Origin of the sequence: Fibrella arboris (assembly GCF_041321095.1) — a bacterium.
Lineage (GTDB): Bacteria > Bacteroidota > Bacteroidia > Cytophagales > Spirosomataceae > Fibrella > Fibrella arboris.
On the sequence record NZ_JBGGWE010000010.1, the window covers coordinates 1 to 57149 of the forward strand.

The following is a 57149-nucleotide window of genomic DNA, read 5'->3' on the forward strand; positions in this document are numbered from 1 at the left end:
TGGGGCCAGTTCTGCTCTTTGAGAGCGGCACAACGCCGTCGCAGCAGTTCGTAGTCAGCAGGTGTGTAAGTTGCCATACCTAAAAAAGAAAGCATCTTTATGAACCTACTCACATCTCAATAATATGACAACGACGAACACTTGTGGCACAACTTCATCTGCCTTTATCGTTTACATTCCCTATAGCTATAGAATTGGGCCGAACCCGGCTAAGGAGTCTATAACTGTTGCATTCACCGATACAAAATACCAGGAAGCACTTCCTGACCAAATTGATGTCATATCGGAGAAAACACAAAAACCAGTTCGTTCAGTAAACGTAGCAGAGACCTTTAAGCAGAACAAATTTAAGGATGGAAATGCAATCGAATTTGATGTTCAAGACCTGCCACGGGGCACCTATTATCTAAAGGTGATCAATCCACGATTAGAAAAGGAGAAGCAGATCGAGATGGCGCGACTTTATCTGGAGTAGCCGAGCCGCCCAGTCAACGATTCGTTGGCAGAAACAGGTTGTCTCTCGAAAGGCAGAATAGCCTACGTCTGTAGTCGCCTCAACTAGCTGTTGGGGCGGCTACCTATTTACGGACGTTGTTGCTTACTTTTGGGCAAACAAGCCTTTGCTGTGTCTGACAGTTCGCGGTTGGTCGTGTCGCTCACGACCAACCGCGAACTGTCAGACCAGAAACCAGTCAATGACCCCCAATCAGTTAGCCGACGCGCTACTTCGCCAATTCGGGCAAACCGCATACGGTCAGTCACCGGCCGAACTGTACGATCCAATCCGATATATCATGAGTCTTGGTGGTAAGCGAATGCGTCCGCTGATGACGCTGCTGGCCGCTTCTCTCTTTACCGATGACTGGCAGAAAGCGCTGAAACCCGCCGTTGCCGTTGAGGTATTCCACAATTTTACCCTTCTCCACGACGATATCATGGACCAGGCGCCGTTGCGCCGGGGGCAACCAACGGTGCACGAAAAATGGAATGCTAATATCGCGATCCTGTCTGGTGATGTAATGCTGGTCAAAGCGTATGAACAACTGCTCGACGTAGAACCAACGTACCTGCGGCAAGTGCTGGCTCGGTTTAGCCAGACAGCCGCCGAAGTGTGCGAAGGTCAGCAGATGGATATGAACTTCGAGAGTCGGGAAACGGTGTCGGAAGCGGAATACATTGACATGATTCGCCTGAAAACGTCGGTACTGCTTGGTTTCGCCATGGAAGTAGGCGGCATCGTTGCCGGGGCGACCCCCGCCGATACGCAACGCCTCTACGAAGCTGGCGTAAACATCGGGATCGGGTTTCAGCTGACAGATGACCTGCTCGATGTATACGGCGACCCCGCCAAGTTTGGCAAGCAGGTAGGCGGTGATATCATTGCCAATAAAAAAACGTTCCTTCTGATCGAAGCCCTCGAACGGGCCGAAGGTCAGGTACGTTGTGAACTCCTGGACTGGCTGAGCCGAACCGAATTCGAGAAAACAGATAAAGTAGAGGCCGTGACGGCTATTTATGACCAGCTAGGCATCCATGAATTAGCAGAAGCGCGTATAGCCGACTATTTTGCCAAAGGCTTTTCTAACCTTGACCAGATCACGGCCGATCCTGCCCGTAAGGAAGTACTACTGACGTTTGCCCATCAACTGGTTGAACGCGAATCATAACCGAAAGGTCGTTTTTAAACCCTTATTATGTCAATTACCCTGCTTCTCATTGCCATCACTGTAGGCATCAGCCTGTGGGCCTGGAATAGCCCGGCCCTGATGGATCGCTGGATCATGAATCCGTATGCCGTGGCGAAGCGAGGCGAATATCATCGGTTGATTACGTCTGGTTTTCTGCATGCCGATATGAGCCATCTGTTTTTCAATATGCTCAGTTTCTACTTTTTCGGGCAGGGGATCGAGCGAATTTTTGGCGAGCTATTCGGCGATCTGGGCGGCGCCGTACTCGTTGGCTTCTACCTGATTGCTATTGTTATTTCAGACATTCCAACGCTGATGAAATACAAAAACAGTCCGGGCTACAACTCATTGGGGGCGTCGGGCGGCGTGTCGGCCATTATTTTCGCCACCATCCTGATTTTTCCGCTTACCCCGATCTATTTTTTCTTTATACCGGTACCCATTCCAGGCTTCATCTTTGCGTTGCTTTATCTGGCCTATTCGTATTACGCAGCCAATCGGGGCGATACGGGTGTAAACCATGATGCGCACCTATACGGCGGTTTGTTCGGACTGGTGTTTATGGCCATTGCGTATCCGCCTGCCATACCTGGTTTTGTTGACCAGGTCATCCACTGGAGACCGTTCTAGCCTGTTAATTAGACGCCATGAGCCTGCTCAAACTGTTCCGTCAGCCGTATCCTGTGCCTGAGTCGGCAGGGAATGAATGGGTTATCGGTGCCTTTGTCGGCGGCTTTTTATTGCTCTTTCAGCCCTTTGGTATTGCCGATTGGCATACGCCCGACAAGGTGCTTAAAGTACTCGGATTTGGCGCCATCACCACCGGCGTCATGATACTTTTCGATCAGGGTACCCGGCTGCTCCCGCGCTATTTCGCTGAAGAACGCTGGACTGTTGGCCGGGAAATTGCCAAGATTTTGACCCTGATTCTCTGCATTGCCATCGCTAACAGGCTATACATGAGCTGGTTAATGGGATGGACTATGCGAGAGGGATGGCTTCTGTCTATTGGCATGACTTTCCTGATCGGAATTTTTCCGACAGTAGGCGTTGTGCTGGTCAACTATATTCTGCAACTACGGAAATACGAGCAGCAGGCCGCGCATTTAGTCTTGCACAAGCATCGTGACGAAGCGCCTGTTGCTGCCCAGACAACCGCTCCGGCAAGCAACAGTCCTTTACCTGGTGCTTTGCCGGCAACAGAGCTTGGGCTGGTTGCTGAAAATGAGAAAGACAGGCTGTCGCTAAACCGGGAGGATCTGCTGGCAATTGAGTCGAGTGATAACTACTGCACCATTTTTTACCGTAAAAAAGGCCAGCTTACCAAAGAGCTGATGCGGAGCAGCCTGAGCCGTCTTGAAAAACAACTGGGTGACGCTACGCCGATGGTTCGCTGCCACCGGTCATACGTCGTCAATCTGGATCAGGTTGAGCGGGTGTCTGGCAACGCACAGGGGTATAAGCTGCACCTGTTGAACGGCCAGCTAACAGTGCCGGTGGCTCGCAAATACAACGATACGCTGGTGGCGAGCCTAAAGTAAGTGGGGTCTTCAGGCCCGAGTCTGTCCGGTTCCAGTTACTACCCATTTTTCGGTCACCAGCTTTTCGAGCGCGAAGGGACCACGGGCGTGCAGTTTTTGGGTGGATATACCGATCTCGGCACCCAGTCCGAAGCACCCGCCGTCGGTAAAGCGCGTTGAGGCATTGGCGTATACCGCCGCCGCGTCAACCTCGGTCAGAAACTGATCGATCAACAGCTGATTGCTGGAAACAATCGCCTCGGAATGCTTCGATGAATACGCCTGTATGTGCGACAACGCTTCGTCAATGCCCGAAACAACCTTCACGGCGCATTTATAATCCAGAAATTCGCGGCCAAAATCAGCAGGCTGGGCTGGTTGTAAAGAAGGATACCCCGCCTGCTTCAGGATGCCGTAAGCGGTTTCGTCGGCAAACACTTCGACCTGATACGCCAGGAAGTCGGGGATCAGTCTGGGCAAAAACGTACCGGCAATGGCTTCATCGACCAGTATGCCGTCGAGCGAATTACAGACCGACGGGCGTGACACTTTGGCGTTGACAACAATGTTGGTTGCCCAAACCAAATCTGCCGACGCTTCAACGTATGTGTGGCAGACGCCCGCGCCGGTTTCGATAGTGGGAATCTGCGAATGGGTGCGCACATACTGGATCAGCGACTCCGATCCACGCGGAATGATGATATCAACGTAGCGGGTGGCGGTTAATAGTTCATTCACCACGGCCCGGTCGGGCGGGAGCAACAGCACCGCCTCGCTGGGTACGTTGAATTCTGCCAGCACGCGCTGAATCAGCCCGACCAGTATCCGGTTCGAAAAATCAGCTTCTTTGCCGCCCTTCAACACGCAGGCATTGCCCGAACGCAGGCAAAGCGAAGCTACATCGACTGTCACGTTTGGCCGTGATTCGTAAATGACGCCCACAACGCCTAAGGGTACGGCCAGCTTCTTCAGCGTAAGACCAGGCTCCAGTTCACGTTCTGCCAATACCGACCCGGCCGGGTCGGGCAACACGGCCACCTGCCGTAAACTGCTGGCGAGTTCGTTCACGCGGGTTTCAGTCAGACGCAGGCGATCCTTTTTGCTGTCGGTATCAGGCATCCGGTCCAGGTCGCGCTGGTTTTCGGTGAGAATGGCGGCGGTGTTGGCAAGGAGCACATCGGCCAGGCGCTTGAGCAGCGCGGTTTTCTGGTCGCTGCTCAAGCGCCGTACAGACAGAGCTGCCTGTTGCGTAGCCTGAAGAAGTGGGGTAATTGGAGTCATGGTTAAAAGCGGTATACGCAGGTACGTTGGCTGCAGCTAACCGGTGATCATAGCTAACTGGTTAGTTGCAGACAGGCGCCTTACAAAAGTACGATGTCATTGGCATTTGCCACGGCTACATTCTGACGGGATGGCAGATTCGCCAGATCGAATGAGGAAAGACGAGCCTGCGCCACAGCCAGTGCATTGTTGGCCTCATCGACGATCTCGATGACTTCACCCGCCGAAAACTCCCCCAGTATTTCCGCCACGCCAACGGCCAGTAAACTGCTTCGCCGTTGCAGGGCTGCGGCGGCACCAGCATCGACCCGAACACGCCCGACTACCAGGCTACCGCTGCCCAGCCACCGGCTTCGCGCCGAGAGCGTCATGGGTTGTGGTTCAATTTGCGTGCCGACGCTACCCTCGAGTGCTTTGGCAATGCTATCGGGCTCGTTCAGCCCAAAAATAACCACCCGGATTCCCATACGGGTAGCCAGTTTGGCGAAGGTTAATTTAGAGGCCATACCTCCCAGGCCCATCGATGATTTATCGGTTCGGACAACACCGAACACGGCTTCTGTGAGGCGGGGTACGTGCCTGATCAGATTACCGTCGGGGTCGAGCAGGCCGCCTACAGAGGTGCACAGCATCAGCACGTCGGCACCAAAACCAACGGCCAACAGGGTCGCGAGCTCATCGTTGTCCGAAAACTTCAATTCACGGTTGCTGACCACGTCATTTTCATTCACGATTGGAATGATGCCATTGCTCCACAATTCCTCGTAGGTGTCTTTGAGTTGCAGAAACTGATCGCGATTGGCAAAGTGATGGCGTTCGCACAGGCTCTGCGCCACCGTGATGCCATATACGTCAAAGAATCGGCTATAGAGATTCAGGAGGAGTAAATTGCCGACGGCTGCCGCTGCTTTGCGCTGGCTGATCTCGCCCCGATAATGGCTGATGCTGGCCCGTCCGGCCCCTACCGCTCCCGATGATACCAGCACGATATGATATTGATCGCGTAGGCCGGCTACCTGCCGGGCAATGTCGATCATGGCTGGTTTATTCAACTCACCGCCAGGCAGCGTAATGGAGGCCGTACCAAATTTAAGAACAAGAACAGGACGTGGCATTGTCAGAAAAAGTCATTTGTAGCCCTTTGCTGCACTGTCATTCAATGCCTGAGACCATAAATGACAGCGCGGCAAGGGACTACAAATGACTACAAATGGCAGCTACTAAGCAAACGATTGTCAATCGCCAGCGTGGCTGTTGAACAGGTGCTCAATGGCCGATTCCGTGAAACGTGCTTTATAACGGAGTGCTTTTTTGAGCAGGTCAGCGTAGTCTCGCTTGCTGATATCGATGGCCCCGTACCGTTTCACATTGTCGTTGATGAACTGCGTGTCGAGCAACTGAAACTGTTGTTCGCGCAGGATTAGAATCAGGTGGTGAAAGGCAACTTTCGAGGCGTTGGAGACTAGATGAAACATCGATTCGCCAAAGAAAACGGAACCAATTGCTACGCCATATAAGCCACCAACCAACTGATTGTCCAGGTACGTCTCAACGCTATGGGCTAACCCCATTCGATGTAATTCGGTATAGGCATCGATAATCTCCTCGGAAATCCAGGTACTGTCATCTTCCGAACGGGGAACGGCGCAGTGACGCATAACCTGTTCAAAATCAGTGTTGACGCGGATGTCGAAAATACGTTTGTTCAGAATGGGTCGTAGCGACTTAGCCGGCTTATAGGTATCGAGCGGAATAATGGCGCGGGGATCTGGTGAGTACCAGTAAAGCGTACCGTCGGCATCGGCCATCGGAAAGATGCCGTTGATGTAACCGTAGATAAGGTCGTCGGCGGTCAGCTTGTTCATGAAATCCGAAAGGGATACCTGTTTTAACAAAGTTATAGAAAACTTCAGCTAACCAACAAGGTAACAGACCGTTAAGTTTACCTACCAAAAAAGCGAGAAAAGGGGGGACTATTCGGGGCCAGTTTCATAAAAAAACGGTGCGTTGCCAAAGGTCAACGCACCGTAAAAAATCATTTTGCTTTTCGCCGCTGCCGGGCAAAATAAACAGAAAGTACACCGGCTGTTACGCCGCTTGTGAGCATGGGCGGGGCTTCGTAGCCACCCAAAAAGCGGAGGGCAGTAAATAAGAGTTGAATTATCAGCACAAAGCTGAGAAGCTTTAACAGGTCAGTACGGTTCATATGTAGGTTAGTAAAAAAGAAAAAGTCTACTAAACTACAAGATTTTATCGGGAGTGGCAAACGCCGTTGGGCTAAAACCGGTAAAACAAACGGCCACGCATCCCTAGCGAAGCTGTGTTCAGACAGGCTTCTGTCGCTGTTAATGGAACCAGAACAACGGGACTCACCTGACCTGTGATTCGGCCCCATTGCCGTTCGATACTCACTCCCGCCGACCAGGTGCTGTACCAGAGTAACGGCCGTTTGATCGTCAGGTTTTCGTTGGCCGCCTCGCGTGGGCCGTAATATTCGTAGGAGTAAGTTACCGTTTCGCGCGGGTTTATGCCCATGTTTAGCCCTGTAAAGGGTGTCAGTGCAGTAGTGGTACCCAAGTTGATTCTATAGCCCAGCTGCAACGGAATTACCAGCGCCTGCCCAACGCGGCTAATATTTGTCACTTCGGGTGGCCGACCTGGCCCTATTGCGATTGGCCGTATGGTGCCTGGGTAATCTCTTCGGAAATCCCGTTTCGTTTTTGCCTCAAACATCTGCTCTGTCGAATACGTATCGCCAGACCAATCACTATACCCGAGCCCGGTACCCAGCACCCAGCGGTTAGCGATAATAGCTTCTCCGTATAGGCCTAAACCAGACTGGGCTGTGCCCACCTCGGCACCGATTCCCAACCGAAAGGTAACGGGTACCGGAGTAGTATGCTGGCTAGGTGCCTGGGGTGCCGCCGCGGTAGCCATTTGTTCCGTCGAGGTCATGTAGGGTGACCGGTAACGTACCCGGCGCAAGTGCCGTTGCCAGCTTGCTGAAAAGGCATCGGTGGGATCGGCCATCGGTAAAGTTGATAGTGGCTGTACGGTCGCGAGCGGACCTGATGCCGTAGTTGCCAGCGCGTTGCCACCCGCCTCGCTCTGGGTACGTACCTGATTCGTTACTGAAGGAGAGTAAAGAGTTGGGTCATTTGATCGGGATGAATTGATCGATGGATTAGTCGATTGATAATCAACGGACTGTTTGTCGTTTTGCGCCAGGCCAGCCTGTCCGGCCCGGCGTGTGGCTATCCGGCCTGATTCCGGAGGCATCGAAACGGTGCCCGCGGGCCCGGCAGGATATTGACGCTTCTCCCGAGCCGCAGGGTCGTTAGGTGCCGTAAATCGCTCGGCCATTCCTGGAGCAGACACCGATTGGGGCTGGGGAGTGGCGAGTTCGTCTTGTCCCACAGTTGGCTGGTCGGTGGCCGACTGGGTCCGTCCTGCCCCCAGTTGTCTGGTGCTGGTAACGGGTTGATTCGCCGCCAGTGGATTGGTGTCTACCGGGCGCCGAACCTGCCGATCTCCCTGGTTACCGCGTCCCTGTTCGATTGATCGACCGGCACGATTAAGTGGCAGCGAAACGGTAGCTTCGCCTGACTGAGTAGGTAATTGGTCTGTGCTTTCTACACGCTGACGGCTGGCACGTGGGCCGTATGCATCGCCCTGGCCTGCATACAGCTCAGTAGGGCGCGTAGCCATCGGCGCCGCCGGGCCTGCCTGGGTCAGATACACGGTGTCTATCCGGCCGACTGGTGTGGCGGCATTAGCCGATTGTTGTAGTCGTATCTGCGTCTGCTCCAGCCGTTCTACTGTTTTAGTCAGGGTCAGAACGTGCTCAGTCAGCGATTGCGTGGTGCGATACTGCCAGACGGTAGTAAGAACCATACCTGTCACGGCAGCCGCCATTAGCGCCGGTTGCAACCAACGGGCAGGCGTTTGCCAGAGCGAAGGAGGGAATCCCTGACTGCCCATGAACCGCTGAAACTGAGTCCAGTTTTTTTCCTGAAAGGGAGGATTGACGCCCTCTAGTTTTCGGCGTATAGCGTCGTCAAACGGATCAGTTTTCATAGAATTGTGACGAACGTTTTGAAGATGAAGAGGCAGTAGTAACTAATTCCTGAAGGCGAACGCGCGCACGCAGGAAATGAGACCGTATGGTTGCCTCATTGGCATTAAGGTTATCGGCTACTTCGCGCAGGCTGTACCCATCAACTACATGCATTAGAAAAACGGTCCGATGGATGGGGGGTAATTGCTGTACCAGCGCCAGAATTTCTTCAGCAGCAAGCTGATCAACGGCTGTTTCGCGAACGGGCACATCCGGGGGAGGGCTGCTGCCTGTTGCAGGAGATAAAGAAACCGTGTCGAGTTTATGATGCTTCCGGTGGTAGCTGATCGTGGTGTTTACCACGATAGTCCTGAGCCAGGCCTTGAATGGCAGCGACGTATCGTACGATCCCAAATGCTGGAAAACTTTCAGAAAACTTTCATTCAGCACATCATCGGCCTCATCAACGTTGGCCATGTAGCGCAAACAGACACTCTTGGCATAGCTATAATACTGCCGAAACAGCGTTCGCTGTGCCCGAACGTCGTTGGCTCGGCAAGCTTCGATAACACTCAGAAGGTCGTTATCTGTGAAGGAAGAACGGCGTCGGAAAAACACGAGCGTTGGCAGTTTAAATGAAACACACTACGTACCTACTGTACGCAGTATGGGCTATTCGTGTTGCACGGTCAACAGGAATCTAACCACTTTTCACTCAGTCTATAAACAAAAAAAAAGCCAATGGGTCTGCAACGGCCCCTAACCCGTAAACGTATGGGCAATTAGTAGACAGATCACCGCATTGACTGCCTTTCATACTACACTAAACAACAGGCACCAGCATGATGAACGTACTTATTTTGGGTGGAGCACAGGCTTGCGGGCCAGGTTTACCCAACGGCAAAAGCTATCTGGACCAGTTTGCCCGCCGACTGCGGTCTTTCAGGCATCCGATTCAGCTTGATCACCGGCCGGTTAGCCTAGAAGAAGCCGTAAAGTTATTACCCCGCCTACCGCTTTCTGATTATGATCTGATTCTGCTCCAGTTCGATTTCTCAATGGAGTGGATACCTGCCAAACCGCTGGACCGTCTGCTGTTGCATGGACTTATCCGGCTAAAAGGTCACCAGTTTTCCAGGCTGAAACTATTGCGTGAGCAATTGGTCAAAGTTCTTTTACAGGTGCGGGTTTATAACCGCCAGGTTGTTCTAATGACTCCACTGCCACATCGTAGAGGACTCGAACGAAGCCTGCTACAGCTAGCGCAGGCTATATACCTACAGGAAAGCCGCGAATGGCAAGTCACCCTCTTCGATGTCGGTCAGCACCTTGTTGGCGGCGACGAACTATTTCAGGATGATTCTGCCAACAGGCTGAGCGCTGTTGCCCATGAATTGCTGGGTAGCGAGTTGCACACGTTCATTACAGAACCAACCTACACGATATGGTCGTAACCTTTACTCGCTTGTCTAGTCGGTAACCGACCAACTCATTACGCTTACCCTAATTCCCTTTTTCACTGTTTAAAACAACCATTTATTATGCTACAAAAATTGATCTTCGGTCTGGCGTTGCTGATAGCGGTAGCCGCCTGTACTCAACAAAACACCACTGTTGATGCACAGACAGATGAAGCATCCATCATTGCTTCGCTTGCCCGGCTTGGTAACCCCAACAATGCAACTGCCGTGACGGGTAAACCATGCAACGAAACGATTGTTGCCAAAGAAACCGTACCCGCTGCTGTCTTTACCTACCTGGCAGCAACGTACCCAGCCTACGTATTTGTGCAGGCCGAACAGGGCGTTGATCGGAGTGGAGCTACCTATTACGAGATTCAGTTTACACTGGATGGTAAAACCCGCCAACTCCATTTTGATACCACAGGTACGTTGCTGCAAGGACCAGGAAATGGCCCGAAAGGAGGTGGTCCCGGCGGACCTAAAGGCAATCGTACACCACCGATTCGTACCGTTATCACGGCCGATAAACTGCCCGCCCCGGTAACGACCTATATGGCCGCAAATTTTGCCGGTTACACGCTGGTTCGGGCTGAAGTGGTGACAGATGCCACCACTGGAGCGGTCATGTTCTACGACGTTCGGTACACGCTGAACGGGAAAACCAGCGAATTGCACTTCGATGTGAACGGCAATTTGCAGGCACCACCCAAAGGCCATCAGGGCCCTGGCTGATAAGTGGTCCACAGTCTTCGTCTGGCTATTACCCTGGCAGAGCTGGTTTATTCTGCACACAAAAATGGCCCGTAGTGATCACTACGGGCCATTTTTGTGTGCAGAATAAACCAGCTCTATCGACCGCGACCCACCGCTACTGGTTCAACAATAGCATCTACGTCGGCCAGGATCCGGCCACAGTGTTCGCACACGATAATTTTCTTTTTGTCTTTGATATCGGCCTGCCGCTGTGGTGGAACTACGTTAAAGCAGCCACCACAGGCACCGCGACGAACGGTGACCACAGCCAGCCCATTGATTGCGTTGTTGCGGATCTTATCGTATGACAACAGCAGACGGGCTTCTACGTTTTTGGCCTGTTCATCACGATCAACAGTAAGCGACCGCTCGTCGGCTTCGCTTTCCGCCACCAGCTGATCAAGCTCCTGCTTTTTCATCTTCAGATCTTCTTTCCGAAGATTGAGCGAATCCTGCGTAGTATTGATTTCTTCCTGCTTGCCCTGCATGCGGAACTGTGACTCAGCAATTTTTTTATCCGACAATTCCATTTCCAACGATTGCAACTCGATTTCTTTGGTAATGGCGTCAAATTCGCGGTTGTTGCGCACGTTCATCTGCTGCTCTTTATAGCGGGCAATGAGCTTGTCGGCGTCTTTCTTGATGCCTTTATGGCGATCTACTTCGTCCTGAAGGGAGCTTACTTCGCTATTGAATTTGCCAATGCGTGTTTCAAAACCAGCAATTTCGTCTTCAAGGTCGCGAACTTCTTCGGGTAGATCGCCCCGCATTTTGCGAATATCATTTAACTGAGAATCAATGGCCTGCAGTTTAAGAAGTGCGTCTAACTTTTGCGCTACCGTTAGTTCCATTCGGAGGAGTGTGTTATCTTAATGAACAATGTGTACTGTGCAACATACAAGTAAATTGGCCGACGGGGCCGCCCTGGCACCCAGTGCCTTGTACATTATACACTAAAAATAGTACCGAACCGGATTCGTGTCAGTACCTGCTAAAATTACCGCAAAGGTAGTGAATTTCTGGCTCAAATGCTGGGCAATCAGGTCTTTGGTAAATACCTCACTTTCGTAATGACCAATATCGCAGATGATCGTTCGGCCGTCGGCATCGAAGAACTCATGGTACTTATAGTCAGCAGTTACAAAAACGTCGGCGCCGGCCCGAATGGCATCCGGGAGCAGAAAACTGCCTGCTCCGCCGCAAATGGCAATCCGCTGTACAGGTTTATTGCGCAGCGCCGTGTGCCTGATCACAGTGGCATTCATCTGTTTTTTCAGGTACGTTAACCAGGCTGTTTCGTCTAGCGGCTCGGGTAAGTTGCCTACAGCGCCAGCGCCTACCGTTTGGTTGGTATTGTTAAGGGCATACAGGTCGTAAGCTGGCACTTCGTAGGAATGGGCCCGCTGCATTGCCTGTACCACGAACCCTTCCAGGTACGTTGGCAGGATCACCTCCAGGCGCAACTCACGCACGGTCTCATCGCTGGCAATTTCGCCGACTACAGGCTGGGCGCCGTCGAGCGGTCGGAACGTACCTATACCACCCACCCGGAACGAGCAATGGTCGTAATTGGCGATCGTACCAGCACCAGCTTCGTAGAGCGCAGCCAGCACACCTGGCAGGTCGGCCTCAGGGACGTAGACGACCAGCTTGCTCAGGGTTTGCATCTTCGGAGCCAGTATCTGCACATGTTGTAGACCCAGGCGGCTGGCGATCTGATAATTAACCCCGCCAGCAACACTATCCAGGTTCGTATGAGCGGCGAAAATGGCAACATCCTGCTTGAGGGCTTTAATCACTGTGCGCTCGACGTAGTTTTTACCGTTCAGCTTTTTCAGCCCTTTAAAAACAATTGGGTGGTGGGCTACAATCAGGTTGCAGCCTTTGGCTATTGCTTCATCAACAATGGCTTCAGTGGCATCGAGCGATACCAGCACGCCTGTCACAGGTACGTTCGGGTCGCCCACGATCAGGCCAGCGTTATCATATGATTCCTGATAGGCGGGCGGTGCCCAGGCATCCAGGTAGCGTGTCAGGTCACGAATGAGTGGCGTTGTCATGCCAGCAAAGGTAGGGGCGGAGCCTGAACCTTTTAACTAGAAAAGGCAGGGTAAGAATGCTTCCCGGGATGGTTTTGTCCCCTACTACTAGTTCAGTATAAACGCAAAACGCCCCTGACCGAAAAGCCAGGGGCGTTTTGTATGCGTTGAAGGGCTGATTACATCATGCCACCCATGCCGCCACCGCCGTGGGCGTGACCGCCACCGGCAGGTGCTTCTTCTGGCTCGTCAGAGATCAGGCACTCAGTCGTCAGCAACAGGCCGGCGATAGACGCTGCATTCTCAAGAGCAAGACGCGTTACTTTTTTCGGATCGATTACACCAGCAGCGAACAGGTCTTCGAAGGTGTCGTTTTTGGCGTTGTAGCCATATCCGCCTGCGCCTTCTTTCACTTTGTTCACAACCACTGACCCTTCGCCACCAGCGTTGGCAACGATCGTACGCAGGGGTGATTCCAGGGCTACACGGATGATGTTCACACCCGTTTTCTCGTCTTCATTGATCGTGTTAACAGCGTCCAGAGAGGCGATAGCGCGGATCAGGGCGATACCACCACCCGTTACGATACCTTCTTCAACGGCAGCACGGGTTGCGTGCAGGGCATCATCAACGCGGTCTTTCTTCTCTTTCATCTCTACTTCGGTAGCAGCACCGATGTACAGAATGGCCACACCACCCGACAATTTAGCCAGCCGCTCTTGCAGCTTCTCGCGGTCATAGTCAGACGTAGTGTTTTCGATTTGTGCTTTGATCTGGTTAACGCGGCCAGCGATATCATCTTTCACGCCAACACCGTTCACGATGGTTGTGTTGTCTTTGTCGATGATGATCTTTTCAGCCTGCCCCAGGTATTCGGCCGTTGCGCTTTCCAGTTTGTAGCCACGCTCTTCAGCGATAACCGTACCACCGGTCAGGATGGCGATATCTTCCAGCATGGCTTTCCGACGGTCGCCGAAGCCAGGTGCTTTCACGGCAGCCACTTTCAGGGCGCCGCGGATTTTGTTAACAACCAGTGTTGCCAGGGCCTCACCGTCAACGTCTTCAGCGATGATCAGCAGCGGACGACCCGTCTGAGCTACCTGCTCCAGAACGGGGAGCAGTTCTTTCATCGACGATACTTTCTTCTCCGAGATCAGGATGAACGGACGCTCCAGTTCCACTTCCATTTTCTCGGTGTTGGTCACGAAGTAAGGCGACAGGTAACCGCGGTCGAACTGCATCCCTTCTACGGTCTTCACTTCCGTTTCAGTGCCGCGCGCTTCTTCAACCGTGATCACACCTTCTTTACCCACTTTCTTCATCGCCTCGGCGATCATGGTACCGATCTCGTCGTCGTGGTTAGCCGAAATAGTAGCTACCTGCGCGATTTTGCTGAAATCATCACCTACGGTCTGTGCCTGCTCCGACAGGTTGGCTGTAACGGCCAGAACCGCCTTATCGATGCCGCGCTTCAGGTCCATTGGGTTGGCACCGGCTGCTACGTTCTTTACACCGATTGAGTAGATCGCCTGAGCCAGTACAGTAGCGGTAGTCGTACCGTCACCAGCTGAATCAGCGGTTTTCGACGCTACTTCTTTGACTAGCTGAGCGCCCATGTTTTCCATGGCGTCTTTCAGCTCAATTTCTTTAGCTACCGTTACACCATCTTTGGTGATGGCTGGTGAGCCAAACTTTTTGTCGAGGATAACGTTCCGACCTTTAGGACCCAGGGTCACTTTAACGGCATCGGCCAGTGTATCAACGCCCTTCTTTATCTTATCGCGGGCTTCGGTATCAAAAAGAATTTTCTTAGACATAATCTTTTAAGTTTGAAGGGTTTACTGTTTTCAGTCTTCAGTTGCTTTGCCCTGGCTCACAAACGTGACCAGCAGCGCAACAGAAAACGGCAAACAGTAGACTGTAAACTGATTTGTTAAACGATAGCGAAGATGTCAGACTCACGCATGATGAGATACTCTTTGCCTTCGATGGTGATTTCAGTACCGGCGTATTTACCGTACAATACCGTGTCACCGACCTGAACGGTCAGGGGCTCGTCTTTTTTGCCTGTACCGATGGCGACGATAGTGCCACGCTGGGGTTTTTCTTTAGCCGTGTCGGGAATGATGATTCCGAAAGCGGTCTTTTCTTCAGCCGGGGCCGGTTCAACCACCACGCGGTCGGCGAGGGGCTTTACTTTCACGTCTTCCATTGCTGTGGTCATAGCGATAAGAGATGATTAAGGTTGTTAAAAAAACTAGTTTGATTCTAAATCAATCAGACAATTCGCTGAAGGTCAACCTCTATGCCAAACAGATAAACCTGACAAAATTTCAGGACCTATCTGAACGATGGTACATCCAGAACGTATTAAGGGCATTATTTGGCAAACTGATTGAATTGGCTACTTTTTATATGGCAAAAACTCGTTATTGCCATATCTTGTAAAAAAGAATAATACTTCACTCTATCCGTAATAGTTGCATATGACTACGCTGCCGTATGATTGGCTGACACAAAATCGGATCGATACCGAATACAAACAGTATGTCGTTTTGGCGTATTTGCAAAGTGTTGAACGTCGATTCGCTGACTGCCAGCTGCATCCAGATCTGCCTGAGGTAAAACGCCACTACGAAGCTACCCTTCGTTTTCGGAGGGGCAAAGGTACACTTATGGCCGCCTTTCCCAAGCGTGTGGCTGGAATCAGTGGGCCACCACCCCGAATTGATTACAAATCTGAGTTAGCGGACGATTCCTTGCTCGACGAGGTAGACGAAATAGTTGATTTTGCCTTACCCCGCTTCAATGCAACCCTTACCGAGGGGCAGCAGCGCTGGGATGATCTGGCCGCCACACTGACGTTAGAACCCGTTGGCCTGATGCCGCTGCGGCCCGACGAAGGCTATCTTTTTGTGCATTACTCCACCTCCTCCGACCTGTCTATCTATCAGTACAGGGTGACCTTGTATGACGATCAGGCACCAGGTGGCCGACTGGTACACTGGCAGCTTCGGGAACGTACCCAGCGAACGGTAGGGACAACCTTCGAGCGACTGAAGCTGGATCTGATTCGTCGTTATAACCTGCCTAATCCAGCGGCATTCAGGTTAGAAAGCCAGCGTATCGTGCCTGAGAAAGAAACCTTGCTGCCCATTGCACAGCAACTGTTGAACAGGGCAATCAGCTGATACTAGCGCATTGAAATAGGCTATAATCAATAAAGCCAATGTTAAGAAATTGTTAAGTTTCTTAACATTGGCTTTATTGATTTATTTGAAGACAAGATTCTGTAAATCAATCTGATAAAGATTATATTTCGTCTATGTGTGGGGCAAAGAATCAAGTGGATGGTTTGTTCAGACTTCATATTAAGATAACATTCAGGTAACAAATACGTAATATTACATATCAGTCAGCCAGCAGTAGTCAATACGAGAGCGCTAAGCGTGCTTATACGAGCGAGTGCCACGACAGACTGGGTTTGGTTTATTCTCTCACTTTAAAAGCCTTATATGATGAAAACATTAATTTCTTCATGGATTATCATCGGTATTGCTACCGTTGGGGCTTTTGCCAACCCTGGAACTAAAAAAATCAGCAAGGCAAAGCCACAAGCCAGTGTAGAACAACAACTGGCCAACCAATTAACCTATCCCACAGCGATGCAGAAAGCTACTGGTAGCGGGGTAGTGGTTATCCAGTTTCGCCTTGCCGACGATAATAAGCTGGTTAATCCAATTGTATTCTCGGCTGACAAACGGCTAAACGACGAACTGACCCATCAGTTGTTGAATGCCAAATTGTCATTGCCAGAGCCAGGCAACAGCGAACAGGTGTATACGACCCGGTTACGGTTCAAAGCTGCTGAGTAAAGGCACCTATTTACACAAACAAGTCAGGGGTTTTCAGATCTATATTCTCTAGATCTGAAAACCCCTGACTTGTTTGTGTAAATAGCCAGAAGCTATGCGTAAGCTATACTTCTACGTATTCTGGATAGCCTTCTGACGTATAAGTGCCTGTAAATTTAATTTTACCAGCCACAAGGCAGGCGAGCAGCCGTTTTGCTTCGTCGCAGACTTTCGGATAAACGGAGGCTAGCAAGCGCTCATCTGCCTTTTTAAGCCCTTGGGTCGAGAGGATAGATTTTCCGTACTCATTACTTAATACATTCATGAACCGGAGCCCATGCTTGAACTGTTCCTGCGCAGTGGCTAGTGAAGCAGCTAGATCGTCTTTCCAGATAATCGCCATCAGTAATTCGGCCAGTTGTTCTTTTTCATACTGTGCCCAATCAATATAACCACGCAGGAGACGATCGAGCAGAGACGGAGCCTTGGCGTGTTGAAAGTCGATAGACATAAGTTCAGTATAATCAGTTGGAGAAAGTACCGTAGTTAGTTCAGGTGTTTGACGTACCCATTCTGCAAAATCATCTATGCTTAATCTTCCGACTAAATAGGCAATGAATTGCGAACTTATCCGTCGGCTGGTGGCTAGATACTGATCGGGCATAAGGGTGTTGAGGCTGTACGAACAACATAATCGGGGGTAGGTTATCTAAATAAAGACCGTTTAGCGTGTCTGCCTTAGTCAACCAATAAAGTGCTATGATATTCAACCCTTGTATAGAGCAAACACCCGGCCAGTTTATGCGGAATATTTTTTTATTTATTATTTTCCTCCTTTTCGACGCTTTCTCGTTCCCCGTTAGGCTGTCTGATAATCAAATGATTAGATTTAGGTTTTTATCGCTTGGTGATTCATATACCATCGGTGAAAGTGTAGCCGAAGCAGACCGGTGGTCGGTGCAGTTGGCCGGATTATTGCGGGGTAAAAAAATCGATTTAGAGAACCCTCATATCATTGCCCGTACCGGATGGACAACCGCTGAACTACTCTCAGCGATTGAGGCGTCGGGCAACCAGAATCAATATGAGCTGGTTTCGCTGTTGATTGGGGTCAATAACCAGTATAGAGGGCAGCCTGTAGAACGGTACAGAAGTGAATTCAGGCAGTTGCTGCAAACGGCTACTCGCTTCGCCAAGAATCAGCCTAATCGCGTAGTTGTGTTGTCTATCCCGGATTGGGGGGCGTCGCCGTTTGGGGCAACGCATGATCGGGCCACAATCGCCAGGCAGATCGATGTATTTAATGCAATAGCTCGCCAGGAATGCGAACAGGCAAAAGTGGCCTATGTTGACATTACGCCATTAACACGGCAGGCCACCGGCGATGCAACTGAGTTTGCATCCGATGGCCTGCACTATTCCGGTAAGCAGATGAAAAAATGGGCAGAAAAAGTCCTCCCTGTCGTTGAAACGCGACTGCACTAGCCGATTACCGCTGTGTAAAATCAGAAAGCGGCAGGTTATCAGCCTCGTCGTTCAGGGAACTTAGCATCTTTTCTACTTCCTCCATTCTGATTTTGTCGCCATTCCGGTCGAAAGAAAGCATCAGGTTCCTGAGCATCCGGCGGATAATATCGACGTTTGAACAAGGCTGATAAAAAATGGGCGCTGGCTTTAGGTTCAGTTGCCCAATGTAATGATCAATATCCTTCGTTGAAAAAATCAGTCCCCGGTTGAACACGTTGATGTAAAACTGTACCCCGTTGGGTGCCTTGTAGGTCAGCACAAAAAGGTTGGGCAAATTGACCCCGTAGATAGGTAAACCCAGTTTCTGGGCGATCATCATGTAGATAAGGCAAAGCGAAATGGTATTGCCCCGGCGCGTCTCGAGCACCTGGTTGATCATTGAATTGGCAGGCGAATGGAAGTTCTTGGTGTTGGGGGCAAACTTCATTTCGTTATAAAACACCCCGTTCAAACTCTTCACCTGATCGGCCGGGTGAACATCTGTCTGCACCTTCAGCCAGGCGTCATAATAAAGTTGCTCCAGATCCTGCCGAAGTTTGTCTATCGACAAATCGGGATATTGGTACGTGGCAACAATCCAGAGACCTTCCAATAAATCCATGGCGCCGGCTTCTTTCCAGGCATAAAGCCTGTCGAGCACAGACGTATATTGCAGGTCATGGATGATTTCTTCGATCCGTTTCTGCAAAATCGGGTTAAAACTGCCTTCCCACTCAGTTTCAAGAAAAGGAATAATCGAGCTGCCCAGTTGCCGGATGCGACCCTCTACGTGGGTAGTAATTTCGGCGTCGTCATCATCGAGCAAAGAGATCAGCGCTTTGATTTCGTTGTCGTTCATAAGCGTTTTCGTATAAAGCGGCAGGCATTAAGCTAAATATTTGATTGAGAAACCGTGTCGATTTGGTTAGTTTTGCCCGGTTTTTACGAGCCAGACCATACAGGCCCTCTTTGCAAGTAACAACAAAAAATTACAAAAAACGATTTGGACGCGAACCCAATCACACCCCTAAAAATACTGGTTACTGGAGGTGCCGGCTTTATTGGATCACATACCGTTGTGGCTTTGGCAGAAGCCGGTTTCGAGCCAATTGTTGTCGATGACTTTTCTAACTCAGACCCCAGTATTCTCAACGGACTGAAAGCGATTTTGAACCGTGAGATACGTACCTACCACATCAACTGTAACGACCGGGCGGCCATGACCGACGTGTTCAGTAAAGAACAGGTAACCGGTATTATTCACTTTGCCGCGTCGAAGGCCGTTGGTGAATCGGTTGAAAATCCGTTGAAATATTATCGGAATAACCTCGACTCACTCCTGTTGCTGCTTGAACTAATGCCGCAGTTTGGGGTAAAAAACCTGGTTTTCTCCTCTTCATGTACAGTATACGGACAGCCCGACCACTTGCCGGTAACCGAGGAAACCCCCCGACTGCCTGCCATGTCGCCTTATGGGAACACGAAGGCGATCTGTGAAGACATTATCCGTGACTGTGTGACGGCAACAATGCCGGTGAAAGCCATTTCACTTCGGTATTTCAATCCAATTGGGGCACACCCGTCTGCATTGATCGGCGAATTACCCCGTGGTGTTCCGGCTAATCTGGTTCCCTATCTGTTGCAGGTAGCCTCCGGCCAACGCGCCAGCCTGACCGTTCACGGAAACGATTACAAGACACCCGATGGCACCGCTATCCGCGATTATATCCATGTGATGGATCTGGCCGATGCACATGTGAGTGCGGTGAAACTGCTGGCAGCCAAAGAGGCGACATCTTTCTATGATGTTTTCAACATCGGCACTGGCCATGGCGCTTCGGTATTGGAATTGATCAATACATTCGAAGCCGTTAACGGTATAACATTGCCGTATGTACTCGGTGCCCGTCGCCCCGGTGATATTGAACAGATTTACGCCGACGTAACCAAATCGACTCAGGGATTGGGTTTCCAGACTAAACGTACCCTTGCCGATGCGCTGCGTGATGCCTGGCGCTGGCAGCAAAAAATAAAGTAGTTTCAAGTTTCAGGTTTCAAGTCGTTCTACGAGCTAATGGCGCAACACTTGAAACCTGAAACCTGGAACTTGAAACCATTATGAAAACCATCATCATTACCGGCGGAGCCGGATTTATCGGCTCGCATGTAGTCCGGTTGTTCGTAACCAAGTACCCCGATTATCGAATCGTTAACCTCGATGCGCTCACGTATGCAGGCAATCTGGCTAATCTGACCGATATTGAAAACGAACCGAACTATACCTTCGTAAAAGGCGACATCACTGATGCGGCTTTTTTGGATGCTCTCTTTTCGGAGTATCAGCCAGATGGCGTCATTCACCTGGCCGCCGAGTCGCACGTTGACCGGTCGATTACGGACCCGATGTCATTTGTGTTAACAAACGTGGTGGGTACGGTAAACCTGCTCAACGCGGCCAAGAAAAACTGGCTGGCGTCGGAGGTGGCCGGGGGGGCGTCCGCCTTTGCTGGGAAGCGCTTTTACCACGTATCGACCGATGAGGTCTACGGATCATTACACAACCCCGACGAGTTTTTTACGGAACATACCCCCTATGATCCGCAGTCGCCCTACTCGGCCTCGAAAGCGGCATCAGACCATTTTGTGCGGGCCTACGGTAACACCTATAAAATGCCTGTTGTACTGAGCAACTGCTCAAACAACTACGGCCCCAATCACTTTCCTGAGAAACTGATTCCGCTGATGATTCATAACATTCAGCAAAACAAGCCATTACCTGTTTATGGCAAAGGGGAGAATGTTCGCGACTGGCTGTTTGTTGTCGATCATGCCCGCGCCATTGACACCGTATTTCATAAAGGCAAATTGGGGGAAACCTACAATATCGGTGGCTTCAATGAGTGGAAGAACATCGACATCGTGAATCTGCTCTGCGGTATCATGGATGAGAAGCTAGGCCGCCCCGCAGGTACGTCGGCCCAGTTGATCACCTACGTGACCGACCGCGCCGGGCACGATCTTCGCTACGCCATTGATGCCAACAAGATTATGAACGAACTGGGGTGGGAGCCCTCCCTTCAGTTTGAGGAAGGTCTGAACAGAACGGTCGACTGGTTCCTGGCTAATCAGGAATGGCTCAACAACGTTACGTCGGGTGCTTATCAGGGCTATTACCAGGACATGTACGCGAATAGATAATTAGTGAATGAGCGAATGGTTGGCCTTACATACAAAGTGGTCCAGACATTCGCTCATGCACTCATTCCAAACTATGAAAGGAATTATACTTGCTGGTGGATCCGGTACCCGGCTGCACCCACTGACGCTGGCTGTGTCGAAACAGCTAATGCCGGTTTATGATAAACCGATGATCTATTATCCGCTATCGATTCTGATGCTGGCGGGGATCAAGGAAATATTGATCATCTCTACGCCGCACGATCTGCCGCATTTCGAGAAGCTGTTAGGCGACGGCTCGCGTATTGGCTGTCAGTTTACGTACGCTGTACAACCTAGCCCCGACGGATTGGCACAGGCCTTTATTATCGGTGAAGAATTTATTGGTACCGATAAAGTGGCTCTTGTGCTGGGCGATAATATTTTCTACGGTTCCGGTCTGTCGAAATTGTTGCAAGCCAACAATGACCCCGATGGAGGGGTGGTGTATGCCTATCAGGTAAATGACCCTGAACGCTACGGAGTAGTCGAATTTGATGCGGATTTCAACGTGTTGTCGATCGAAGAGAAACCCGAGAAGCCCAAATCGCACTATGCCGTACCGGGCCTCTATTTTTATGACAATGATGTTGTCGAGATTGCCAAAAATATTCCCCCTTCGCCGCGGGGCGAGCTGGAAATTACCGACGTGAACCGGGTGTACCTGGAGCGGGGTAAGCTGAAGGTTGGTGTGCTTGACCGGGGCACGGCCTGGCTCGATACAGGTACGTTTGCGTCACTGATGCAGGCTGGCCAGTTTGTGCAGGTAATTGAAGAACGGCAGGGGCTGAAAATAGGGTGTATCGAAGAGATCGCCTATCGGATGAAGTTTATCTCGAAAGACCAACTGATAGAGATTGCCAAACCGTTGGTCAAAAGCGGATATGGCCAATACCTGCTTGGTATTGCCTAGCCGTTCTTGTCACAGCAGAAAAAAAGCCGGAGCAGTGCTCCGGCTTTTTTTTACCTAACCTATGAGATGAGAAAACTTAATATACTTGGAAACTAGTGTCTTATGTGTGAATACCGCCGGAAAAGCGTTCCAGAATAATAGCCCAAAGATAGGGTGGTTAACAATGGATGGTAAGCGCATAATCACCCTTTTTGATGCCCGGTTACACAATAGGCAGAAACCCGTATCCGACTACGTAGTTCTACGTGTTCGGCCAGGAGAAAGGCAATAAAATTGCCGGTGCCTCAATCCGGGCTACCGGCGTGATGACAAATAATCAGTCTTTTGGTAGCTTTCCGGTCAAATTGAACTAGTCCGTAATCAATGACTGATAGAGAAAAATACCACGGCGATGTGGGCCGCTTCCTTAGTGGGCACGATGCCCGTTCCCGTACAGCCCGTTATAAACGATATAAGCAGGAGCAAGGCCATAAACCAGACACCTTTACCAGAGCTGAGTTTTTTGGTATCAACCGAATCAATAAGTTGCTGGGGCGTGAAGACTGCGTAGGTATCCGTATCTACTATGGCAAAACCTGCGAAGACCGCGACGGAAACCTGGTTGACGACGGGGAAGGCGACCTGAAATCACGCTTAATACTGGTTGGAGTTCGCGCCGATGGTACCGACATTTTTGATGACCCTACCGGGAAAAAAGACGGTGGCGATGGCGACGCGCTGGGCGACGGGCATGAGTGTCCCCGGCACTGTGGTAATCCTCCGAGTTCATTATAGGCATATGATGCACGCTCTAAAAGCTCAGTTTGCCGCTTATCCCCTTGATTTTTATTCGCAGTTTTTGTTACTCCTGCCTGTATTTGTAGCTCTTTACAGGCGGGAGTTTTTAACGTCAATTTTATCGGTTATCGTTTTATACTTCGGTATTCGATTTATAGAAGAATGCATTTTCCTGTACTATACGCTCATTCCAAAGAATACACACAGCCTGAGCAGCGGTACGCTTATCGTGGATACGCTTCTTATCGGGTGGTGTTATTTCCTGGGTTCCGAAAGCAGCAATTTTGCCAGAAGACTAACCGTCGCGATGATCACAGTTGCGTTCGTCGTTTCTACGATCAACTATGTGTTAAGCGGGTTAGAGAGTATCGGCCATTCTACCCTGCGGATATTGATGATTGTTTTGGTGCTGGTGTATTTTAACAAAGTTCTCGCCGAGAACCGGGTGAGAAGCGTCTTGTTACACAGTCTATTTTGGGTCAGCTCTGGATTTTTGGTGTATGGGATGGGCACCTTCATGACGTCTTTGTTCAAAGACTATCTGCTAGATCCCCAAAAGACCTCAACGGAGACTTATGATCTATTCTTATACATGGATCAAATACTAAGTATACTCCTGTCTGCCCTGGCTGCCATCGGCCTGTGGGTGAGTAAGTTTGATAAGGAAAATTACATTCAGCTGGTCTGACTGATTGGGTGTCTCCATACACAGCTGGTTGCATCGCCCATTGTTCTAGTCACCGATGGGTTACCTGTAGGGCAAGTGCATGGCTGATAAGGACACTGGCTGACGTACCTTTGTTGAGCGATCACTTGTTATCTTATTCATGAACCCATCCAGTACGGACGTACCTGCCAGAGCCGTCAATTTTTCGCGTACCACCTTAACCGAATTGATGATTCCCGCCTACGCCAATTTCGGTGGCAAAATTCATGGCGGCACTCTGCTGTCCCTGATGGATAAGGTGGCCTATGCCTGTGCCGCCAAACATGCCGGAGAGTACTGTGTGACGGTATCAGTCGACGGGGTGAATTTTCGACAACCGGTTGAAGTAGGTGAGCTTGTGTCATTGATGGCATCGGTCAATTATGTGGGGCGTACGTCGCTGGTGATTGGCATCAAGGTCATTGCCGAAAATGTAAAAACGGGCGTTGTCAAGCATACCAACACGTCATATTTTACGATGGTGGCCAAAAACGACGCCGGTGTGCCAACGGAAGTACCGCCGCTATTGCTTGAAACGGCCGACGATGCCCGCCGCTTTCTGGAAGCGATCAAACGCAAAGAACTCCGCGCGGCCTACAGTGAGCATTTCGATAATGAACGTACCCGGATGCTGTTGACCGAGAATCTGGCTCAGCTAACCAATGAACGGTGTGTGGTGGGGCCAGGCATCATCTAGGTACGTTGCTGCCAACCAAACCACCAGCCAATGAGTTACCAGATTATGTGGTACTTTATCTTAAAGCAAGACGACCTGAAGCCCGAGCCTTACCGGGCCTTGCAACGGAAAGCCGTGCAAACCGAGGTCGAGCCGTTCAATGAGCCTTTCGATAACCTCTGCCTGTTCACCGTAGAGGAATATGCTCCGTTTGTCGATGCGCTGGACCTCGAAGGATTGCGCTATGAGGTGCAAAGCCAACGCCCCAGCCGCGAACAACTGCTTGATCAGCTGCGGGCGGCCCAGGGTACGTAGCGTGCGTTAGTTTTTTGCCTGATATTGATGTTTGTAGGCATCTGTTGAGGTGGGTAGTGCCGACAGATAATCAGTGCATTCAATGCGACGCAGGCCGGTAGTATAGGGCAGTTGGTGGACCTTAAGAAAGGTGCCGTCAGACAGTGAAAAAACAAGGATGCCTTCCCTTTCATTACTCACCGGGGTGCTGGCCCAGCGTGCTGATCTGACAACGACATCATTTACCTGCTGCGACACAAATTCAGTGCCTTTCTCGTTGAAGAAACGAATTGACCGTGTTTCGCCGGTCGAGGCGGGCGTTTGCAGGCCTGAGCGCGTTACTGACGCTGTCCATTGCCAATTAGCCCCATACAGGGTAGATGGGTACGGTACAGGCGCGGGACATCCGCACTTTTGCGAACAGCTTTGCAGCCCCAGTAGTATGAGTAATACTAAACCGAACGAGGTAGGTAAGCGCATGCCGTTTTTTGATGAGCTGGCGCAAGGTAAAAAAATAGATTACAAAGCCAACCTTGCCAGCCGGAAGAAGCGCATCGTCAGTAGCAGTGCTGCTACGCTGAGCCCGACAAGTAAGCCGATCCAGACGCCGGCAGCATCGTATCCGAACGTGAAACCCAGCAGATAGCTGGTTGGGAGAGCTACCAGCCAGTAGGAGAAGAGCGTGATGAGCGTAGGTACGTTCACATCGGAAAGGCCACGCAATACCCCGACGCCAACTACCTGAACGCCGTCTGAGAGCTGGAAGAACCCCGCCATAAAGACCAGCGTAGCGGCAATTTGGGCCACCTCGGGCGCGTCGGTGATGTATAAATTTACCAGCGTGGTGTTGAACAGAAGAAAAATAAGACCCGCGAACCCCATCAATATCAGTGATAGAGCAAAGGCAGCCAGACCCGCACGGCGAATACCGGGCTGGTCACCGCGTCCTAATGCTGCGCCCACACGAATGGCTGCTGCCGATGAAATACCAGTAGCCATCATGTAGGTCGATGAGGCCATGTTGATGGCGATTTGGTGGGCAGCTAGTCTGTCGGCACCGAGCCAGCCAACAATGACCATGGCGGCGGTAAAGAGCGCAATCTCAAAGAAAAAGGTCAGGCCGCTTGGAAGCCCCAGTTTCAGAATAGTTCGTACATTATCAGCAATGGGCAATCGGGCAAACGTTGGATTGAAATAAGCCCGGAAGTTGACTGATCCACGGATGTACCAGAGCATGGCTCCGGCCATGAAAATCCGGGATAGCAGCGTGGCTACGGCCGACCCTTGGGTCCCCAGTTTGGGGAAAGGGCCAATGCCCAGAATAAATAAGTAGTTGAACAACGCGTTTAGTAACAGGGCGCCAATAGTGATGGTCATGGCTACGCGCGGAAAACGGAGGCCATCACAAAGCTGCCGGGCGGCAATGAACACAAACAGAGGTACGTTCGACGCGCTCAGGATCAACATAAAGGGCCTGGCTAGTTCAGTTACCGCAGCCGTTTGCCCCAACCATTGAAAATTCAGGGCTACCAACGCTACCACAATACCCAGGGCCACACTGAGCAACAGGGCTACCCGGATACCCGCCCGGTAGCTACGGTGCACATCAGCGGTGTTACCGCGCCCATTGGCCTGCGATACCAGTGCGGCGATTACCGGTAGCCCACCCATGCCTATGCTCGATAGAAGGAATGACATTGAATTGGCTAGTCCGGCGGCTCCGAGCGGAGTAGCACCGAGTAAACGGCCTACAAACAGGTTATCCGTTACACCCATGAGCACGGTACTGAGCTGGGCAATAACGATCGGGATACTTAGTCGAAGGGTGTCAGATAAATCAGCGCGGAGTTGCATTGGGGCAGGAAAGGGGGAACGGAGGAAAGGGAGAATGGAGGGACGAAGGAGGATATGTGGTGCAAAGGTAGGCAGTCTTCCTCCGTTCTTCCTTTCCTCCTTTTCTTCCCTCCGTTTTCCTTACCTTTGTTTTTACACAAGAATCGGACGTTCGCTTGAAAGAATACGGAAGTAGTATCGAGAAAATGGTCAAGTACCTGCTGACCATCGAAGATCGCGAGAAGCGCACCCGGCAGGCGCATATCCTGGTGGAGCTGATGCGGCAGATTCATCCCGGTATGAAAGACGGGCAAGATTATTATAACAAGCTCTGGGATGATCTCTACATTATTTCGGAGTTCAAACTAGACGTAGACAGCCCGTTTCCACCGCCGTCGCCGGAAGTGCTGGGCAAGAAACCCAAGAAGATTGATTACCAGTACCATAACCTGAAATATAAGCACTTCGGGCAGAACATAAACCTGCTTGTTGAGCGGGCCATTAACACAGAAAACGCCGAAGAAAAGCGCGCTTTTGTGTCGTACCTGACGCGGCTGATGAAGACGTTCTACATGGCCTGGAACAAGGAAACGGTTGAAGACGAAGTTATTTATCAAAGCCTGATCGATATCTCGAAAGGTAGACTGGCGGTCGATGTACAACTCATCCGGGATGAAGGCCTGGTAGAAGGGTCACCACGCGAACGTACCGAAGATCAACCCCAGCGATTGGGTCGTCAGCCGCAATTGAAACCCTATGCGGGCAACTATCAGCCGCAGCAACAGCGTAACCGGCAAGATCGGCCTAATAATAACCGTAACTCGTTCAGGGGTAATAACAACGGAGGAGGCAACAGCGGTAACCGCGACGGCGGACCGCGAAACTTCCGGGGCGGTGGCAATAACCCAAACAACAACGGCGGTGGTAACAACCGTCGGCGGGGGAGGTAAGGGCCAGGTACGTTGTGCAAAGACCTTGTACCGCCTCGGCGAACCGATTGTTCATTATACATTGTAGATTCAAAAAATGGCATCTTTTAAAATTTCTGGTGGTCGGCGGCTTTCAGGTGAATTGGTACCGCAAGGGGCTAAAAACGAAGCCCTGCAAATTCTGTGTGCGGTCTTACTGACGAAAGAACCCGTTACGATCCACAACATTCCGAACATCCGCGATGTAAATCAACTTATTGAGCTACTGGGCGATATGGGTGTTTGGGTAACAAAAATCGGCGAAAGTTCATACCGGTTTGTTGCCAGCGATGTGAACCTTGATTTCCAGAATACCGATGCCTATAAACGCAAGGCAGCCGCCCTTCGCGGATCGGTCATGCTGCTGGGGCCTATGCTGGCTCGGTACAAGCAGGGGCGGATCCCACGTCCGGGTGGGGATAAAATTGGTCGCCGTCGGCTGGATACACACTTCCTGGGTTTTGAAAAGCTGGGTGCCAAATTTCACTTCGATGGTGATTTTTATCGGGTAGAAGGCGATCAGCTCAAGGGGGCCTACATGCTGCTCGACGAAGCATCGGTGACTGGTACGGCCAACGTGCTGATGGCCGCAGTGATGGCCGAAGGCACCACCACAATCTATAACGCTGCCTGCGAACCTTACCTGCAGCAACTGAGCAAAATGCTCAACCGGATGGGTGCCAGAATAACAGGCGTCGGTTCCAATATGCTCACCATTGAGGGCGTAGAGGAACTGCATGGTACCGAACATACCATGTTGCCTGATATGATCGAGATAGGCTCGTTTATCGGGATGGCCGCCATGACGCAGTCTGACGTGACTATCAAGAACTGTCAGATTCCCGAGCTGGGTATCATTCCTGACGTATTCAAACGGCTGGGCATTCAGCTCGAATTCCGGGGCGATGATATCCACGTGCCGGCGCAGGAGATGTACCAGGTCGAGACATTTCTGGATGGCGGCATGATGACCGTTTCAGACTCACCCTGGCCTGGTTTCACGCCCGATCTGTTGAGCATCGTGCTGGTGACGGCTATTCAGGCCAGCGGCACGGTGCTTATTCATCAGAAAATGTTTGAGAGTCGCCTCTTCTTCGTGGATAAGTTGATCGAGATGGGGGCTCAGATTATCCTTTGTGATCCGCATCGGGCCACGGTTGTTGGGCTGGGGCGTCATCAGCAACTGCGGGGTATCCGTATGTCGTCGCCGGATATCCGGGCGGGCGTGTCTCTCCTGATTGCAGCCCTGTCGGCCAGCGGCACCAGCATCATCGATAACATCGAACAGATTGACCGGGGGTATCAGAACATCGACACGCGCCTGAACGCCATCGGTGCCGAGATCACCCGATTGTAGGTACGTTGTGGTATTGACTACAAGGCCACGTCTCTACGGAGAGGTGGCCTTTTTTCGTGATGGGCCAACGCCCCAAACTAGTTGCCAAACGCCCCAAAACCTGCTGAACGCCCCAAAAACGGCATTTTAAACTAAAGCTGCTTTACGTTTGGGTCATCAAACAAAAACGATAGGCGCCATGAAAACGCTGTTGACCCTCTTGTTACTCACACACATCGCTACCGGTTTTACGGCCTTGCTGGTTGGGCTGATTCCCATGTTCGCGCAGAAAGGTAGTCGGCTGCACAACCGGGCCGGGCTGGTTTACGTCTACTGTATGATCACGGTTGCCATAACGGCCTTGCTGCTGTGTGGGCTTCAGCCATTTAAGATGATGCGGCTGTTTCTGACCGGTATTGCCGTGTTCAGTTTCTACCTGTGCTTTACGGGCTGGCGGGCCACTAAAAACAAGAAAGGCCAGCCAACCACGCTCGACAACGCCCTGACCTACGGCACATTACTGGTTGGCGCGGCCATGGTCGGTTTCGGCATGTACCTGATCGCGTTGAACGGGTTAACATTTTTGCCCATCGTATTTACTTTTTTTGGTGCGCTGACAGCCCGGTTTGCCTGGAAAGACTACCAGAAATCGCAGCAGCCTGTTCTAAAAATGGCCTGGTACTTTCAGCATTTTGTCCGGATGGGTGGTTCGTATATCGCTACGTTCACGGCGGCGGCGGTTACCAACGTACCCAGGCTACTCCCCACCGATGCACCAGAATGGACCAGTACGCTTATCTGGATTGCGCCATCAGTGGCGGGTGGCCTACTTATTGGCCGGACTGTTCGTTACTACAAACAGAAATTTGCTTCTAAATCGTCGGGTATGGCTGTTTCGTAGGTTCGGACTGTCCGTTACCTTTACAATTCACACGTAGGGTAGGGGAGATCAACTATGAAGATTGCATTTATCACGGATATTCACATTGCCGGGGAAGGTGAAACACCGGCAGGGATCGATGTACGGGCTAATTTTCTAAAAGCGCTCGACGTTGTGCGGGTCATGAAACCTAATTGCCTGGTGATTGGTGGTGACCTCTGCTTCGATGTGGGCGTTCGTGAAATATACCAGTGGATCTACAGGCAATTGCAGAATGACCTGCCTTGCCAGTGGTATGCTATTCCGGGGAACCACGACGATTCGGTGATGATGGCCGAAGAACTCCATCTCACCCATCATCTGACCGGCACTGAACTATACAGTGCTATACCACTCGATGGCTATCCAGCTCTCTTCCTGGATTCAGCGAAGGGGGCTTTTTCATCTACCCAGTGGACATGGATTGCTGAGGAGCTGGCCGTGATCAGCCACAACGTGCTCATATTCTGTCATCACCCTGTGTTGCCTGCTCATGCTCAGTTTATGGACACGAAGTATCCGTTTCGGCAACAGGAAAAATGGTTGGAGACTACGGAAGAACTGCCTTGCCGAATGCAGATGATCAGCGGCCACTACCATACCGAAGCAACGGTAATGCGGGGCAATACGACCGTGCTGGTAACCCCATCGACCTACATTCAGCTAGACCCCCACACCCCTGAGTTGAAGCTCGTCAACACAGGCCCCTATCTGCGCGAGATCGATGTAACGCCCAATGGGGTAAGTAGTCGGGTTATTAATGTCTAAGCCATATTGCCAGCCACACAAGCTCCTGTAGCCTACTCCCTTTGTTTGCGGTAATCGGGCAGATAGGCTCGTTTTGTGCTGGCTAGCTATTCATGGATGATCGATAAGGGCATCCTTCATGAATCTGATAGCTACGCGCTATTTAGTGAGTCGTAGGCTCTACCGGACAAGCCAAAAGGCTTTTGTTCATTGGTACAGGAAAGCTGGCTGTGCGGGGTTCCGGCCAGGTACGTTCCATAAAGCTAACAGGCTCAGATAACGCTGAGACGTCGTGCATCTGATAGCCGGACGATAGCTTCCAGATACACGACGCGTCAGTCAGTGAACCGAATAGATGGTACTATTTTGACGAATAGTTTGGCGCTTCTTTCGAAATCTGAATATCGTGGGGGTGGCTTTCTTTAGAGCCGGCCGTTGTGATCTTCACGAATTTGGCTTGCTGGAGGGCAGGTATGTCGCCGGCACCACAGTAGCCCATGCCTGCTTTCAGCCCCCCCACCATCTGGTAGATAATCTCCGACACCTTCCCTTTTACTGGTACCCGGCCAACGATGCCTTCGGGCACCAGCTTTTTGATGTCATCTTCGGCATCCTGAAAATACCGGTCTTTCGAGCCGTCTTCCATGGCCTCTACCGAGCCCATGCCCCGGTAGCTTTTAAAGCGGCGACCCTCAAACAACACCACTTCGCCGGGTGCTTCTTCTGTACCAGCCAGCAGTGAGCCGATCATAACCGTGCTGGCGCCTCCTGCAATGGCTTTGGTTATATCGCCCGAGAAGCGAATACCGCCATCGGCAATAACAGGCACGCCCGTTCCCTGCAACGCTTTGGCCGATTCGTAAACCGCCGTTAACTGCGGCATGCCAATACCGGCAATGATGCGTGTGGTACAGATGCTGCCCGGCCCAACGCCTACCTTCACGGCGTCGGCACCTGCATCGGCGAGGGCTTTGGCCCCTTCGCCCGTGGCCACGTTACCAGCAATAACCTGCAACTTTGGAAACTGAGCTTTGATGCTGCGAACGGCATCGATAACACCCCGAGAATGACCGTGGGCCGTGTCTAAACTGACTACATCGACCCCAGCTTTCACCAGGGCCTCGATGCGCTGCGTCAGGTCTGGTGTTACGCCAACAGCGGCCCCTACGCGCAGGCGGCCAAGCTCGTCTTTACAGGCGTTGGGATGACTTTTTCGTTTCAGAATATCTTTGTATGTAATCAGCCCAACGAGTTTATACGCTTCATCAACGATGGGCAACTTCTCGATTTTGTATTCCTGAAGCATGTTTTCGGCCTCTTCGAACGAGAGCCCTGCTTTGGCGGTAATCAGGTTTTCGCGCGTCATAATGTCGGTGACGGGCAGCGACAAGTCGCGCTGAAAACGAAGGTCGCGGTTGGTTAGAATCCCGATCAGCGTACCGTCGGCATCGACGATGGGGATACCCCCGATTTTCGACTCGCGCATGATCCGGTGCGCATCCGAGAGTTTCGAGCCTTCGGTGAGCGTAATGGGGTCGATGATCATCCCACTTTCCGAGCGTTTCACCTTGCGGACCTGTTCGGCCTGCCGCTCGATGCTCATGTTCTTGTGGATCATACCGATGCCGCCTTCCTGCGCCATCGCAATAGCCAGATCAGACTCGGTAACGGTGTCCATCGCGGCTGATACGAGCGGAACGTTCAGGCGGATGGTGCGGGTAAGCTGGGTGGTGGTGTTGGTGTCTCTCGGCAGAACCTCCGAGTAGGCGGGAAGAAGCAGTACGTCGTCGTAAGTAAGCGCTTCGTACAGGAACTTGCTGGCGTCTAAGCTCATGGCAAATAAGCAGGGGATGTTATTTGCCAGACAAAAGTACTACTATTCTTCGGAACTTAGGTAACGGAATTGTTAAGATACTGACATCCTCACGTACGCGGGTTTACTTTCCGATACAAAACCGACCAAAAATGGAGGCCAGCAGATCATCGGTGGTGACTTCGCCGGTGAGTTCGCCTAATTCGCGGAGGGCGATGCGGAGGTCCATCGCAATCCAGTCGGCCGACGTACCTGCGTCGATGGCGGCAATGGCGCGGGCCAGGGCATCGTCGGTGGCGGTGAGGTGTTGCAGGTGCCGGGCGTTGGTAACGACGGAGCTGCCTGCCTGCATGGCTGAATCGGTACGGGCGCGGGCCGAGAGCACCGCCTTGAGTTCGTCGATCTGAGCGTCTTTGGCCGAAATCCAGATAATGGGCGTAGGTACGTTCATACGACCCGAATCGGCGGGTACAGCCTGCCCCGCTTTGGCGGGGTTATTGACCGACGAAAGGGCATACAAACTGCCGTCGAGCGTTTGGCGCGTCGCCTCCGAAACCTCATCGGCTTTGTTGCCCACCAACACGTAAGGTTTGCCCGATTCGGTCAATTCGGCAATGGCCTGCTGCAGTTCGTCGGGTGTGGTGTTGAGGCCGTCGAAGAGATAAACCACCAGCGCGGCCTTATCGATCTGCTGCCGGGTGCGGGCTACGCCAATGGCTTCAATGGTATCGGTGGTGTCGCGCAGGCCAGCTGTGTCGATGAGGCGAAAACGAACGCCATCGATGAACAGCTCATCTTCAATCACATCGCGGGTGGTGCCGGGAATGTCGGAAACAATAGCCTTTTCTTCGTTCAGCAGGGCGTTCAGCAATGTTGACTTTCCAGCATTGGGTTTGCCCACAATAACCGTTGGTACGCCGTTTTTGATCACGTTGCCCGCAGTAAAGGAATCGATCAGCGGGCGAATGACGCCACGAATGGTCTGCATCAACTGGCGTAACTGGTCGCGTTTGGCAAATTCTACGTCTTCTTCGCCGAAATCCAGTTCCAGTTCAACAAGGGCCACAAAATCAATGAGTTGCTGACGAAGATCTGTCAACTGTTTCGAGAAACCGCCCCGTAACTGACTCAGCGCAGCCCGGTGACTCGCCGCCGAATCAGCGGCAATTACGTCGGCTACGGCTTCGGCCTGTACCAGATCAAACTGCCCATTCAGAAACGCCCGTTGGGTGAACTCGCCGGGCTTGGCCAGTCGTGCGCCCGCGTTGGTCAACTCGGTCAGAATCTGGCGAATGATGTACTCCGATCCGTGGCACGAAATTTCGACAACATCTTCTTTCGTAAATGAAGTGGGGCTGTGAAAAACCGTTACCAGTACCTCATCAATCAGCCCGTCGCCGGCTGAGCGGAACGTGCCGAAATGAGCCGTATGGCTGGTCTGTTTCGTGAGGTCTTTCCCCCGAAACAGCTTGCCAGTAAGCGCAATAGCCCCGTTGCCCGATACGCGGATAACGGCAATGGCCCCAATGCCGGGTGCGGTGGCGAGGGCTACAATGGGGTCGAGTTGGTGGATCATAGCACAGTTTGATGTTTACCGTTTTCTGTTTGCTGTTCTCCGTTGCGCTGCTATTGACGAAGTCTTTTAAATTAGCAGCGCAACGGAGAACAGCAAACAGAAAACGGTAAACATCAAACTACAGTTGGTATCAATTTTGGAAATATGGGCAGCTTGCTGACTACATTCATCAAACGGGCTTCGAACGGTACATCTGGAATGCCCAGTGCGTTGGCGTGGTCGTTGCCCAGAAAGAAACGCATCTGGGCGGCCGCGAGGTTCCGGGCCGAGTCGCTGCCAGCCTGTTTCCCAATCGTGTCGAGCAGCGATTTGGTTAGGCCGGTGCCCGCTTCCGAGGGCTTGAACTGACGCTGCGAGATCAGCTTATCCAGATGGTAGGCCTCCCGCAGATTATGGGGTAGCAGTTCTTCGACTACACCGTTAAGAAAGCCTACCACGTTAATGTGATGCAGGAAATCATCTTCTTCCCGGCTACTCATCGGGATACCCATTTTTCGGAGACCACGCAGCACAATGTAGCTGAATGAACCAATGGTGCCTACCATGTCTTCCTGGCAAACGGGCACGCCCCAAGCCATATTCCACCGGCCCGACTGGAGCGCAAACCAGCGCGAAGCCGCGTGGATGAGCCGGATTTTTAATGTGTACAGCATCGCTTTCGACGGTGCTACCCAGTTCTTCGGGTCATTCACGGCAAACACCCACTCGCCGGTCTCCTGTAACCGACGGGCCGTATCGGAACGAATGCGATCGGTAAGCCAGAGCAACTGTACACCATTGGCGCCCAGGTATGTATAGGGCAGCGAGAACGTACCTAGCACCAGCCCGATCACCCCGGCGTGTTTCTGGTAAAAAGCCATGCCTCGTTGCATCTGATCCCGATTAGCCCACGCTGGCAGATGGGCAAAATCAGTAAAAAATTGCCGTACCGCCTCAGGTTGCGTACTGGTGTCGAAATCTAGATTATTACCCAGCCAGCGCATCAACGTACCCACCGCCTCCCGGCCATCCCGGGCCACTACGGCGGCAATGACCGTGTCGGCCGGTAAATCGCCTAGTTGGCGGTACTGATCGAGTTGAGCGCTGGTAAAGGAGCGGGTAGAGATAACGGTAGAAGCCATGACAAACGGGTATCAACAGGAAAGCTGATTGATTCATTAACAACGGCTGAACGGGATTGATTACCAGCACCTGACTGAATACTGGCCAACTGAGGCATTATAGCCTGATCTGGAGGCCGTCGTACCCCAACTGCACGCCGGTCGGAAGCAACTGGTTCACCTCGCGGTGCATCCCCATCTGATGGCTGATGTGCGTCAGGTACGTTCGCTCGGGACGGATCCGTTCAATCAGTGCCAGCGATTCACTGAGCGCGAAATGAGAGAGGTGAGGCTCCTGGCGGAGGGCGTCGAGTACCAGTACCCGTGTGCCATACACCTTTTCCACTTCCTCATCACTGATGTGGTTAAGGTCGGTCAGGTACGTAAAATCACCAATTCGAAAGCCGAAAACAGGCAATTTATGATGCAGCGTATCGATAGGAATAATGGGCACACCCAGCACCTCGAACGGGTCATTCGTAATTTCAAACGTGTTGATTCGGGGAATACCGGGGTATTTGAATTCAGCGAAGATATATTCGAATTCACGTTCCAGCTGTTGCAACACGCTGGCCCGGCCATAGACGGGCATATCTTGCCCTGTGCGAAAATTGTAAGCACGAACTTCGTCAAGCCCCGCCGTATGGTCTTTGTGTTCGTGGGTAAACAGAACGGCATCGAGGTTAAGCAGATTCAGGCGGAGGGCCTGTTGCCTAAAATCAGGACCGGTATCAATAACGAAACTTTTGCCTGCCACCTGCACGTGCGCCGAAGTCCGTAGCCGTTTGTCGCGAAAATCGACAGACCGGCAAACAGGGCATTGGCAGCCAATCAGCGGAACGCCCGACGACGTACCTGTGCCGAGAAGAGTGACAATCATGGGTGGTTTTCTGTTTACCGTTTTCTGTTTACAGTTGTGTTGCTTATGAACCAACTGATTGATTGGTAGAACAACTGAAAACGGTAAACAGAAAACGGTAAACTCTTTTATTTATCCGTAAGCTGATTGACAACTTCAACAAGACGGTCGAAATTGAGGGGCTTTACCAGCACGTCGTTGAAGCCGGCCGATTTGAACTCTTCCTCAGTATAGTTGCGGGCATTACCCGTAATGGCCACGATGGGTACATTCGCCTTGGTCTTGTCGCTGAGCGCACGAACCTGCTTGACGCATTCCATACCGTCCATGATAGGCATATTGATATCGAGCAGCAGAATCGAAAAATCTTCTTTATCAAGAATCTGCAGTACCTGCTCGCCGTTTTTCACCGCCGTGATATCGTAGTTCTGGAACTCCAGGATTTTCCGGGCAAGGTTTTGAATGACGGAACTGTCTTCGGCAATCAGGACACGTTTTGAGGAAGCCATGCGGTTCGTAGGGTCTGTTTTCGGTGGGTGAAATTAGCGCAAAAAGACCAGCCTGCTTCACCGAAGCCTAAAATCGATACCAGAAATTTTACGGAAGACGCTGGTGAACCTACCGGCTATTTTGTAGCTTTAAGTAATAAAACTAGCTTACCCATAGGTCATAACGGATGGACTTATGGGCAACCGTAAGGCGGCAATCCGGTTCAGAATTTTCTCCAGATCTTTAATCGAAGCGATGAAACTTACAGGACCACAGGGCGACTTTGAGCTGAACATACTGGACTATGAATACAGTGACTCGGCTGACTTTCTCGATCGCAATTGGCTGATCGTGAGTATGGTAACAAAGGAAGGTGAACAGCAATCCACCCGAACGCTGACGTTCCTTTCTACCTGGGAACTTGAATTATTGCACGACTGGATGCAGTCGGTGATCGATAACGCTGAACTAGCGCCCAAACTGACATTTATTGAGCCGTCGTTGAGCTTCTGTAATCTATCTGACGGGAAAGAGCACTATGTTTTCAGGATCAGCATGACCAAGGAGGCTACGCCTAACTGGCACGACGATGAAACGAAGCCGTATTGGCTACCCGTAACGCCTGATAAAGACGAGTTAAGGCAGGCAATCAATGACTTAGCGAAGCAATTAAATAAGTTTCCTGTTCGGGCTTAGCCAGTTTACAAGGAAATTACGGCCTCGGAGCAGCCATGAATTCGGCAAAAGCGGCTTCTAATGCTTTCAATTCCTGCGCCAGTTGACTGGTATCCTGCACTTTCAGTTTTCCTTCTGCCTCGCGGGCAATACGGGCCAACCGGGCTACACCAACTGTACCGGCGCTGCCCTTAAGGGTGTGTAAATGGCTTTTTACCGTTGCAATATCATTGGCCGCAAAAGCCGCCAGTGCTTCGTTGACCAGTTCGGTCGCTTCGGTAACAAAATCGTCGAAGACGCTTTCTACCAGTTCGGCACCGCCAATGTCACGGAGCTGTTCCAGAATATCATTGTCGATCACAGGTACGTCGGCGTAGGGGGCAAGAAGGGGGGAAAGGTAGAAAGGAGGAAGGGAGGAAGGGGGTGTTGGATCCGGGGCAACCGTTGTCTGAAGTGTACCCTCCTTTTCCTCCGTCTCCTGCTTATTCCTCTTCTCCCCTTCTCCCTTTCTCCCTTTCTCCTTTTTCACCAACTCGCTCACTTTGGCAATGAGCCCCTGGGCACGAATAGGTTTGGCGATGTAATCGTCGAGGCCCTGGCTGAGGAATCGCTCGCGGTCTTCGCGCATCGAGTAGGCGGTCATCGCCACAATCGGCGGAAGTAGGCTTGCATACTGCTCGCGCAGATGACGGGTGGTTTCCACGCCATCCATGTCGGGCATCTGAATATCCATGAAGATGATATCGAAACGGTTGTCTCCCTGCCCGCTGCCCGCCGCTACTTGCTCAATGGCTTCCGGCCCGCTGGAGGCCGTGGTGACCACACAACCCGATTTACGCAGGATCTCGCTGGCTACTTTTCGGTTCACAGCGTTATCATCAACGAGCAGAATCACCGGATTGTAGCTGGTGAAAAAATCAGCCACTTTCATATCGGCGGCGGCTTCGGCCTGTGTCTGGGTAGGGCTGATTGCCGTTTCCTTCAACTCAACGGTAAACCAGAAGGTGCTGCCCATACCAACCGTCGATTCAACGCCAACTTCGCCCTTCATCAGGGCGGCCAGTTCTTTCGAGATAGACAGGCCCAGGCCAGTGCCGCCAAACGACTTGCGCGACGAGGTATCGACCTGGCTGAACGAGTTGAACAGCAAGCCAATGTTTTCGGGAGAGATGCCGATGCCGGAATCGCGTACTTCCACTTTGATCCGGTTGAATTTACCGCGTTTGCTCACCAGCGAGGCCGCTACTTCAACGGTGCCGTCTTCAGTAAATTTCAGGGCGTTCGATGTCAGGTTCGACAAGACCTGAAGCAGCCTGGTTTGGTCGGCAATGACGTATGTGGGTAAGTCAGGACTCAGCGTATAGAACAACCGGTTGCGCTTCGAGTTGGCCTGCTGCCCAAACAAGGCGATAAGCTTCTCGAACACTTCGCCAAGGATGATGGGGGCCTCGTGCAAGACCATCTTTCCCGCTTCGATTTTGGAGAGGTCAAGGATGTCGTTCAGGATGTTGAGCAGCGTTTCTGACGAGCGTCGAATCGTGCGGACATAATCGCGCTGTTCATCGTTGAGGGTCGTGTCGTTCAGCAGGTCGACCATGCCAATCACGCCGTTCATGGGCGTACGAATTTCGTGGCTCATGTTGGCCAGGAAACGCTCCTTCACTTTCAGTGACCGTTCGGCTTCGTCTTTTGCTTTGACCAGTTCGGCCGACTGTTTTTTGAGCTCGGTGATGTCGCGGGCCAGGGCGGCCACCACAGAGTAGTGCCCGTCTTCATCTTTCAACAGCAGCATGTTGAACATGAACTGCCGTTCCGAGCCGTCTTTCCGGCGTAGAGCGGCCTCGAAGTTCCGGACCGATCGGGTATGTACCAGCTTAAAGAGCGCCCGCCGGATCACGCCCGGATCGACGAAATAGTCGAGGGCATTGCGGCCAAGTACTTCGTCGGGGGTATACCCGCTACGCTTGAATACCGACGGGCTGATCATGGTGATGTGGCCCTGACGGTCAACACGAACGTAAATGTCCTGTAGGTTTTCAAAGATTCCCCGGAATTTCTCTTCGCTCCGTTCCAGGTTCAGTTGCGCGCCTTTCCGGGTGGTGATGTCACGTGCAATGCCCGACACCTCTTCGATGACCCCACCCGACAGCAGAATCGGGTTAAGGTGCAGCTCAAGCCAGGCCTCTTTCCCGGCCAGTTCAAACCGCATTTCGAAGTTCTGCGCCTGTCCTTTGAACGCCAGCTTATACCGGTCATCGAGCAATCGCTGGTTATCGTCGCCGACACCGCGCCAGCCCTGTTTTTCGGCGGTGATAAACAGTTTCGGCTGCTCGCTGGTCAGCTGCTCGATCAACTCGGCATAGTTCTGGTTGAACGACGTCAGCTGGAGCGCTTTGTTCACCGACCAGATCAGGTACGTGCTGCTGTTGAAGATGGCGTTGAGCCGGGCTGTTTGCTTGTTCAGCGCTGCTTCGGCCTGTTTGCGGGCGATGGCCAGCGCTACCTGCCCCGAAATGAATTCGAGCAGTTCCAGATCGCGCGGCCCATAGAGGTTGGGGTCATCGTACGATTTTACGCCAATGATGCCCGTGATCTCGTCGCCGATCCGCAACGGCGCTGTGAGCATCAGTTTCGGCTGCTGCTGGCCATAGAGGTCTATATGCTGTTCGTCGGCCAGGGTCAGAATATCGGTGTCGCGGAGAAAAAGCGGTTTATTGGCCTGGATCGTGTATTCTGTCAGGCCGCTGCCAAGTCGTTTTTTCGTAAACCGCATATTCCCCTGAAACGACTCATCGACGTAATAGGGGAAGGTCAGGTATTTTTTGCTCTGGTCGTACAGGGCAATAAAGAAATTACTGGCGTCGATGATGTTGCCCAGCTCGCGGTGAACGCGCTGGTAAAAATCGTCGAGGTTTGGCATATTCAGCGTCCAGCTGGCAATGCTATAGTACAGCCGCTGCGCTTTTTCGGACCGGATCTTCTGGGTGATGTCGCGTAGAATACACCGAAAAGCTGTTGGTTTTCCCTGGTCATACCGGCAGTTGACACTCCCCGACAGAAAGAGCGTACGGCCATCGCGACTACGGAAAACAGTTTCAAAAGATGGGTTAGGTTCTCCATCCTGAACGCGTTGCAGGCGGTCGAGCGTGCTTTTTACGTAGTCGGGGTGGAGCACGTCGGCCAGCGTCAGCGAGGCGATCTGATCGGCCCCATAACCAAGCAATTCGCGCCAGGCTTTGTTGACGAAGATGAACTTACCGTCGAGGGTGATCAGCTGAATCAGATCGCTGGTATTGTCGACCAGGTCCTGCAACTGCGCATTGGTATTGCTCAGCGCCGAGGCGACCCGGCGTTTGCTGGTCAGGTCTTCGCCAATGATGGTAAAGGCGTCGGTCCGGCCACCCGTGCCGCTGGGAATGAATGAGTTAAGGTGCACATTCCGGGTCGACCCGCTCTTGGTGAGAATCTGGATCTCCCGTTGTTCAGGAAAACCACCCCGTTCCAGCGCTTCCCGAAAAACCTGTTCCAGTGCCGACCGATCGGCGGGCGGAACAAGGATGTCGAAAAAGTTTCGGCCAACGATCTCGTCGATAGACCAGGCTGTAACACGAAGTGCATACGGATTTACGTACGAAACGGACCCGTCGTGTTCAACGGTAAGCCCGATCAGATTGAGTTGGTCAACGGTTTTGCGTACGTCAAACGGCTGGGTAGTAGTCATTGGTCAATCGGTCATTGGGGGTACTCAGGGGCAACAAATGCCCTTTCTTTACTTAAATATAAACGTATAGGCCAATGATACAATCGGCGCCCCAAAAACGGTTAACTGATAGGCATTCGTCTTGCCTGCTTCTGTTCGGAAGAAAATAGAGTATGGATTGCTACGGCCGTAGACATTATAAACGGTGAACGCCCACCGGCCCTGCCACCGCCGGTCGCGCATACCGGGGTTATAGATATTCCAGGCGAAATCGAGGCGATGATAATCGGGTAGCCGCGCCTGATTTCGCTCGCCATAGTAGGGGTACTGATTATTATCTATCGTGACAAAACCCGTGGGAGCCGTGTATGGGCGGCCGGTGCTGTAGGCAAAGGTGAACCCAAAGCTATTGTGCTTGTCCACGTCGATGGTGATCGAGGCGTTGAGGCTATGCGGGCGGTCGTAGTTGGCGCGGTAATATTGCCCGCCGTTGATATTCTGTTCAACCGTTGGGCCTTCGTAGACCTGATTCAGCGTGCGGGCGTAGGTATAGTTCACCCAGCCGGTAAGCTCGCCCTTTTTCTTGGTCAGCATAGTCTCCAGGCCATACGCCTGGCTTTGGCCCTGCAGCAGTTGCGTCTCCGGGTTTGGCTGCAACAAAAAATCGGCACCGGGGCGGTAATCGAGCACGTTTTGGGTGTGCCGCCAGTAGGTCTCGGCTGTCAGTTCGTAGATATTATTCTTGAAACTCAGAAAATACCCGGCCGTGATCAGCTGGCTAACCTGCGGACGGATGTTAGCGTCGGCCGTTTTCCAGCGCGAGGTGGGCAGGGGCGTGGTGGTATTCGTGACAACCTGCACATACTGACGCATCAGGTTGTAGCCGATCTTCAGGGAGGCATTGGGGCTGAGGGCATACCGCAGGCCGAAACGAGGCTCGGCCCCACCGTAGGTTTTGCTGACTTGCCCTGACCCGTAGCGCGTTGAGTCGATGGCAGACAATAAATCGCGGGGCTCGCCGGGGCGGTACTGGCGCACCAGCGACGGGCCGAAGGCCAGGAACTGCGAATACCGCAAGCCTGCCGACAGGGCCAATGCTGGCCCTAGACTCACCTCATAATCGGCGTAGAGGCCTAGCTCGAGCGCATACTCAGTGGGCGTAGTGACTGCGTTTACCCGCAAACTCTGACCAGGCAGCAACGTACCTGGCTCAATCTGGTAATGAGTGGCACTCAGACCGGTCTCTACTTTCTGATTCGGTAATTGAATGTTCAGGTTGGACTTGATCTGCCGGTGTAGCAACGACTGACGCAGCCTGACGAGGTTGTCGGAGTCCACTTCTTTAGACCTGATCTCAGGGGTATACTGCGCCCAGACCACTGATGTTTGCAGACTGGCTTTATCGGAAAGGGCGTGAAACCAGCGCCCCATCAGGTTTAGGGTCTGGTGAGTGAACTGCGTGCTGCTGCCTGTTACATTGGGTAGATTGGCCAGAAGAGGCGTCTGAAATGCGTCCAGGCTTATGTAGCCCATCGCCGTGAGGGTGTTGCGGTTGTTGATCCGCCAGAAACCCTTCAGGACCCCGTCGCCAAATTTGGCCCGAATGTCGGTCAACCGTTTAGAGACGATCGGCAGCAGAAAATCGGTGAAGGCACCTCGCCCCGCAATCAGCAGCCCGGCTTTCCCCTTCACCAGCGGAATATCGGCCGACAGGCGACTGGACACCACATTGACACCGCCCGACAGCTGCACGTTGTCCAGGTTGGGGTTTCGCAGCGCCACATCGAGTACGGCGGCCGTGCGGCCGCCAAAGCGTGCAGGTACGTTGCCTTTGTAAATATCGACCGTCGAGAGGGCCTCGGGCGGAAAGATGGAGAACAGCCCGAACATATGCGTCGGGTTGAAAATCGGCGTGTCGTCGAGCAGGATCAGGTTCTGATCGGTGGTGCCTCCCCGAATATTGACGCCATTGCTGGCTTCGCCCACGCTGGTAACGCCCGGTAACGACTGAAGACCGCGCAGCAGATCGATCTCCCCCAACGCAGCGGGGAGTTTCTGTAGGGTTTTCAGGTTGATCTGATTGACGCCCAACAACGGCTGACGCACGGTTTCGTCGTAGCCTTTGGTGGTCACAAACACTTCCTCGAGCTGCGTAGCTACCGACCGCATGGTCAGCACCACCGCTGTTTGGTCGAAGCCCACCGCAACTTCTTTTCGGGCGGGCGAGTAGCCAATCAGGCGGGCAACGATGGTGTGGGTGCCGGGCGTCAGGGAAAGACTGAACTGGCCAAGCGAGTCGGTGATGGTTCCGTTTACGTTCTTCCGGTAATCAACGATGATGGCCGCTCCGGCAAGTGGCAGGTTGGTCAACGAATCGCGGACAAGACCTGTCAGCCGGGGCAAGGTCTGGCCTGTTGTACGAACGGCTACCGGTTCAGTACGCCTTTTTGGAGCCGCCGGAGGATCGGCCCGAACGATAGTGGCCACGCTTGTACCTGCTTGTTCCACCACGAAGGTTGAATCGCGAAGGTATCGGCGTAATTCCTGCGCACTAAGGGCCACGTCTTTTCGGCCGGAGGCTGCTGCCAGCTGCCCGAGCAGGTCTTTTAGCAGCTGGTTTACATCATAGCGGGTAATGGTTGCCAGTCTGGCTGCGTCGGGCGCATAAACGGCCAGCCGATACCCGTTCCCAAATCGGATGATCAGCGAGTCGGGGGGGGCGGCAGCTGTCTGGTAAATGCAGAGCGACAGCAGGGTAATAAGGGCGCATAAAGTCTTCATCACGTTGAGCCTTGTCGGAGAATGGCCATCAGTCAGGTTTAAGGGACTACTCACTGATTCCAGCCAGGGGGCAGGTCGGCGGTTCGGTAGCGGTTCGGTACGCACATGGCCGATGGAAGCCCGGCACCATACACGCCACCCGGCGACACATCGACATTGGGCTGGCGCCCATTCTGGGCAAAAAACAAGCCTTTGAAGCTCCCGCTGGTTACGTTCTTCCGGTTCATCTTGTAGTTATACGTCGACACGGAAGCCGCCGTAAAATAGCCAACCACGTTTTCGTTAGGTGCTGCCAGATTATGCACATTACCCGCTAAAGGGGCAGGGGGCGAGTCGGCCAGCGTACCGGTATTCTGCGATTGATCGGCGATTAGTCGGTAGTAACGGTATGCATTGGCCGAAATGGCTAACTGCTCGATGGTGATCAGGGCGGGGTCGCGCTGGTAGATAGGCACACTCGCTACTTTATGCCCAACCTGTGCGGTGCCGTTGGTATACAGATCGGCCATCACATCGATGGTGCTGCTGTAAAAAATGTCCCAGCAGAAGCCCAGGCAGGCATAATCGAATTTATTCTGATAGGGTAAGGCCTTGTCGGCCACACAGCCAATCACATCAACCGGGCCGCTACCCACGTCGCCGATGTCTTTCACCACGTACCTGCCCTGCACACAGGTAGCGCACCAGCTTTGCAGTTCATAGAGCCGCCACCGCCAGAGGTAAAAATTGCGCTGGTCGGCCGGGTCGGTGAAGTCGAGGAAAACGTCATTCGTAGGGGTAGGCAGTGCATCGGCCGTGGTTTTCAGCCCGGTTGGGTTAAAGGTGTCATAGACCCTGGTAATGGGCGGTGAAGCGGTCATCACTTCTGCCGATGATTCGTAGCTGACGCCCTCGGCCGTGCGAAACTGAAGCTGATACGTGGTGCCTGTTTGCCCCCGAAAACCGGCCGGAAACTGGTACGTACCCGGCTCGGTCGAGGCTTCTGTCAATGGGAGCGGTTTGCCATTCACCAGGACCGTGACTGTTGCCCGCGTAACGGGCGTGGTGCTACTGGCACTGTCGGACCGTGACCGCGACCGGCTCAACATAAGCTGCTGCGGGCCGGGCAAATCGGTGATTAGTCCGTTGACAACCAGTACATTGGCACTCAGCGATAGCTCGGGATCGAACGCATCGACGCAGGCCTGCGAGAGGCTGACCCCTAGTAGTAACAGATAACCCAGAAACCGACTAGTCATAGTTGAGTTGACGCTTGCGTTCAGAGATCATTTTTACTGCCGCCGCTCACTGTCGGGTAGCTGCCCACAATGGCTTGCCGTTGAGGAATCATCGGGCTTGATAGCAGAACGCCCCCCGTCCGATACTGCCACCGTAACGTACCTGACCGACGGTTGAGTGCATAGAGCCGAAAGTCGGCACTCCCAATATACACGCTGCCGGTTGTGACGAGCGGTGTACCATAGATGTCGAAATCGGTTTGGAATGACCAGCGTACCTGGCCAGAGGCGGCGTCGAGGGCGTAGAGGCGGTGATCGCGGCTACCGACATAGACCACGTCGCTGCTCACGACCGGGCTGCCGTAGAAAGGTTTTTTGGTGACAAAAGACCATCGGGTCGCCCCCGTGCTGATTTCCAGCGCATACAGCCCGCCATCGCCGCTACCTACATACACCAGGTTATTGGCCACTACCGGGCTGGCATCCACTGGCTGCTTCAGGTTAGCGGTCCAGATAAGCTGGCCCGTTGCAGCGCCCAGCGCATACAGGTTACCATCCTGACTACCAACGAAAAGTATACCTCCGGCTACCGTTGGGCTCGACAGAATATAGGCATTGGTCGCGAATTTCCAGCGTAATAAACCCGTTGCCGCCTCGAAGCCGTAGACCGTGTTGTCGAGTCCGCCAATATAGACCATGTTGCCAGCCACCACTGGGCTACCGTAGAAACCGTAGTCGGCTTTATAACTCCACAGAAAAGCACCGGTAGTAGCGTCGAGGGCATAAAGGCGGGTATCCTGACTGCCAATGAACAGGCGACCGGCCACTACCACCGGGCTCGATTGCATAGACCCTTGCGTGCGGGCTTGCCAGCGTACCGTACCCGTAGCGGCGTCAATAGCGTAGAGCCTACCCCCCAACGTAGACGTATAAAGTAAACCGTAGGCTACCGTTGGGCTCGACTGAATCGAGGTGTCGGCGCGAAATGTCCAGCGCGGTTGTCCGGTAGTTGTGTCCAGGGCGTAGAGGTTTCCGTCGTAGCTTCCGATGTAAACGACTGGCTCTGTTACGCTTCGTGGGGTAGGTGTGGTAACCGGCGGTGCTACGGGCTGGGTAGGGGTTGGCGATATGACTTCGGCAGTGCGGCACCCAGCCAACCAATAGCCGATAAGCGGTATCAGGTAATACCAGCGCATAGATTGAGTCCGCAGGACGTTATATACTACGTTGAGGGAAAATTTGCATCTATATACGATAGAATTGGCTCTGTTTCCGACAATGTTACTAGACGGGACCAGCCACGGCAGCACGAAAGGTCTGATCAGACAAGGCCACTGACCGGTTCAGTCGAGTGTGGTTAACTCCACGGAAGGGTCCCAGCGCCGGGCGTTGAAATCGACCACTTTATCATCGGCAACAGTTGTGCCTTCGGCTTCGAGTAGCTCCTGCATGCGGGTGGGCGATCCGAAAAAGTGCTTACCCGACAGCACACCCAGCCGGTTCACTACCCGGTGCGCCGGTACGGCTACGTTTCCGCGTGCGGTATGACAACCATTCATGGCCCATCCGACCATTCTGGCCCCCGCCCGCAGGCCCAGATACTGCGCAATGTCGCCATAGGTGGTGACGCGCCCGGCCGGGATCTGCCGCACAACGGCGTAAACGTCCTCAAAATAGTCGCGGGGCGGATCGGCAACCGAGCCGTCGGCGGTGGTGATCTTACGTTTGTCAGCCATATGTAAATATACAACGCAACCACCGTTCGGTGTAGGTGAAGAATTCCCATACCGCCTTTTGTGCTTACTTTTGAAGTAGCCAATTTTATCGCCTTCTGAATGACTACTCTTCGCCATACACTGTTGAGTGTATTTTTTCTCTTCATCATTTCCCCGCTTTTTGCCCAAACCAGTCTGGCGCCCGTCCGCAGGTCGCTCGCCTTGCCCGCTACCGTTCCGATGTTCCTCCGCGATACGGAACGATCGGCCCGCTGGGCCGACTCGGTCATGGCCGATATGCCCCTGAATGAGCAGATTGCCCAGCTGATCATGGTGGCGGGTTACTCGAACCGGACACGTACCTACGAAGACTCGCTGACCGACCTGATACGTACCTACAAACTTGGTGGGGTGGTGTTCTTTCAGGGAGGCCCTATGCGACAGGCCAAGTTGAACAACAGGCTACAAGCCGCCTCGCAGATTCCGTTGCTGGTGGCGATGGATGCCGAATGGGGACTCGCCATGCGACTGGACAGCACCGTGCGTTACCCGTATCAGATGACGCTCGGCGGTATGCCGCAGGCCAGCGAAGCGCTCATCTACCAGATGGGGGCCGACCTGGCCCGGCAGGCGCGGCGGCTGGGTATGCACGTCAATTTTGCCCCCGATGCCGACGTGAACAACAACCCGAACAACCCGGTTATCAACTTCCGTTCCTTTGGCGAAGACAAATACGCCGTTACCCGCAAGGCACTGGCTTACCTGCGCGGTATGCAGGATAACCGGCTGTTAACCAGTATCAAACACTTTCCTGGTCATGGCGACACCGGCACTGATTCGCACTACGATCTGCCGCTGATCACGAAAAGTCGGGCGCAACTGGACAGCCTTGAATTGTATCCGTTCAAGGAGCTGATCAAAGCGGGTGCTGCGGGTGTCATGGTGGCTCACCTGAGCATTCCGGCACTCGATACTACCCGGAACAGACCATCAACGCTGTCGCCAAACATTGTAACGGGCTTGCTGAAAAATGAGCTTGGTTTTGATGGCCTTATCTTTTCCGACGCCATGAACATGAAAGGCATGACCAAATATTTTCCCTCTGGTCTGGCCGACCGGCGTGGGCTGGAAGCAGGCATGGACATTCTGGAGTTTACGGAGAATGTTCCGAAAGCCATCGCCGAGATCTGCAAAGCCGTTGACGAACGTACCCTGACGGCGCAAACGATTGCCGACCGCTGCCGTAAAATGCTGATCGCCAAATACTGGGTTGGTTTAGACAACTACAAACCCGTTGCGCTCGACGGACTAGTGGCCGATCTGAACCGCCCCGAATCAGAGGTGCTGAATCGCCGACTGACGGAAGCCAGCATGACCGTGGTGACCAACAACCGGGCTATTCTGCCGTTGCAACGTCTCGATACGCTCCGTATCGCTTCTGTATCGGTTGAAGCCGCCGCGCCCACCACGTTTCAGAACCGGTTGGGTGACTACACGGCGGTGACCCCCTACCAGATTTCCTCAAAATCGACCGATGCGCAGATCAGTGCCCTGCTCGATTCGCTGAACCGATTCAACATCGTGCTGGTGGGCGTGCATCTGAACAATATTCGGCCAGGGGCCAATTACGGTGTGCAAACCCGCACGGCCGAACTGGTGCAGAAACTAACCAATACGGGCAAAGCCATTATCGCTGTTTTCGGTAATCCCTACGTGCTCGACCGCCTGCCCGATATCGACAAGGCACAGGCGATCGTGATGCCGTACCAACTGACCAATCACACCGAAGATCTGTCGGCGCAACTGATTTTCGGGGCTATTGGCGCAGCGGGCCGGTTACCGGTAACGGTAAACCAGACCTACCGCCTGGGCGATGGCGTGACGGTGCAGCCCATTGGCCGCCTGAAATACACGATTCCTGAAGAAGTGGGCATCAGCAGCACGTACCTGGCGCAGCAGGTCGATTCGGTGGTGAACGTGGGGCTTCAGGCGAAAGCGTTTCCCGGCTGCGTGGTTCAACTGGCGAAGGATGGTAACGTCATTTTCCGAAAAGCGTACGGTAAACACACCTACGATACCAGCCTGGGCGGCGATGCGCAGCCTACCAAACTTGACGATCTGTTCGATTTCGCGTCGGTGACGAAGATCAGCACATCAACGCCCGCCCTGATGCGGCTGGTAGATGCCGGCAAGTTCACTATCGACGGCACGATGGGCGAATACCTGCCGGGCTATCATAAATCGAACAAGGATACGCTTCGCTGGCGGGATGTATTAACGCATCAGGCCAGGCTGAAAGCCTGGATTCCGTTCTGGCAGGATACGAAAAACCCCGATGGCACCTTCAAGAAAAATACGTTTAGCCCGGTGCGGTCAGGCAAATTCCCGGTCGAGGTGACGGATAGTCTGTTCCTGCATAAGAAATACGCGAAAACGATTTTCAATCAGATCAAAGACTCACCGCTGAATGCCAGGAAGGAGTACATCTACAGCGATCTGTCATTCTATCTTTATCCGCAGATTGTACAGCGTATTACCGGTGTTCCGTTCGAGACGTACCTGAAAGACAGCCTGTATCGACCCATCGGAGCCACCACGTTGACGTACAATCCACGCCGTTTTTATCCGCTCAGCCGAATTGTACCAACCGAGTACGACTCGCTCTTCCGCAAAACCTTGATCTGGGGCCGGGTTCACGATGAAGGCGCGGCAATGCTCGATGGCTTATCGGGTCATGCCGGTCTGTTCGGCACCGCCAACGATTTGATGAAACTGACGCAACTCTACCTGCAACATGGCACATTCGGCGGCCAGCAGTTGATCAGTGCCGGTACAATCACCGAATTTACCCGTTATCAATTTCCTGAACTGGGCAACCGGCGCGGACTTGGTTTTGAAAAAGCGGCTTACAAATACAACGGCAACGCACCCAAACTCGCCAGCCCGTCGAGTTATGGCCATTCAGGCTACACCGGTACGTTCACCTGGATCGACCCGGCCGTTGGCCTGAACTACGTGTTCCTCTGCAACCGGGTGTATCCAACGCGCAACAACAATAAAATCACCGAACTGGGCATCCGCACCGGCGTGGCCGATGCTTTCTACCGCGCCATCCGGAAAGGTAGCCCCACCAGGAATTTATAGTACACGGATACTATCCATGCTTTCCTCGTGCCATCTATTGCTGCGTGCTGTTTGTTTATGGAAATTCCGACGGTTTGGCATCAATGAGTTGTCTTTGTTGTTCAACCGGAAAACAGCTCCGTATGTATGTTTTTTAAACGATTCAGGAGAGCCCGCCCCACTACCGATGCCGAATTTGTTGCGGCCTATAAGGCTACGGGCAATCTGGATCTGCTGGGCGAACTGTATGAGCGACACATGGAGCTGGTATACGCCGTCTGCTTCAAGTACCTGCGCGATGAAGCCGAAAGCAAAGACGCCGTGATGCAGTTGTTTGAGCAGCTAATCGTTGATCTACGGCGCCACGACGTCACGAATTTTAAAAGCTGGCTGCACTCGGTGGCCCGTAACTACTGTCTGATGCACCTGCGTAGTCAGCGGGTACGGATTGGCGAAGGCAACGACTACGATTGGCTCGATGAAGAGCGACCCGGTAACGAAGCGCTGGCCGTGTGGCCGGCAGACGATGATACAGCGCTGGAGGTAGAACGGCACCTCAGCCGCCTGCCCGATGCGCTGCATCGTTTGCCCGACCCGCAACGCATCTGCATCGACCTGTTTTACCTGCAACAGAAAAGCTACGCTGATGTAGCTGACCTGACTGGATATGACCTGAAACAGGTGAAGAGCTACCTGCAAAATGGTCGCCGTAACCTGAAATTGATCTTACAGAAATGAAACGCCATTTACCACCATATACCCTCAATGATGAGCTTTCGCTCGACGATCTGCGGGCGTACCAGGCCGACCAGTTGAGTGGCCCGGCCCGGCACCGGGTAGAGCGATTGATGCTCGAAAATCCATTCTATGCCGATGCCCTCGATGGGCTCGACGCCCTGCAACAGCAAGTGGGGAGCAATCTGAAAGGGCAAACCCGCGAGCTACACATTGCCTTGCAGGAGCGACTCCATGAATCGGCAACGCCCCATCGGTTAATGCCGCTTTGGGTCACTAGCCTGGCGGCCTCGGTTTTACTGGTCCTGGCTGTAGCTGTCTATATAATAATCAACAATGCCAATCCACAAAAGCGGGCGGTTCATGTAGCCGCTTCACAACCGCACATAGAGCCCGGCACTGTCCTGATCGACCCAAAGGATCTGGGTACGTCGGAAGCAGGCCCAACAGCGCCCAAAGCGATACCACTTGTTGCTAAACAGAACCAGGAGAAAAGGCAGGGCCAGTTGGGAAAGGTGACGCGGAAAGGGCGCCATCGCCTGACTGAACACGCCGCTGTCATCGTTTCTGAACCAGCGCCTGCGATCTCGCCCGATTGTACATTCTGTGTTATGGCCAATGATATTCCCTCGATGCCCCTGTTCGATACAACGGTCCCTGCGCGTCGAACAGTCAACACGGAGCGGGCATTTTTCAATTGATCGAGCAGGCTGATCGGTCAGATAAGGCCATTTCCTGTCGTCGGTATGACAAAAGCCTTATGGGCGCCCCTGCTTCTTACAGGAGGCTCAATCAGGTGGGATTTTGCCCGCTCGCCTTACGTATACGCTGGTTTATAGGCGACGGTGTCGATCACGATTTTAGCGATGATTTCACGCATGATCTCAGAGGTGCCTCCCGCAATGGTGCCCACACGAGCGTCGCGATAGGCGCGGCAGATGGGATAATCTTCCATGTAGCCGTAGCCGCCAAAGAACTGCAGGCAGGTATCGATCACGCGTTTCTGCATGTCGGCCGTGTGTAGCTTGGCCATCGAACATTCTTTCACCACACTTTCACCCTGGGCAAACAGCCAGCCGGTGTGGTACACGAACTGTTTCGCTACCTCCACTTCCGTAGCCACGTTGGCAATCGAATGCCGGATCGCCTGAAACTTGCCGATCGGCTTGCCAAAGGCCTCACGCTCGTGCAGGTACGTTAACGTCCAATCAAGTGCTGTTTCAGCGCCGGCAACGGCCAGGATAGCCGCTACAAGCCGTTCGAGTTGCAGGCTCTCCATGAGGTAATAAAAGCCTGAATTCTCCAGACCAATCAACTGGTCGGTTGGTACGAGTACGTCATCAAATCGTATTTCGGCGGTGTCTGACGAGTGCCAGCCCATCTTGTTCAGCTTCGTTCGTGTAATGCCGGGGCTATCCAGATCCACCACGATCAGGCTAATCCCGTTTGTTCCTTTTTCTGGATTGGTCTTCACGGCCAGCGTAACGAAATCGCCGTAGGTGCCGTTGCTGATGAATGTCTTGGTCCCGTTGACAACGTACCCAGCCTCTGTGCGGCGGGCTGTTGTACGAATGGCAGCGACATCAGATCCGGTGTCTGGTTCGGTAATGGCGAGGGCAGCAACTTTCTGACCAGCAATGGCGGGAGCCAGGTACGTCTGTTTCAGGTAGTCATTACCCGCTTTGGCAATATGGTTGATGGCCATGTACTCGTGCACGCTCACCGCCGTGGCAAACCCACCCATGCCGCAACGGGCCAGTTCTTCCAGAAAGACGACCGAGAACCAGAAGTCGGCATTGGAGCCACCGTAGGCCTCCGGGAAGGGGAGGCCCAGGAAACCCAGTTCGCCCATGCGTTGAAAGACTGAGGCTGGTATACGGCGAGCCGTTTCCCAGGCGTCGGTATTGGGGACAACTTCAGTCGTAATGAACTGCCGGATACTCTGCCGGAATAGGTCATGTTCTTCCGTGAAGTAAAGAGAAGGTCGTTTCATCGTGTTTGTTGATGAGCGTAGGAGAAAAAAGGCACAGTCAACTGCCAGTTTATCAGTTGGTCAAGCAAATAAATCCTGCTAGACAAATAGGGCGTATATCCGTAGAAAGTGGATTCAATCAAAGCTACAGAATCAAGGCCGTTCACAAAAACTATTTGTCCTTTTGAAACAAAGCACCCGACAGGCCGTTATCGGAACAATCAGTTAACGTAGAATTTTCATAATTCAAGTCTGGCATTTGCTGAATTTGGTATTCTAAAAAGCTGATTGTTAAATAATTAGAAAAATTAACTGGCCAGACGAAAACCATCAATCACTTTATTATGCAAAACGCACGGTTTGCTCTACTCATCGTTACCCTACTTTTTGTTCAGTCGGCTGGCTTCAGTCAATCACGCCAGCGTTGGAGCTTCGGCCCCCGTGTTGGGCTTAACCTGGCCAATTTCGGAGGCACGGATGCCACCAGCTATGGAGTCCCTACCAATGCCGGGAGTGTAAGTGCCAATCGGTTATTGCCGGGTGTCGAAGCAGGGGTGGGCTTTATGTACAGCGACATCAGCCGGTTCGGCTTCGCTGTCGATGTTCTGTATTCTCAGCAAGGTAACCAGACAAAATTCACTACGAACAATGTGGAGACTACCCGGAATACCCGGCTCAACTACCTGGCGGCCCCCATCACGGCGCGTTATTTCTTGAACCGTTCCGGCAACTTCCGACCTAACGTTTATGCCGGTATTGTGCCTGCTGTTCTGCTTAGTGCCAAGCAGGTTGACAAGCCCGAGAACGCCACGAACACCGGTAATATCGATGATCGTTTCCGGAAAGGCGACCTGGGGCTGACAGCTGGCTTTCAGGCTAACTTCCGCACGGGCGACCGTCAGCGATTTACGATTGATGCCCGTTACACGTATGGTGTACCTAACGTATCCGTATACACCAGCAACCTGCACAATCAGCTAATCACCGTTGGCCTGGGGTACAACTTCGGTATTGGGCGTCAGTATCAGCCTGGTGACCGTAAACTGCCAATCCGCCCCCGGTAAGCCATACATCACACCATCACCATCAATCACTTTATTATGCAAAACGCACGTTTCATTTTACTCATCGTTACCGTTCTTTTTGTTCAAGCTGCTGCCTATAGCCAGTCGCGGCAACGGTGGAGCTTTGGTCCACGCGCGGGGCTGAACCTAACCAATTTCGTTGGTAAGGATGCGACAAATCCGCTGCTCAATGTAGTTGACCCGGATTCTAGAGAGAACCAGCTACTACCAGGGCTGTCAGCGGGTGTTGGCTTTATTTACAGTGATATCAGCCGGTTTGGGTTTGCCTTCGATCTGTTATATGCACAGCGAGGGACCAAATCGTATACTAATCTGGGGTCAGTTGGCACGACCTATACCAACCGCGTGAATTATTTGGAATTGCCCATTACGGCTCGTTACTTCTTGAACCGGTCGGGCAATTTCCGTCCCAACGTATACGCAGGTGTTGTTCCGGCGCTTCGTCTCAACGCTTTCTCACGTGAAAAAGGGTCTGATGGTAAAGATGTAAAGACGAATGTTACTGAACAGTATAGGTCTGCTGATCTTGGCGTGACTGCCGGTTTTCAGGCCAATTTCCGGGCTGGTGACCGCCAGCGCTTTACCGTGGATGCCCGTTATACGCATGGTATTACTAACATCGCTTACAATAAAACTGATTTGCGTAACCAGATGATCACCATCGGTCTGGGTTATAATTTCGGCATTGGTCGCGAGTATCAACCCGGCGATCGCAAACTGCCGATTCGTCCCTAGTAAGCGTTTCCGAGACAGCCATTAAGCCAAACAGCCCGACTAGTTTTACCTGGTCGGGCTGTTTGGCTTAATGGCTGTGTTTACCGTAGAATGGTCAGCGCCATATCGATGACCTGGTTCAGCAGAGGCCCATCAGGCAGGGCTTTGCCCAGTACGCGAATGCCCGATAGTTGGCTCATCAGAAAAGGCACAACCTGATCGGGAGCCAGGGTAGCCTTAAATTCACCCGATGCGATGCCATCGCTGACCAATTGCCGGAAGGTAGCCTCGAGTTGCGTGAAATTGTCGCGCACGATGGCCTGAACATCCATATAATGGGGAAGCATTTCCAGGGTGGCATTTGTCATGAAACAGCCCTTATGCTCCTGATCGTCGAGCGCTTCGGCGATGGCCCGGTCAAAAATGGCCCGGATCTTACTGCTCGCCGAATCAGCGCTGGCAACGGCGTCGGCAATGTCGGCACAGTTCAGATCACGATACCGCTCCAGCGCGTTCAGGTAAAGGGTGTGCTTGTCTGTGAAGGTATCGTATAGGCTGGCGCGGTTGATTCCCATCGAGTCTACCAGATCCTGCATAGACGTGTGGTGATACCCCTTCCGCCAGAACGTTTCCATCGCCGCATGCAGGGCATCCTGTTCTGCAAATGCTTTTGGTCGAGCCATATCAACAGTTTTCTGGTTACCGTTCTCAGTTTACTGTTGCTCCGCTAACGTACCTGACCTTGGTGTGGCAGCGCAACTGAAGACAGGAAACTGAAAACGGTAAACTTAATTTTATGCTCCGTGGAGGAATTCCATGATATCCCCATCCTGAACGACGTACTCTTTGCCTTCGACAGAAAGTTTACCGGCCTCGCGTACCGCCGCCTCCGATTTATATTGCTCGAAATCGGTCAGTTTGATTACCTGCGCCCGGATGAATTTCTTCTCAAAATCGGTGTGAATAACCCCCGCTGCGGCAGGGGCTTTCCAACCCCGACGGATAGTCCAGGCGCGTACCTCCTTTACGCCTGCCGTGAAATAGGTGATCAGGCCGAGTAGCGTGTAGGAAGCCCTGATCAGCTTACTCAGGCCGGATTCGGTCAGGCCGTATTCACTCAGGAACAATTCACGCTCTTCGGGGTCTTCCATTTCGGCAATCTGCGACTCAATACCGGCCGAGATGATGACCACATCGGCTCCTTCGGCTTTAGCCGCGTCGCGAAGCTGATCAGAGTATACGTTGCCATCGGGTAAAGAGGCTTCATCTACGTTGGCAACATACAGCACAGGTTTGACCGTCAGCAGGTCAATGTCGCCAATGGCTTCCTCCTGTTCTTCGGGCGTCACCTGAACAGTGCGGGCGCTTTTACCCTGTTCCAGCGCCGACTTGTACTGTTTCAGGATTTCGAGCGAAGCTTTCGCTTTGGCATCGCCCGATTTGGCGTTTCGCTCTACCTTCTGAATTTTCTTGTCGACCGATTCCAGGTCTTTGAGCTGCAGTTCGGCGTCGATGATCTCTTTGTCGAAAACAGGGTTTACCCGGCCTTCTACGTGAACAATATTATCGTCTTCGAAACAACGAACTACGTGCACAATGGCATCAACCTCCCGGATATTGGCCAGAAACTTATTCCCCAACCCGGCTCCCTGGCTGGCCCCTTTTACCAACCCGGCAATGTCGACAAACTCAATGATGGTTGGTACAACACGTTGCGGTTTCACCAGCGTTTCCAGTGAGTCGAGTCGTGAGTCAGGTACAGTTACCACACCTACGTTTGGCTCGATAGTACAGAAAGGATAATTGGCGGCCTCGGCTTTACCGCTCGAAATCGCATTGAATAAGGTGGATTTACCAACATTTGGTAAGCCCACAATGCCACATTGAAGTCCCATGAATTGTAGCGACGCAACGGATCGCGTCTATGATTAGAAAGGAGGCGCAACGTTTTGCGCCTCTACAGTATCTGGCAAAAATACAACCATAGTGCCGGACCACAAAAAAGCCCCGGTTTAGATACCAGGGCAACGTGTAAAAGTGGTTTGTAGAATTGGACTATTCCCATTTCAATCCCGTGCTCAAATCATCGCTCACCTCTTCTCGCCGGTCAAATTGAGCAAAGTCAACGTCGGGCATCAGTTCGGTCTTGACGTAATCGATTGTTTCCTGTAGGGCCTCGACGAACTTGGCGAAATCTTCTTTGTAAAGAAACATTTTCTGTTTCTCATAACTGAAGCTCTCGCCCTGCGGGTGTCGTCGGCTCTCGGTCAGGATCAGATAGTAGTCGTTACCACGCGTGGCTTTAACGTCGAAAAAATAGGTTCTCTTCCCGGCTCGAACTCGTTTTGAGTAGATTTTCTCCTTATCTCTGTCCTCCACTTTTTGAAAAAGTTAAATACTGTACAACGCCAAAGTACGCCGAATGGTATATAGGTTAGCATAGAGTCAGAAAATTATTTTCTGGTTCGGTGAACTAGCCAGGCGCAGTAGCCGGGATGTAACTGACAACTGCCTTACGGGCAATGCTTTGCTTTTTAAGCGGTTATGTATATCTTTGTCTTAAGGGAATTGCATTTTTTGGTGAAAGAGGGCGTTATGAATCCTAGTTAGAATAGGTCTTCTTCAAATTGTTTCACTAACCAAAAACTGTATGAGTTTACTAATGTCCCTACTGCTGTTTTCGGGCAGTATCCATCCGACAGAGGCTCCTGAGAAGAGCCTCATACAGCAGGAAGGTAAAGCGTCTTATTATGCTAATAAGTTTAACGGACGCAGAACAAGTAGTGGTGAGCGTGTAAAACAACACATTTTTACAGGCGCTCACCGGTATCTACCATTTAATACGCTGGTTGAAGTAACCAATAAGGCAAACCAGCAGTCGGTCATCATCCGGATCAATGATCGGGGGCCGTTTACAAAAGGCCGCGTAGTCGATATGACGTACGCCGCCGCCAAAGCCATTGGCATGCTCGGACGAGGTGTCGCCAATGTTACCCTTCGTGTAGTGAACCCCGGCAAGATGGTGTCACTGCTCGACCATTCGCTAACG

The 57149-nt window shown here is 52.5% G+C and carries 55 protein-coding genes (1 of these 55 running past the window's edge); 27 read left to right on the forward strand and 28 right to left on the reverse strand.

The features are described from left to right. The first annotated feature begins 124 nt into the window (after positions 1 to 124). The 4 genes from ACAW75_RS17290 to ACAW75_RS17305 all read left to right on the forward strand — a co-directional run bounded on the left by ACAW75_RS17290 (position 125) and on the right by ACAW75_RS17305 (position 3229). Complete coding sequence (locus tag ACAW75_RS17290) at positions 125 to 475, forward strand: T9SS type A sorting domain-containing protein (RefSeq protein ID WP_370730001.1); 351 nt, start codon at positions 125 to 127, stop codon at positions 473 to 475. 220 nt (positions 476 to 695) lie between these two features. Further along, positions 696 to 1667 carry a polyprenyl synthetase family protein gene (locus ACAW75_RS17295; protein WP_370730002.1) on the forward strand — a complete coding sequence of 324 codons (972 nt, stop codon included), beginning with the start codon at positions 696 to 698 and terminating at the stop codon, positions 1665 to 1667. 27 nt (positions 1668 to 1694) lie between these two features. Beyond that, on the forward strand, positions 1695 to 2318 hold the full coding sequence (locus ACAW75_RS17300; RefSeq protein ID WP_370730003.1) for a rhomboid family intramembrane serine protease: 624 nt from the start codon (positions 1695 to 1697) through the stop codon (positions 2316 to 2318). Between the two features lie 17 nt (positions 2319 to 2335). After that, a complete protein-coding gene (locus ACAW75_RS17305; protein WP_370730004.1) occupies positions 2336 to 3229 on the forward strand; it encodes a LytR/AlgR family response regulator transcription factor in 894 nt (297 codons plus the stop codon). A gap of 9 nt (positions 3230 to 3238) precedes the next feature. Here the strand turns inward: ACAW75_RS17305 and ACAW75_RS17310 are convergent, their stop codons facing one another. From ACAW75_RS17310 to ACAW75_RS17335, 6 genes are all read right to left on the reverse strand, one after another. After that, positions 3239 to 4489: a glutamate-5-semialdehyde dehydrogenase gene (locus tag ACAW75_RS17310; RefSeq protein ID WP_370730005.1), complete on the reverse strand. Its 1251-nt coding sequence runs from the start codon at positions 4487 to 4489 to the stop codon at positions 3239 to 3241. A gap of 80 nt (positions 4490 to 4569) precedes the next feature. Then, positions 4570 to 5604 (reverse strand): glutamate 5-kinase, encoded by a 1035-nt coding sequence (gene proB, locus ACAW75_RS17315; protein ID WP_370730006.1) that lies wholly within the window; start codon positions 5602 to 5604, stop codon positions 4570 to 4572. A 120-nt stretch (positions 5605 to 5724) separates the two neighbouring features. Continuing rightward, complete coding sequence (aat, locus tag ACAW75_RS17320) at positions 5725 to 6354, reverse strand: leucyl/phenylalanyl-tRNA--protein transferase (protein ID WP_370730007.1); 630 nt, start codon at positions 6352 to 6354, stop codon at positions 5725 to 5727. Between the two features lie 170 nt (positions 6355 to 6524). Further along, positions 6525 to 6695 (reverse strand): hypothetical protein, encoded by a 171-nt coding sequence (locus tag ACAW75_RS17325; RefSeq protein ID WP_370730008.1) that lies wholly within the window; start codon positions 6693 to 6695, stop codon positions 6525 to 6527. Between the two features lie 71 nt (positions 6696 to 6766). Then, complete coding sequence (locus ACAW75_RS17330; RefSeq protein WP_370730009.1) at positions 6767 to 8566, reverse strand: hypothetical protein; 1800 nt, start codon at positions 8564 to 8566, stop codon at positions 6767 to 6769. Then, positions 8556 to 9164, reverse strand: coding sequence for an RNA polymerase sigma factor (locus ACAW75_RS17335; RefSeq protein WP_370730010.1), 609 nt, complete (start codon positions 9162 to 9164; stop codon positions 8556 to 8558). The genes ACAW75_RS17330 and ACAW75_RS17335 overlap by 11 nt, the downstream gene beginning before the upstream one ends. A 224-nt stretch (positions 9165 to 9388) precedes the next feature. Here ACAW75_RS17335 and ACAW75_RS17340 point away from each other — a divergent pair, with 224 nt between their 5' ends. After that, the gene (locus ACAW75_RS17340) at positions 9389 to 10000 is read left to right on the forward strand and encodes an SGNH/GDSL hydrolase family protein (RefSeq protein ID WP_370730011.1); all 612 of its coding nucleotides are present in this window, start codon (positions 9389 to 9391) and stop codon (positions 9998 to 10000) included. Positions 10001 to 10087: 87 nt separating this feature from the next. Further along, positions 10088 to 10741 carry a PepSY-like domain-containing protein gene (locus tag ACAW75_RS17345; protein WP_370730012.1) on the forward strand — a complete coding sequence of 218 codons (654 nt, stop codon included), beginning with the start codon at positions 10088 to 10090 and terminating at the stop codon, positions 10739 to 10741. Positions 10742 to 10857: 116 nt separating this feature from the next. On the opposite strand, the gene ACAW75_RS17350 is transcribed toward ACAW75_RS17345, so the two are convergent. The 4 genes from ACAW75_RS17350 to ACAW75_RS17365 all read right to left on the reverse strand — a co-directional run bounded on the left by ACAW75_RS17350 (position 10858) and on the right by ACAW75_RS17365 (position 15013). Beyond that, complete coding sequence (locus ACAW75_RS17350; RefSeq protein ID WP_370730013.1) at positions 10858 to 11613, reverse strand: zinc ribbon domain-containing protein; 756 nt, start codon at positions 11611 to 11613, stop codon at positions 10858 to 10860. Between the two features lie 102 nt (positions 11614 to 11715). Beyond that, complete coding sequence (locus tag ACAW75_RS17355; RefSeq protein WP_370730014.1) at positions 11716 to 12822, reverse strand: Nif3-like dinuclear metal center hexameric protein; 1107 nt, start codon at positions 12820 to 12822, stop codon at positions 11716 to 11718. Between the two features lie 158 nt (positions 12823 to 12980). Next, on the reverse strand, positions 12981 to 14618 hold the full coding sequence (gene groL, locus ACAW75_RS17360; RefSeq protein WP_370730015.1) for a chaperonin GroEL: 1638 nt from the start codon (positions 14616 to 14618) through the stop codon (positions 12981 to 12983). Positions 14619 to 14734: 116 nt separating this feature from the next. Next, entirely contained in the window at positions 14735 to 15013 is a 279-nt protein-coding gene (locus ACAW75_RS17365; RefSeq protein ID WP_198172210.1) for a co-chaperone GroES, read from the reverse strand. Between the two features lie 274 nt (positions 15014 to 15287). Here ACAW75_RS17365 and ACAW75_RS17370 point away from each other — a divergent pair, with 274 nt between their 5' ends. Then, on the forward strand, positions 15288 to 15992 hold the full coding sequence (locus ACAW75_RS17370; RefSeq protein WP_370730016.1) for a hypothetical protein: 705 nt from the start codon (positions 15288 to 15290) through the stop codon (positions 15990 to 15992). Positions 15993 to 16316: 324 nt separating this feature from the next. Beyond that, positions 16317 to 16676 carry a hypothetical protein gene (locus ACAW75_RS17375; protein WP_370730017.1) on the forward strand — a complete coding sequence of 120 codons (360 nt, stop codon included), beginning with the start codon at positions 16317 to 16319 and terminating at the stop codon, positions 16674 to 16676. 103 nt (positions 16677 to 16779) lie between these two features. On the opposite strand, the gene ACAW75_RS17380 is transcribed toward ACAW75_RS17375, so the two are convergent. Beyond that, positions 16780 to 17319 carry a hypothetical protein gene (locus tag ACAW75_RS17380; RefSeq protein ID WP_370730018.1) on the reverse strand — a complete coding sequence of 180 codons (540 nt, stop codon included), beginning with the start codon at positions 17317 to 17319 and terminating at the stop codon, positions 16780 to 16782. A 215-nt stretch (positions 17320 to 17534) separates the two neighbouring features. Here ACAW75_RS17380 and ACAW75_RS17385 point away from each other — a divergent pair, with 215 nt between their 5' ends. Then, positions 17535 to 18140, forward strand: coding sequence for an SGNH/GDSL hydrolase family protein (locus ACAW75_RS17385; RefSeq protein WP_370730019.1), 606 nt, complete (start codon positions 17535 to 17537; stop codon positions 18138 to 18140). A 4-nt stretch (positions 18141 to 18144) separates the two neighbouring features. On the opposite strand, the gene ACAW75_RS17390 is transcribed toward ACAW75_RS17385, so the two are convergent. Then, positions 18145 to 19020: a transglutaminase-like domain-containing protein gene (locus tag ACAW75_RS17390; protein ID WP_370730020.1), complete on the reverse strand. Its 876-nt coding sequence runs from the start codon at positions 19018 to 19020 to the stop codon at positions 18145 to 18147. Positions 19021 to 19179: 159 nt separating this feature from the next. On the opposite strand from ACAW75_RS17390, the gene galE reads away from it, so the two are divergent. The 7 genes from galE to ACAW75_RS17425 all read left to right on the forward strand — a co-directional run bounded on the left by galE (position 19180) and on the right by ACAW75_RS17425 (position 24764). Continuing rightward, a complete protein-coding gene (galE, locus tag ACAW75_RS17395; protein ID WP_370730214.1) occupies positions 19180 to 20199 on the forward strand; it encodes a UDP-glucose 4-epimerase GalE in 1020 nt (339 codons plus the stop codon). Between the two features lie 80 nt (positions 20200 to 20279). After that, a complete protein-coding gene (rfbB, locus tag ACAW75_RS17400) occupies positions 20280 to 21359 on the forward strand; it encodes a dTDP-glucose 4,6-dehydratase (protein WP_370730021.1) in 1080 nt (359 codons plus the stop codon). 73 nt (positions 21360 to 21432) lie between these two features. Further along, entirely contained in the window at positions 21433 to 22290 is an 858-nt protein-coding gene (gene rfbA, locus ACAW75_RS17405; RefSeq protein WP_370730022.1) for a glucose-1-phosphate thymidylyltransferase RfbA, read from the forward strand. Positions 22291 to 22653: 363 nt separating this feature from the next. Further along, the gene (locus tag ACAW75_RS17410; protein ID WP_370730023.1) at positions 22654 to 23064 is read left to right on the forward strand and encodes a hypothetical protein; all 411 of its coding nucleotides are present in this window, start codon (positions 22654 to 22656) and stop codon (positions 23062 to 23064) included. A 4-nt stretch (positions 23065 to 23068) separates the two neighbouring features. Then, positions 23069 to 23755, forward strand: coding sequence for a hypothetical protein (locus ACAW75_RS17415; RefSeq protein WP_370730024.1), 687 nt, complete (start codon positions 23069 to 23071; stop codon positions 23753 to 23755). Positions 23756 to 23894: 139 nt separating this feature from the next. After that, complete coding sequence (locus ACAW75_RS17420; protein ID WP_370730025.1) at positions 23895 to 24470, forward strand: acyl-CoA thioesterase; 576 nt, start codon at positions 23895 to 23897, stop codon at positions 24468 to 24470. Positions 24471 to 24500: 30 nt separating this feature from the next. After that, positions 24501 to 24764 (forward strand): hypothetical protein, encoded by a 264-nt coding sequence (locus ACAW75_RS17425; RefSeq protein ID WP_370730026.1) that lies wholly within the window; start codon positions 24501 to 24503, stop codon positions 24762 to 24764. 6 nt (positions 24765 to 24770) lie between these two features. Here the strand turns inward: ACAW75_RS17425 and ACAW75_RS17430 are convergent, their stop codons facing one another. Together ACAW75_RS17430 and ACAW75_RS17435 are read right to left on the reverse strand one after the other, a co-directional pair. Continuing rightward, a complete protein-coding gene (locus ACAW75_RS17430; RefSeq protein WP_370730027.1) occupies positions 24771 to 25223 on the reverse strand; it encodes a hypothetical protein in 453 nt (150 codons plus the stop codon). A gap of 39 nt (positions 25224 to 25262) precedes the next feature. Further along, complete coding sequence (locus tag ACAW75_RS17435) at positions 25263 to 26597, reverse strand: MATE family efflux transporter (protein WP_370730028.1); 1335 nt, start codon at positions 26595 to 26597, stop codon at positions 25263 to 25265. 155 nt (positions 26598 to 26752) lie between these two features. Between ACAW75_RS17435 and ACAW75_RS17440 the strand changes: the two genes are divergently transcribed. The 4 genes from ACAW75_RS17440 to ACAW75_RS17455 all read left to right on the forward strand — a co-directional run bounded on the left by ACAW75_RS17440 (position 26753) and on the right by ACAW75_RS17455 (position 30567). Next, entirely contained in the window at positions 26753 to 27526 is a 774-nt protein-coding gene (locus ACAW75_RS17440; protein WP_370730029.1) for a DUF4290 domain-containing protein, read from the forward strand. A gap of 76 nt (positions 27527 to 27602) precedes the next feature. Continuing rightward, on the forward strand, positions 27603 to 28901 hold the full coding sequence (gene murA, locus ACAW75_RS17445; protein WP_370730030.1) for a UDP-N-acetylglucosamine 1-carboxyvinyltransferase: 1299 nt from the start codon (positions 27603 to 27605) through the stop codon (positions 28899 to 28901). A 178-nt stretch (positions 28902 to 29079) separates the two neighbouring features. Then, a complete protein-coding gene (locus tag ACAW75_RS17450) occupies positions 29080 to 29781 on the forward strand; it encodes a DUF2306 domain-containing protein (RefSeq protein ID WP_370730031.1) in 702 nt (233 codons plus the stop codon). Between the two features lie 54 nt (positions 29782 to 29835). Continuing rightward, positions 29836 to 30567 (forward strand): metallophosphoesterase family protein, encoded by a 732-nt coding sequence (locus tag ACAW75_RS17455; protein WP_370730032.1) that lies wholly within the window; start codon positions 29836 to 29838, stop codon positions 30565 to 30567. A gap of 340 nt (positions 30568 to 30907) precedes the next feature. On the opposite strand, the gene guaB is transcribed toward ACAW75_RS17455, so the two are convergent. The 5 genes from guaB to ACAW75_RS17480 form a co-directional block, all read right to left on the reverse strand. Next, complete coding sequence (guaB, locus tag ACAW75_RS17460; protein ID WP_370730033.1) at positions 30908 to 32380, reverse strand: IMP dehydrogenase; 1473 nt, start codon at positions 32378 to 32380, stop codon at positions 30908 to 30910. A 103-nt stretch (positions 32381 to 32483) separates the two neighbouring features. After that, positions 32484 to 33935, reverse strand: coding sequence for a tRNA uridine-5-carboxymethylaminomethyl(34) synthesis GTPase MnmE (gene mnmE, locus ACAW75_RS17465; protein ID WP_370730034.1), 1452 nt, complete (start codon positions 33933 to 33935; stop codon positions 32484 to 32486). 113 nt (positions 33936 to 34048) lie between these two features. Then, the gene (locus ACAW75_RS17470) at positions 34049 to 35056 is read right to left on the reverse strand and encodes an oxygenase MpaB family protein (protein ID WP_370730035.1); all 1008 of its coding nucleotides are present in this window, start codon (positions 35054 to 35056) and stop codon (positions 34049 to 34051) included. A 97-nt stretch (positions 35057 to 35153) separates the two neighbouring features. After that, positions 35154 to 35915: an MBL fold metallo-hydrolase gene (locus ACAW75_RS17475; RefSeq protein ID WP_370730036.1), complete on the reverse strand. Its 762-nt coding sequence runs from the start codon at positions 35913 to 35915 to the stop codon at positions 35154 to 35156. Between the two features lie 107 nt (positions 35916 to 36022). Beyond that, positions 36023 to 36403: a response regulator gene (locus ACAW75_RS17480; protein WP_370730037.1), complete on the reverse strand. Its 381-nt coding sequence runs from the start codon at positions 36401 to 36403 to the stop codon at positions 36023 to 36025. 235 nt (positions 36404 to 36638) lie between these two features. On the opposite strand from ACAW75_RS17480, the gene ACAW75_RS17485 reads away from it, so the two are divergent. Further along, positions 36639 to 37079 carry a WapI family immunity protein gene (locus tag ACAW75_RS17485; RefSeq protein ID WP_370730038.1) on the forward strand — a complete coding sequence of 147 codons (441 nt, stop codon included), beginning with the start codon at positions 36639 to 36641 and terminating at the stop codon, positions 37077 to 37079. A 16-nt stretch (positions 37080 to 37095) separates the two neighbouring features. On the opposite strand, the gene ACAW75_RS17490 is transcribed toward ACAW75_RS17485, so the two are convergent. The 5 genes from ACAW75_RS17490 to ACAW75_RS17510 form a co-directional block, all read right to left on the reverse strand. Beyond that, positions 37096 to 40779, reverse strand: coding sequence for a PAS domain S-box protein (locus ACAW75_RS17490; protein WP_370730039.1), 3684 nt, complete (start codon positions 40777 to 40779; stop codon positions 37096 to 37098). A gap of 48 nt (positions 40780 to 40827) precedes the next feature. Next, positions 40828 to 43539 (reverse strand): TonB-dependent receptor, encoded by a 2712-nt coding sequence (locus ACAW75_RS17495; RefSeq protein WP_370730040.1) that lies wholly within the window; start codon positions 43537 to 43539, stop codon positions 40828 to 40830. 50 nt (positions 43540 to 43589) lie between these two features. Further along, positions 43590 to 44777 (reverse strand): DUF4249 domain-containing protein, encoded by a 1188-nt coding sequence (locus ACAW75_RS17500; RefSeq protein ID WP_370730041.1) that lies wholly within the window; start codon positions 44775 to 44777, stop codon positions 43590 to 43592. A gap of 20 nt (positions 44778 to 44797) precedes the next feature. Beyond that, on the reverse strand, positions 44798 to 45952 hold the full coding sequence (locus tag ACAW75_RS17505) for an outer membrane protein assembly factor BamB family protein (protein ID WP_370730042.1): 1155 nt from the start codon (positions 45950 to 45952) through the stop codon (positions 44798 to 44800). 147 nt (positions 45953 to 46099) lie between these two features. Next, on the reverse strand, positions 46100 to 46492 hold the full coding sequence (locus tag ACAW75_RS17510; RefSeq protein ID WP_370730043.1) for an MGMT family protein: 393 nt from the start codon (positions 46490 to 46492) through the stop codon (positions 46100 to 46102). Positions 46493 to 46591: 99 nt separating this feature from the next. Here ACAW75_RS17510 and ACAW75_RS17515 point away from each other — a divergent pair, with 99 nt between their 5' ends. The 3 genes from ACAW75_RS17515 to ACAW75_RS17525 all read left to right on the forward strand — a co-directional run bounded on the left by ACAW75_RS17515 (position 46592) and on the right by ACAW75_RS17525 (position 51030). Next, positions 46592 to 49615 (forward strand): serine hydrolase domain-containing protein, encoded by a 3024-nt coding sequence (locus ACAW75_RS17515; protein WP_370730044.1) that lies wholly within the window; start codon positions 46592 to 46594, stop codon positions 49613 to 49615. Positions 49616 to 49741: 126 nt separating this feature from the next. Then, entirely contained in the window at positions 49742 to 50332 is a 591-nt protein-coding gene (locus tag ACAW75_RS17520) for an RNA polymerase sigma factor (protein WP_370730045.1), read from the forward strand. Continuing rightward, positions 50329 to 51030: a hypothetical protein gene (locus ACAW75_RS17525; RefSeq protein ID WP_370730046.1), complete on the forward strand. Its 702-nt coding sequence runs from the start codon at positions 50329 to 50331 to the stop codon at positions 51028 to 51030. Before ACAW75_RS17520 ends, ACAW75_RS17525 begins: the two co-directional genes overlap by 4 nt. Before the next feature lie 116 nt (positions 51031 to 51146). Here ACAW75_RS17525 and ACAW75_RS17530 read toward each other — a convergent pair whose 3' ends face one another. Further along, positions 51147 to 52322, reverse strand: coding sequence for an acyl-CoA dehydrogenase family protein (locus ACAW75_RS17530; protein ID WP_370730047.1), 1176 nt, complete (start codon positions 52320 to 52322; stop codon positions 51147 to 51149). Between the two features lie 323 nt (positions 52323 to 52645). On the opposite strand from ACAW75_RS17530, the gene ACAW75_RS17535 reads away from it, so the two are divergent. Both ACAW75_RS17535 and ACAW75_RS17540 read left to right on the forward strand, forming a co-directional pair. Next, positions 52646 to 53365: a porin family protein gene (locus ACAW75_RS17535; RefSeq protein WP_370730048.1), complete on the forward strand. Its 720-nt coding sequence runs from the start codon at positions 52646 to 52648 to the stop codon at positions 53363 to 53365. Positions 53366 to 53401: 36 nt separating this feature from the next. Next, positions 53402 to 54121 carry a porin family protein gene (locus ACAW75_RS17540; RefSeq protein ID WP_370730049.1) on the forward strand — a complete coding sequence of 240 codons (720 nt, stop codon included), beginning with the start codon at positions 53402 to 53404 and terminating at the stop codon, positions 54119 to 54121. An 80-nt stretch (positions 54122 to 54201) separates the two neighbouring features. Here the strand turns inward: ACAW75_RS17540 and ACAW75_RS17545 are convergent, their stop codons facing one another. From ACAW75_RS17545 to ACAW75_RS17555, 3 genes are all read right to left on the reverse strand, one after another. Further along, a complete protein-coding gene (locus ACAW75_RS17545) occupies positions 54202 to 54783 on the reverse strand; it encodes a TetR/AcrR family transcriptional regulator (RefSeq protein WP_370730050.1) in 582 nt (193 codons plus the stop codon). Positions 54784 to 54894: 111 nt separating this feature from the next. Continuing rightward, positions 54895 to 55995, reverse strand: a complete 1101-nt coding sequence (gene ychF / locus ACAW75_RS17550) for a redox-regulated ATPase YchF (protein WP_370730051.1) — start codon at positions 55993 to 55995, stop codon at positions 54895 to 54897. A gap of 160 nt (positions 55996 to 56155) precedes the next feature. Next, the gene (locus tag ACAW75_RS17555) at positions 56156 to 56479 is read right to left on the reverse strand and encodes a DUF3276 family protein (protein WP_370730052.1); all 324 of its coding nucleotides are present in this window, start codon (positions 56477 to 56479) and stop codon (positions 56156 to 56158) included. Positions 56480 to 56750: 271 nt separating this feature from the next. Here ACAW75_RS17555 and ACAW75_RS17560 point away from each other — a divergent pair, with 271 nt between their 5' ends. Further along, positions 56751 to 57149 carry the 5' portion of a septal ring lytic transglycosylase RlpA family protein gene (locus ACAW75_RS17560; RefSeq protein WP_370730053.1) on the forward strand. 48 nt of this gene lie beyond the right edge of the window, so 399 of the gene's 447 nt are visible here — the first part of the coding sequence; its start codon is at positions 56751 to 56753; its stop codon lies beyond the right edge, outside the window.

Excerpts from the sequence above, each read along its gene's own strand:
- ACAW75_RS17290 (WP_370730001.1), top strand. The coding sequence starts at position 125 with ATGACAACGACGAACACTTGTGGCACAACTTCATCTGCCTTTATCGTT.
- ACAW75_RS17295 (WP_370730002.1), top strand. The coding sequence starts at position 696 with ATGACCCCCAATCAGTTAGCCGACGCGCTACTTCGCCAATTCGGGCAA.
- ACAW75_RS17300 (WP_370730003.1), top strand. The coding sequence starts at position 1,695 with ATGTCAATTACCCTGCTTCTCATTGCCATCACTGTAGGCATCAGCCTG.
- ACAW75_RS17305 (WP_370730004.1), top strand. The coding sequence starts at position 2,336 with ATGAGCCTGCTCAAACTGTTCCGTCAGCCGTATCCTGTGCCTGAGTCG.
- ACAW75_RS17310 (WP_370730005.1), bottom strand. The coding sequence starts at position 4,489 with ATGACTCCAATTACCCCACTTCTTCAGGCTACGCAACAGGCAGCTCTG.
- proB (WP_370730006.1), bottom strand. The coding sequence starts at position 5,604 with ATGCCACGTCCTGTTCTTGTTCTTAAATTTGGTACGGCCTCCATTACG.
- aat (WP_370730007.1), bottom strand. The coding sequence starts at position 6,354 with ATGAACAAGCTGACCGCCGACGACCTTATCTACGGTTACATCAACGGC.
- ACAW75_RS17325 (WP_370730008.1), bottom strand. The coding sequence starts at position 6,695 with ATGAACCGTACTGACCTGTTAAAGCTTCTCAGCTTTGTGCTGATAATT.
- ACAW75_RS17330 (WP_370730009.1), bottom strand. The coding sequence starts at position 8,566 with ATGAAAACTGATCCGTTTGACGACGCTATACGCCGAAAACTAGAGGGC.
- ACAW75_RS17340 (WP_370730011.1), top strand. The coding sequence starts at position 9,389 with ATGATGAACGTACTTATTTTGGGTGGAGCACAGGCTTGCGGGCCAGGT.
- ACAW75_RS17345 (WP_370730012.1), top strand. The coding sequence starts at position 10,088 with ATGCTACAAAAATTGATCTTCGGTCTGGCGTTGCTGATAGCGGTAGCC.
- ACAW75_RS17350 (WP_370730013.1), bottom strand. The coding sequence starts at position 11,613 with ATGGAACTAACGGTAGCGCAAAAGTTAGACGCACTTCTTAAACTGCAG.
- ACAW75_RS17355 (WP_370730014.1), bottom strand. The coding sequence starts at position 12,822 with ATGACAACGCCACTCATTCGTGACCTGACACGCTACCTGGATGCCTGG.
- groL (WP_370730015.1), bottom strand. The coding sequence starts at position 14,618 with ATGTCTAAGAAAATTCTTTTTGATACCGAAGCCCGCGATAAGATAAAG.
- ACAW75_RS17365 (WP_198172210.1), bottom strand. The coding sequence starts at position 15,013 with ATGGAAGACGTGAAAGTAAAGCCCCTCGCCGACCGCGTGGTGGTTGAA.
- ACAW75_RS17370 (WP_370730016.1), top strand. The coding sequence starts at position 15,288 with ATGACTACGCTGCCGTATGATTGGCTGACACAAAATCGGATCGATACC.
- ACAW75_RS17375 (WP_370730017.1), top strand. The coding sequence starts at position 16,317 with ATGATGAAAACATTAATTTCTTCATGGATTATCATCGGTATTGCTACC.
- ACAW75_RS17380 (WP_370730018.1), bottom strand. The coding sequence starts at position 17,319 with ATGCCCGATCAGTATCTAGCCACCAGCCGACGGATAAGTTCGCAATTC.
- ACAW75_RS17385 (WP_370730019.1), top strand. The coding sequence starts at position 17,535 with ATGATTAGATTTAGGTTTTTATCGCTTGGTGATTCATATACCATCGGT.
- ACAW75_RS17390 (WP_370730020.1), bottom strand. The coding sequence starts at position 19,020 with ATGAACGACAACGAAATCAAAGCGCTGATCTCTTTGCTCGATGATGAC.
- rfbB (WP_370730021.1), top strand. The coding sequence starts at position 20,280 with ATGAAAACCATCATCATTACCGGCGGAGCCGGATTTATCGGCTCGCAT.
- rfbA (WP_370730022.1), top strand. The coding sequence starts at position 21,433 with ATGAAAGGAATTATACTTGCTGGTGGATCCGGTACCCGGCTGCACCCA.
- ACAW75_RS17410 (WP_370730023.1), top strand. The coding sequence starts at position 22,654 with ATGACTGATAGAGAAAAATACCACGGCGATGTGGGCCGCTTCCTTAGT.
- ACAW75_RS17415 (WP_370730024.1), top strand. The coding sequence starts at position 23,069 with ATGATGCACGCTCTAAAAGCTCAGTTTGCCGCTTATCCCCTTGATTTT.
- ACAW75_RS17420 (WP_370730025.1), top strand. The coding sequence starts at position 23,895 with ATGAACCCATCCAGTACGGACGTACCTGCCAGAGCCGTCAATTTTTCG.
- ACAW75_RS17425 (WP_370730026.1), top strand. The coding sequence starts at position 24,501 with ATGAGTTACCAGATTATGTGGTACTTTATCTTAAAGCAAGACGACCTG.
- ACAW75_RS17430 (WP_370730027.1), bottom strand. The coding sequence starts at position 25,223 with ATGCGCTTACCTACCTCGTTCGGTTTAGTATTACTCATACTACTGGGG.
- ACAW75_RS17435 (WP_370730028.1), bottom strand. The coding sequence starts at position 26,597 with ATGCAACTCCGCGCTGATTTATCTGACACCCTTCGACTAAGTATCCCG.
- murA (WP_370730030.1), top strand. The coding sequence starts at position 27,603 with ATGGCATCTTTTAAAATTTCTGGTGGTCGGCGGCTTTCAGGTGAATTG.
- ACAW75_RS17450 (WP_370730031.1), top strand. The coding sequence starts at position 29,080 with ATGAAAACGCTGTTGACCCTCTTGTTACTCACACACATCGCTACCGGT.
- ACAW75_RS17455 (WP_370730032.1), top strand. The coding sequence starts at position 29,836 with ATGAAGATTGCATTTATCACGGATATTCACATTGCCGGGGAAGGTGAA.
- guaB (WP_370730033.1), bottom strand. The coding sequence starts at position 32,380 with ATGAGCTTAGACGCCAGCAAGTTCCTGTACGAAGCGCTTACTTACGAC.
- mnmE (WP_370730034.1), bottom strand. The coding sequence starts at position 33,935 with ATGATCCACCAACTCGACCCCATTGTAGCCCTCGCCACCGCACCCGGC.
- ACAW75_RS17470 (WP_370730035.1), bottom strand. The coding sequence starts at position 35,056 with ATGGCTTCTACCGTTATCTCTACCCGCTCCTTTACCAGCGCTCAACTC.
- ACAW75_RS17475 (WP_370730036.1), bottom strand. The coding sequence starts at position 35,915 with ATGATTGTCACTCTTCTCGGCACAGGTACGTCGTCGGGCGTTCCGCTG.
- ACAW75_RS17480 (WP_370730037.1), bottom strand. The coding sequence starts at position 36,403 with ATGGCTTCCTCAAAACGTGTCCTGATTGCCGAAGACAGTTCCGTCATT.
- ACAW75_RS17485 (WP_370730038.1), top strand. The coding sequence starts at position 36,639 with ATGAAACTTACAGGACCACAGGGCGACTTTGAGCTGAACATACTGGAC.
- ACAW75_RS17490 (WP_370730039.1), bottom strand. The coding sequence starts at position 40,779 with ATGACTACTACCCAGCCGTTTGACGTACGCAAAACCGTTGACCAACTC.
- ACAW75_RS17495 (WP_370730040.1), bottom strand. The coding sequence starts at position 43,539 with ATGAAGACTTTATGCGCCCTTATTACCCTGCTGTCGCTCTGCATTTAC.
- ACAW75_RS17500 (WP_370730041.1), bottom strand. The coding sequence starts at position 44,777 with ATGACTAGTCGGTTTCTGGGTTATCTGTTACTACTAGGGGTCAGCCTC.
- ACAW75_RS17505 (WP_370730042.1), bottom strand. The coding sequence starts at position 45,952 with ATGCGCTGGTATTACCTGATACCGCTTATCGGCTATTGGTTGGCTGGG.
- ACAW75_RS17510 (WP_370730043.1), bottom strand. The coding sequence starts at position 46,492 with ATGGCTGACAAACGTAAGATCACCACCGCCGACGGCTCGGTTGCCGAT.
- ACAW75_RS17515 (WP_370730044.1), top strand. The coding sequence starts at position 46,592 with ATGACTACTCTTCGCCATACACTGTTGAGTGTATTTTTTCTCTTCATC.
- ACAW75_RS17520 (WP_370730045.1), top strand. The coding sequence starts at position 49,742 with ATGTTTTTTAAACGATTCAGGAGAGCCCGCCCCACTACCGATGCCGAA.
- ACAW75_RS17525 (WP_370730046.1), top strand. The coding sequence starts at position 50,329 with ATGAAACGCCATTTACCACCATATACCCTCAATGATGAGCTTTCGCTC.
- ACAW75_RS17530 (WP_370730047.1), bottom strand. The coding sequence starts at position 52,322 with ATGAAACGACCTTCTCTTTACTTCACGGAAGAACATGACCTATTCCGG.
- ACAW75_RS17535 (WP_370730048.1), top strand. The coding sequence starts at position 52,646 with ATGCAAAACGCACGGTTTGCTCTACTCATCGTTACCCTACTTTTTGTT.
- ACAW75_RS17540 (WP_370730049.1), top strand. The coding sequence starts at position 53,402 with ATGCAAAACGCACGTTTCATTTTACTCATCGTTACCGTTCTTTTTGTT.
- ACAW75_RS17545 (WP_370730050.1), bottom strand. The coding sequence starts at position 54,783 with ATGGCTCGACCAAAAGCATTTGCAGAACAGGATGCCCTGCATGCGGCG.
- ychF (WP_370730051.1), bottom strand. The coding sequence starts at position 55,995 with ATGGGACTTCAATGTGGCATTGTGGGCTTACCAAATGTTGGTAAATCC.